The sequence below is a fragment of the Arthrobacter sp. B0427-1-12 genome, assembly GCF_059092905.1.
The window spans coordinates 1-55324 of the sequence record NZ_JBNHIC010000006.1 but is presented as its reverse complement, the minus strand read 5'-3'; the positions used below and the strand labels follow the sequence as shown (position 1 = coordinate 55324).

Sequence of the window (55324 nt, the reverse complement as noted above, 5' to 3'; positions counted from 1 at the left end):
CCAGATGGTTGAATTCCAGGCGCGTGCGGGATCCGCGCTTGGAGCCGCCGGAGGTTGCGAGAATCGTGGGCTGGGCTGCGGGCATTTGTTACCTCACACATCGTGTCCGGTTGGTGAGCCTGTGGCGCTTCCCACTATAGGCTGGTGGTAGAGGCTTTAGGCCACGGCGCCAGGACAGGCCTGGCACAGCAAGGAAGGACCGCCATGAGCGACGTCGTCAACGTTTCGGTCGAGGATCTGGGCGCAGACGCCAAGGTCCTGGATGTCCGCGAAGACTATGAATGGAACGCCGGCCATATCGAGGGGGCCGTCCACATTCCGCTGGGCGAACTGCCCGAACGCCTGGGTGAACTGGACCCGGACACCGAATACCGGGTGACCTGCCTGCGCGGCGGCCGTTCCCTGCGTGCCGTCGAATGGCTCAATGCCCAGGGCTATGAAGCGGTCAACGTCGAAGGCGGTATGGCCGCCTGGGGCGCGGCGAGCAAGCCGATCGTCTCGGAGACCGGCGAAACCCCGTACATCGAGGGGCACTAAGGCGTTGGACGGCTCTTCGTCAGCATCCGCTTCCACGGCCCCGCCGGCACCGGAGCGGTCCCCCGTTTATACGTACCTCGGCCCGGAGGGCACGTTCACCGAGTCGGCCTTGCTGCAGGTCCCGGGCGTGGAGACGGCAGTCCGGGTGCCGTCGTCGAACGTTAACTCCGCCCTGGACAAGGTGCGCCGCGGCGAGGCGGACGCGGCGATGGTGCCGATCGAGAATTCGGTTGAGGGCGGCGTCAGCGCCACGCTGGACGCGATCTCCACCGGCGATCCGCTGCAGATCACGGGTGAGTACCTGGTGCCCATCAAGTTTGTGCTCGTGTCCCGGCCCGGTCTCCGGCTGTCCGAGGTGCGGATTATCTCCACTCATGCACACGCCATGGCACAGTGCCGCCAGTGGGCGGACGCGAACGTGCCCGGCGTTGAGTACATTCCGGGCTCCTCGACGGCGGCTGCGGCCGTCGGCCTGCTGGACCCGGCCTGCGCATATGACGCCGCCATTTGTTCACCGCTGGTGGCGGAACGGCACGGGCTGCAGGTCCTGGCCGAGGACATCGGCGATGTTGCGGACGCGGTCACCCGCTTCATCCTGGCCGGCCGGCCAGGACCGCTGCCCGCCGTCACCGGTGCGGACAAGACAACACTCATGGTGCCGCTGCCGGAGGACCATCCCGGCGCGCTGATGGAGATCCTGGAGCAGTTCGCCACCCGCGGCGTGAACCTGAGCCGGATCGAATCCCGTCCCACCGGCCTGTTCCTGGGGGATTACTTCTTCAGCATTGACGTCGACGGCCACGTGGGCGACGCCCGCGTGGCGGACGCACTCAGGGGTCTGCACCGGATCAGTCCGCAGCTACGCTTCCTCGGTTCCTATCCGCGCGCGGACCGGCGGGAGTACGTCGTGGCCAGGCACACCAGCGACGAGGCGTTCAAGGAGGCTAACGCCTGGATGGAGTCCCTGCTCCGGGGCATCTGACGTCACAGCGGATCCGGAACCTGGGCGAAGCGGCGCCGGCACCGTCCTATGGTGCCGCGCCGGGTTGGTCAGTAGGCTGACTATGCACGCAGTTTTTGTTTTGAGCGTGCAGTCTAGGAAAGGCCGGACGATGACTCAGCAGAACCGTGATGAAGGCTCCCGCAGCCCGCTGGAAGCCGGCGACGGGCCTGTCCAGGATTCTCGGCAGACTCTGGGCAAGCGCGGCGATCCGCTGGCCGATTCCTTCCCGGAGCCTACCGGCCCGGGCTTCCCCGAACCGGGAGGGCCGCGCGTGCCTGAACCGGCCGAACCCGTGGTGCCGGGCGAACCCAGAGAGCCGATGGAACCGCCCATGCCGCGGCCTCCGATCCCCGAGCCCGGGCAGCCGCCCATCCCCGATCCATCCGAACCGAGGTTCCCGGAGCCCGGCGAGCCCACCCACCCGGATCCGAGTGAACCCACCCACCCGGATCCGAGTGAACCCACCCACCCGGATCCGAGCCGTCCCACCCGCCCGGACCCCAGTGAACCGCCGCATCCGGAGCCGGGCCCCGAACCGGGACCGTCAGAGCCGTCGTTCCCCGGCCCGGCCCGGCCGTCGACTCCTGCGCCGCCTGCACCGCCGTCGGAACCAACGGAACCGACCGGTCCGGTGCTGCCGACGGACCCCGATATCCCGCCCACCTCCGGCCTTGGCCCGGGCGCGGGATCAGGGCTGGTTGAGGGAGAGGGCCGATAGCCGCCGGAACCGGACATCCGGAGGAGGTGTCCTGATGCCCCGCCTGCTCCGCAGCAATTGCCACCGCCCCGGCATCACCCGCCGCCGCCGGGGCAAGGGATTCAGCTATGCGGCCGCGGATGGATCTGCGGTGAAGGATCCGGCCACGCTGGAGCGTATCCGGGATCTGGTGATCCCGCCGGCATGGACCGACGTGTGGATCAGCCCCTATCCCAACGGCCACATCCAGGCGACGGGACTGGACGACGCCGGCCGCCGCCAGTACATTTACCACCCCCGATGGCGGGAGCTGAAGGACCGGGAAAAGTTCGACCGGGCGCTGGAGCTCGGAGCACAGCTGCCGTCGATCCGGCGTGCAATCACCAGGGACCTGCGGGCCGAAGAGAATATTCCGGAGCGTGCATATGCCGCTGCCATGCGGCTGGTGGATGGCGCCGCCCTGCGGATTGGCAGCGTCGAGTACGCGGAGACGAACGGGTCCTTCGGAGCAACCACGTTGATCAGGGAGCATGTGCAGGTCAGCGGGAACACCGTGCGGCTCGACTTTCCCGGCAAGAGCGGTCAGCAATGGGAGGTCATGCTGGATGACGAGGATCTGGCCGCTGCCCTGAAGGACATGCTGGCAGCGGGCGAGGGAGCCGGCGCCGGAGCCGATGCTCCGGCCCTGGGTTATCCGAATGAGACGGGCGATTGGTGCGCGATTGATGCCGCCCGCCTGAATGATTACCTCCGGGATATCAGCAGCGGGGAGTTCACGGCGAAGGATTTCCGGACTTGGCAGGCCACGGTCCTGGCCGCCATGGAACTGGCCCGCACCGGTCTCGCCGCCACCGCGACCGCCCGCCGCAAGGCGCTCGCGGCCGCCATGCGGAATGTGGCGGAGCACCTGGGCAATACGCCGGCGATCGCTCGGAAGTCCTATGTGGATCCCCGTTTGGTGGACCGGTACCTCGCCGGTGAGGTGATCGACGCTGCGCCGCTGGCCGCGTCGGAAAAGGCGGTCCGGGCACTGCTCCGGTCCTGATTCCGTGCGCCCGCGGTGCGCCCTACCGCCCTCGAAGCCGGGTAAGTACGCTGATGATAGGGCACGGATTTACGCGCCCCCGGCCCACCGAGGAGGGCACAATGTCCGGGAAGACCGAACGGGACCGCTATGAAGACGACCGGCCGGAGGACGATGAAGGTTACCTGGGGGATGCCGGGGACCAGGCCAACGATCTGCGCTTCCGGGAGGAACGGGAACTGATCCGCCAGCAGTCCGAGCACCGTTACCACGTGAGCGCCGACGACGAGCGCCGGGCGGGCTACAGCCGGCCGGAATTTCCCGATGACGCAGGCAGCCCGGTCAGCGTGGGTGGGACCGAAGTGGGAACCGATGACGCCGGCGAGGGCGAGTACCTGGACATGGAGGAGGCCGAGGCGTCACTGGCGCGCGACCGCAACGAAATCGACGCCAGGCTCAGGGGAGCCGCCGGCGAGGAGGATGCGGATTCCAGCGACGATCCGTATTATCACGGCGGCTCGGAAATCTAGCGGGGCCTCAGGCGAAGGTGCCGCCGCCGTCGTCCTTGACGCGGATGAGCAGCGCGGCCGGCTGCACCTGCACCGTGATGGAGGTGGCGGCACCGGAGGGGTCCCCGTCCAGCTGTGTCTCGGTGGGAATCGGGGTGCTGATCCGGATCTTCCGGGCGCGGTAATAGTCCATCATCGGGATTTCGCCCCGGTGCTTGACGAGCACCTTGCCGGCCATCCACAGCCAGCCAAGCGCGCTGCGCGGGCTCATGACGACGATGTCCAGCGTCCCGTCGTCGAGCACCGCATCGGGAATGAAGTCAATGCCGCCGGGGAGCAGGCCGCAGTTGGCGAACAGCACGCTGCGCACCTTGCGGGTCTGCGGCGGCCCGTCATCCAGTGTGATCGTCAGCTTTTTGCGCCGTCCCGGGATGTGGCGGATTCCGGCTTCACCGTAAGCGATCCAGCCCACATTCTGCTTCAGCGTTTCCCGGGTGTCCGCTACCACTTCGGCGTCCATTCCGACGCCGGCAATCACCAGGAAGCTGTCCTGGCGCCGGATGCCGCTCACCGAGTTGTCGATGGTGATTGCGGCGGTGTCGATGCGGCGCTGGTGGCCGAAGAGCGCGGTCCTGATGCAGCCGGCCAGATCATTGACGTCCAGGTCCAGGTTCCGGGCCAGCAGATTGCCGGTTCCCAGCGGGACCAGGCCCATAGCGATATTCGTATTCGCCAGTTCACCGGCCACCACCCGGATGGTGCCGTCGCCGCCGCCCGCCACGACCAGATCGCACCCCGCCGACAGGGCCTGGCGCACGGCCGCGTGGCCGGGATCGTCCGGCGTCGTTTGCAGGACCAGCGGAGGCTCCCAGCCTGCTTCGGCGCAGGCCTGGCGGATCAGCTGTTCCGCAAGCTCCGCGTTGTTCTTGATGGGGTTGAGGATGAAGGCGACCTTGTGCCGGTCGACGTGGACAGTGTGTGCCGGCTCCGCGACCGCCGGGCGGACGTGCCTGCGTTGCAGGGTGCGCAGGCCCCACCAGAGCGCCGCCGCGATGATGAGCACGGCAGCCACGAGGATGAGGACGCTCCACTCAGTCGGCATAATGCAATCAGAATAGCCGTTGGTGTATGCGGCAGGACGGAGCTGCCGATTCGGTAGTCTTGTGGGGTGATCGATGTTAACGAACTCCGTGAAAACCCTGAGCTTTTCCGTGCCTCGCAGCGTGCACGCCAGGCCGAAGAATCCGTCATTGACGCGATCATCGCCGCGGACAGTGCCCGCCGGGCGGCGATCACGCGGTTCGAGAACCTGCGCGCCGAGCAGAACGCCTTCGGCAAGAAGGTCGCCCAGGCCAAGGGCGAGGAAAAGCAGGCGTTGCTGGCCGAGGTGAAGCAGCTGGCCACGGACGTGAAGGCCGCACAGGCCGAATCCGACGCCGCGCAGGCGGAGCAGGAAGGCCTGCTCCGCTCGATCCCCAACGTCATCGCCAACGGTGTGCCCGCCGGCGGCGAAGAAGACTACGTCGTGGTCAAGACGGTCGGCACGCCGCGGGACTTCGCAGCCGAGGGCTTCGAGCCCAAGGACCACCTGGAGATCGGCGAACTGCTGGGAGCCATCGACATGGAGCGCGGCGCGAAGGTCTCCGGAGCCCGCTTCTACTTCCTCAAGGGAGTCGGCGCCCGGCTGGAGATCGCGCTGCTGCAGATGGCCATGGACCAGGCGATCCAGACCGGCTTCACCCCGATGATCACCCCCACCCTGGTGCGCCCGGAAACGATGTCCGGCACCGGATTCGACGTCGCCCACGACGCGGAGATCTACCGGCTGGCGGAGGACGACCTTTACCTCGTCGGCACCTCCGAGGTGCCCCTGGCCGGCTACCATGCGGACGAGATCCTGGACCTGTCAGGCGGACCGGTCCGCTACGCCGGCTGGTCCTCCTGCTACCGGCGGGAGGCCGGGTCCCACGGCAAGGACACCCGCGGCATCATCCGCGTCCACCAGTTCAATAAGGTGGAAATGTTCTCCTACACCACGATCGAGGACTCCTATGCCGAGCACCAGCGGCTGCTGGCCTGGGAAGAGGAGATGCTGGCCAAGGTGGAGCTGCCGTACCGCGTCATCGACACTGCCGCCGGCGACCTGGGCACCTCCGCGGCCCGCAAGTTTGACTGCGAAGCCTGGGTCCCCACGCAGAACCGCTACCGCGAGCTGACGTCCACCTCCAACTGCACCACCTACCAGGCCCGCCGCCTGAACATCCGGGAGCGGGTCGCCGACCAGGACGGCGGCAAGGGCCGCACCCGCGCGGTGGCAACCCTGAACGGTACGCTGGCCACGACGCGCTGGATCGTGGCGATCCTGGAGCACCACCAGAACCCGGACGGTTCGGTCACTGTTCCCGCAGCGCTGCGCCCGTACCTCGGTGGTCTCGAGGTGCTGCCGGTCCTGTAGTTCCGGCAGCCGGCAGAGTTTACGTTCCGTTTACGCCGCGGCAAGACATCGCCGTACCGGCTGTTGATGGACGGTGCTCTACTGGAACAATGACAACCATGATTGACAGACCAATAGCCGGCGCCGATGACCGGCAGAACGAAACCTCCGAAAGCAACGGCCGGCTGCTCATCGCCCTCGACGTCGACGGGACGCTCGTGGACCATGACGGGCACATGACGCAGGCGGTGAAGGACGCCAGCACGGCTGTTGTCGATGCCGGCCATGAAGTCATCATCGCCACCGGGCGCTCCTTGGGCGCTACCTTGCCGATTATCGAGAAGATCGGCATCAGCCGCGGCTACGCCGTCTGCTCCAACGGCGGCGTCACGCTGCGCCTGGACCCGGAACGGCCGGAGGGCTACGAGGTGATCGACCGCGTGACCTTCAGCCCCCGCGCCGCGCTCAGCGCCTTGCGGGAGAAGCTGCCAGTGGCGAAGTATGCGCTGGAGGATGACCAGGGGCGCTTCCTGGCCACTGAGCGGTTCCAGGATGCCAGCTTCGGCATCGAGGCCGAAGGCGTGGATTTTCAACACCTGCTCGACGCCAAGGCCGTCCGCGTCGTCGTCTACAGTGCCGAAAGCACCCCGGAGGAATTCGCCGAGGCGATCGACCATATCGGTCTGCATGGTGTGACCTACTCGGTGGGCTGGACCGCCTGGCTGGACATTGCCGCCAACGGAGTTACCAAGGCCAGTGCGTTGGAGAACCTCCGGCGCCGGATCGACATTGATCCGGCGAACACCGTTGCCATCGGCGACGGCCGGAACGACATCGAGATGCTGGACTGGGCCGCCCAGGGCTACGCCATGGGGCAGGCACCAGACGAGGTCAAGGCCGTCGCCCACGCGGTGACCGCCAGCGTGTTCGACGACGGCGCGGCCAAGGTGCTCATGACGCTCGTCTAGGCCTGCCGGCAGTGATACCACCGCGGCATCATTGAGCCATGGGCATGACACTCCGCTTGGACGACGAGCACAACGCATGCTGGAAGCGCTGGCCGCCGCGGAAGGCATGAGCAAGAACGAAGCCGTGATCCGCGCGATCGAAGACCGTGCCGCACGCCTGGCCAAGGACCGTCAGCTGCGCTCGGTGGCGCAGGAGGCGATTGCGAGGTATGGGCCGCTGCTTGACCGGCTGGCCCAGTGACCGTCTCCCTCGACTTGGAGGACCTGCTGGTGCTCACTGAGGAACTCGGGGTGCCACAGGTTCAGGACCTCGGCCTGCTGGAAGCCGCGGCGCAGCGCCCGCGGACCACGCTTCACGGTAACGAGGCCTACCCGGACATCAGTGAGAAGGCCGCCGTGCTGTTGGAATCCACCGTGCGGAACTACCCCCTTGTCGATGGAAACAAACGCTTGGGCTGGCTTGCCGCGGTCGTGTTTTACGGCCTTAATGGGAGCGAAATCGATGCCCCTGAAGATCCGGCATACGATCTGGTGATTGACGTGGCCACCGGGACAACACCGTATCCAGCGGCGGCCGCGCGTTTAGCGCAATGGACACGTCCGCGGCGTTAGGCTGAGCTGATGCCGAACAGGCCGATGACCAGCGCCATCACCAGGTAGGTCACAAGTTCGTGGACGATGTTGAGTACGGTCAGCCCCGCCGGCCTGCCTTCGAATGCGTCATGGGTGATGAACCGGGCTGCGGTGAAGCCGGCCCAGAGGATTACGGCCGTGATCAGGCAGTTCGCCAGGAAGCTCCCGCCGTAGAATTCCTGCGCAATGGCGGCCGACCCGGCCAGGACCCAGGCACTGACAAAACTCACCACCAGGGTGATGAGGATCGGGCGGACGGCGCTTCTGGCGTCCGCGCCCGGGGTCACCTTCGCCACCCGCATCCAGTAGTTGCCGAAGACCTTGGGGGTGTACCAGATCGATCCGACCACCATGGTGGACAGCGTTGCGACCAGTACGGCCCAGAAATTGATCTCGGGAATCATCGCCGAACTCCTTATCCTCGCTTTGCCGCGGTGGACCGGGTGATTGTTGCTTCTTTTGTTGCCCGGTTCGGAGTCTAGTACCGCAGGAGCCTCAGCGGTATTCCAGGGTGGCCGGAGGCAGTTCCTTCGGTCCGGACACCAGGCCCAGCAACCGCGCCGCGGCGGGCCGGCAGGCCCATTCCTCGGCCCAGTGGGAGCGGACCACCGCCTTGCTGACCGCCTGCGTGGTGATGCCGAGTTCCTCGGCGACGAGCTTCTGCTGGCCGCGCGCGCCGGGCGTCAGCAGGTCCAGCACCTTCCATTCCGCGTCCGTGCGGGTGGCCACGATCTGCCCCAGCAACCGCAGGACGGCCTCGGCCTCAGCCGCGATGCCGGAGTCCGGTCCGGCAACGGCCAGCGGGACACGCTCGCCGGTCCGCTGCGCGCGCTCCACGGCCCGGCGCGCATAGACCAGGCCGTAGCCCTGGGCTTCCAGGATGTTCGCCGGAACCGGTACAAGCAGTTCGCCGACCCCCAGCCCGACGTGCCAGCGGCGCTGCCGGACGGCGATCAGCGCGGCGTCGACTGCCACCATGGGATCGTCGACGACGCCCTGGGCCTCGTCCCCGACGGACCGCTGGAACGGAACCACCGTGGGCAGGTGCCGCAGCTTCCTGATCAGCTCCGGTACCAGATCCCCCACCTCGCGGGAGTCCCGCTGGTTGATGGTCAGCACATACATGGGACCAGTATCCAGCAAAAATCATCCGGTTCAGGTTGTTTTCCGGGCCAGCACTTAAGGCGCGACGGCGGTGAGCCGGGCTGCGCACCCGGCCCACCGCCGTCGTGATCGCCTGAGGGCAGCTGCCTAGCGGCCCTGGGACTCCACGCTGGGGTTCTCGACGCTGGCGCCGACGCTGCGGCCCTGGGGCTCCTCGGCGGCATTCTCCGCCTGGACCTCAACGTCGCGGCCCTGCGGCTCGTCGGCGGCGCTGCGCTCGCCTTCCGCTTCGAAGCGCTTCAGGGAGGCCTCGACCTCGGCCTCGGCTTCAGCGCGGCCGGCCCAGTCGGCGGCTTCCACCCACTTGCCCGGCTCCAGGTCCTTGTACTTGGTGAAGAAGTGCTTGATTTCGTCCAGCAGGAACGGCGAGACATCGGAGATGTCCTTGATGTGGTCGAACCGCGGATCCGCCGGGACGCAGAGGACCTTGGCGTCTCCGCCGCCGTCGTCCACCATGTTGAAGACGCCGATCGGCCTGGATTCCACGAGGACACCCGGCATCAGGTCGAAGTCCTGCAGCATGACCATGGCGTCCAGCGGGTCGCCGTCCTCGCCGAGGGTGTTCTCGAAGTAGCCATAGTGCGTGGGGTACTGCATGGAGGTGAACAGCACGCGGTCCAGACGCAGGCGGTGGGTTTCGTGGTCGATTTCGTACTTGACCCGCGATCCCTTGGGGATTTCGATCGTGACGTCGAGCTTCATGGCAGACTCCTTGGACGGTAGGGAAAGTCGGTCAGCGCGCCCGGCCTGCTGGGGCCGGCCGTGTGCCGGCCCAGCGGGGCGGTGCGCAAGCACCGCACGGCGCCGGTCTACGCTTAAAGATATATGTCCACCGGCCGGAAGCGGCATTCATTGAGGGGGGAGGCGCCGGTGAAGCGTTCGGCGCGCCTGGCTACGTCCGGCATCCTGGCCGTTGCCCTGGTCGCGCTGGCGGTACCGGTGGGGATCAACGTGGCCCCCGCCGTCGTCGACGTCCTGCAGCCGCCTGCGCCGGAGGCGAGGGTATCCGTACCGGCTGCCCAGCAGCCACCGGGCGGCATCCCGGATTTTACGGCCGTGGAGGGGTTGGGGACCGATGCGCCGGTTCCGGATCCGGCCGTGCTCTCCGGGCTGCTGCAGCCGGAACTTGCGGCTTCTGCCCCGGGAAATTTCACCGCGGTCGTGGTGGACGCGCTGACCGGCCAGGTCTTGTTCGACCAGGACGGCGCGGCGGAGCGGATTCCCGCTTCCAACCTCAAGCTGCTGACCGTGGCCGCGGCCCTGGACGAGCTGGACGGGGACACCAGGTTCAGCACCTCCGTGATGCAGGGAGCGGACAGCGGCAGCCTGGTCCTCCGGGGCGGTGGGGACGTCCTGCTCGGCTCCGGGGCCTCGCAGCCGGACAGCATCCGCGGCCATGCGGGGCTGCAGACATTGGCGGAAGAAACCGTCGCGGCCCTGGTACGGGCCCGTGTTTCCGGACCGGTATCGGTGCAGGTGGATGACTCCCTGTTCGAGGGCCCGGCCGTGAGCTCCGCCTGGGATCCGGCCGACGTCGCCAACGGTGAAATGGCGCCGCTGCACGCCCTGGCCATCAACTCCTCCTGGCTGGACGAATCACTCCAGTCGGGGCCGCGCTCGCAGGATGCGGCGCTCGCGGCGGGCGAAGCTTTCCGGGCCGCGCTGGCGCAGGCGGGGGCCGCAGCGGGCATCACGGTCACGGGTACGGGCCCGGAGAGTGCAGTGGTGCGCGGCGCGGTGCCGGCTGGGGCCGCGGAAATTGCAGCGGTTTCCTCCGCCACGGTGGCCGAGCAGGTCCAGCTGATGCTGCGGGATTCGGACAACTACCTGGCCGAAGCGCTGGCGCGGATGACAGCGCTGGGCAGCGGGAAGGCCGGCTCCTTCGGCGGGGGAACCGAGGCGGTGAAGGAAGCGGTCATCCGGCTAGGCGTTCCGGCCGAGGGCATGATCCTGGCCGACGCCTCCGGCCTTTCCGCCCGCAACCGGCTGTCCGCCCTGCAACTGGCGCAGACCGTCCGGATCCTGGCCGGCGGTGAAGCGCCGGGGATGGCTGCGGCGCTGCCGGGTCTGCCGATCGCCGGTCTCACCGGTACGCTCGACGAACGCTTTGCGGACGGGCCGGCGGCCGCGGGCGCCGGGCTGGTGCGGGCCAAGACCGGAACGCTGAACGCGGTCACCGCGCTCTCCGGGTACGTGGTCGACTCCGACGGGCGGCTGCTGGCCTTCGCCTTCGTAGCCAATGGACTGGAAGGCACCACGGCCGAGGCCCGGGCGGCCACGGACCGCGCCGCTGCGGTGCTGGCCGGCTGCGGCTGCCGCTGAACGGAATCCCCTGCGGGGAGCGGGCGGAATGCTTAGGCCAACCAGTTCTGACTGTCGGTGTTATGTGTTCTGATGGAGGCTATGGAAAGCAACCAGTCCAGCCGCCGTTCCAGCAACAACCATGTCCGCCTGGTCAATTGGGACCTGGCCGCCACGACGGCCGCCAAGCTGGCTCCTGCCGGCCCGAAGATGAGCGCGCGGGAGATCGCCGCCGCCGTCGCAAACCTGCGGGAACTGGCGGACCAGTCCGTGGAGCACGTCCACCGGATCACCGGGCTGGAGGCAGCCCGGGACCTGCGGGATTCCCAGGTCCTGATCGTGGACCGGGCAACCTGGGCCAAGGCCAACACCCAAAGCTTCGAGGCACTGCTGCAGCCCACCCTGGACCACCTGGCCGAAACCCGGAAGGACCAGCTCCAGCCCGCAGCGGCTGCGCTGAGCGGCACCGTGACGGGAGCCCAGTTCGGCACCATCCTGGCGTTCCTGTCCAGCAAGGTGCTGGGCCAGTATGATCCGTTTGCTGCGCTGGGCCGGGAAGCCGGCGCCGCCGGTTCCACCGGTTCGCCCGGTGCTTCTTCGGGGGGCCGACTGATGTTCGTGGCCCCCAATGTCATTTCCGTGGAGCGGGAACTCAACGTCGAGCCCGCGGATTTCCGGCTCTGGGTCGCCCTGCACGAGCAGACCCACCGTGTCCAGTTCGCGGCCGCGCCCTGGCTCCGGGACCACATGGTCGAGCAGATCGGCGAACTGACCGGAGGCCTGCTGGACAAGGCGGAGGGCCTGTCCCAGCGGCTCGGCCAGGTGGTGAAGAACCTGGGCGAGGCCGCCTCCGGCCGGGCGGACAGGCACGACGACGGTGTACCCGGCCGCCGCGACGGCGTGCTGTCCCTGCTCCAGGACCCGAAGGACAAGGAACGGCTGTCCCACCTGACAGCCGTGATGAGCCTGCTCGAGGGCCACGCGAATGTGGTCATGGACGCAGTGGACGCGCAGATTGTGCCGACGGTCAAGACAATCCGCCAGCGGTTCAACGCGCGCAGCAAGGACCGCGGAGCCCTGGAGAGGTTCCTGCGGCAGGTCTTGGGGCTCGAGGCGAAGATGCGCCAGTACAGCGACGGCGCCAAGTTTGTCCGCGGTGTGGTCGCCAAGGCCGGCATGGAAGGCTTCAACCACGTCTGGGCCGGTCCCGGCAACCTGCCCACGGAACCGGAGATCCACAAGCCGCAGCTGTGGATTGACCGGATGGGCCTCTAGTCCGTGGCCGGCACCGGCCTCCCGCCCGCCCGCAAGTCCCGGCTGAACCCGACCGTCGGAGTGGCCCGCAATCTGGTCCGGGACACGCTGGAACAGTACCTGCAGGGCCTGGACCTGCGGCAGCGTCCCGTGCGCCGGCAAGACGGTGCCGGTCCGCCGCTGGCCGAGGTGCCGCTGGTCCTGGTGGCCTGCAGCGGCGGACCTGACTCGCTGGCCCTGGCAGCGGTGGCGGGCTTCTTTGCCCGGCGCGGGCAGCTGCGGGTGGGGGCCGTCGTCGTCGACCACGGCCTGCAGGAGGACAGCGACCGCATTGCTGCCGGTACCGCGGAGGCACTGCGCGGAATGGGTCTGTCCCCGGTCGAGGTCCGGCGGGTGGCCGTGGCCACGGCCGGCATGGGGCCGGAGGCGGCGGCGCGGACCGCCCGCTATGCCGCCATTGACGCCGTCGCCGCGCAGCACGGCGCGTCCGCGGTGTTGCTGGGCCACACGCTGGATGACCAAGCCGAACAAGTTCTGTTGGGCCTGGCCCGCGGCTCCGGGACTCGCTCGCTGGCGGGGATGCGCACCCGCCGCGGGATCTATCTGCGGCCGTTCCTGGACCTGCGCCGCACCGACACCCTGGCCATCTGTGCCGCCGAGGGGCTTCAGCCGTGGCACGACCCGACGAACCTGGACCCGGCGTTCGCGCGTTCGCGGGTCCGCGCCGAGGTGATGCCGTACCTGGAGGAGCAGCTCGGTCCGGGCGTCGCCGAGGCCCTGCACCGCACGTCCCGCATCCTGGCCCAGGATGCGGACTACCTGGACGAACTCAGTGCGGCCGCCTACGCCGAGCTCGCGTCGGTGGGCGGGATCGCAGCCTCCGGCCGGCACGAGATCCATCTGCCGGAGCAGCGACTCCGGGAACTGCCGCCGTCGCTGCGGCAGCGCGTGATGGCGCGTGCCGCCGTCGAACTCGGCGGCAGCCAGCCCAGCTTCGAGCGGTTGCAGGCCGCCCAGGCCCTGCTCAACCGCCGCGGTTCGGCGGGCCCCATCCAGCTCAGCGGCAAGGTGAGCGTCCGCCGGCAGGTGCGCGGCCAATCCATTCCACATCAGGGCCGCAGCTATGGCAGTCTTATCTTTAGCAAGACCAGCGGCAGCAGCACGCCCTAACATCCAACAGCGGGAGCATTTGGTGGATTCCAACGACGTCCAGTCTGACCTCAAGCACGTTCTCTATACCCAGGAACAGATCCAGGCACGCATCGCCGAACTGGCGGCCGAGATCGACAAGGACTACGAGGGCCGGGATGTGCTGCTTGTGGGCGTGCTCAAGGGCGCGGTCATGGTCATGGCGGACCTGGCCCGCGCGCTGCACAGCCACGTCACCATGGACTGGATGGCCGTCTCCTCCTACGGTTCGGGAACGCAGTCCTCCGGCGTAGTGCGGATCCTCAAGGACCTGGAAACGGACCTGATGGGCAAGCATGTCCTGATCGTGGAAGACATCATCGACTCCGGCCTGACCCTGTCCTGGCTGAAGACCAACCTGCTCTCGCGCGGTCCCGCGACGGTGGAGATCTGCACGCTGCTGCGCAAGCCGGACGCCTCCAAGGTGAACATTGACGTCAAGTACGTCGGCTACGACATCGCCAACGAGTTCGTGGTCGGCTACGGACTGGACTTCGCGGAGAAGTACCGGAACCTGGATTTCATCGGCACGCTCGCCCCGCACGTCTACGAATAGGCCGGTACCGGCCGGCCGGTTCTGTTCCACCCCGTCCTGCAGGCTTGTCCGCCGAGAGGGAACTAATCGGAATTCCCGTGCGTGGAATAACGGAGTGGGTGTATAGCTAGATGGATAATACCCCGCGTTATCAACGCAGCTAAGCAGGAGGGACGGGGCACAGGCCCCTCAGAAGGATGAAATTCAAAGGCATATTCAAGGGGCCGGTCATTTGGATCGTGCTGGCGCTCGCTGCGCTCCTGATCATCTTCCCGGCCCTGTCCAGTGCAGGCGGCAACCGCATTGATACCAATCAAGGCCTGCAGCAGCTGCGCGACAACAACGTTGAGCAGGCCAAGATCTACGACGGCGAGCAGCGCGTCGACCTGACCCTGCGCGAGCCGTTTGAGGACAAGGGAACCAGCGTCCAGTTCTTCTACGTCACGCCCCGCGGCGACGAAGTCGTGGAGGCGATCAACAACTCCGATGTCGAGGGCTTCACCGACCAGCCGGTGGAAAGCAACTTTTTCACCGGTTTCCTGAGCCTGATGCTGCCCATCATCCTCCTCGGCCTGTTGTTCTGGTTCCTGCTCTCCCGCATGCAGGGCGGCGGTTCCAAGGTCATGCAGTTCGGAAAGTCGAAGGCCAAGCTGATTTCCAAGGACATGCCGCAGGTGACCTTCCACGACGTCGCCGGCGCGGATGAGGCCGTGGAGGAGCTCCACGAAATCAAGGAATTCCTGCAGGAACCGGGCAAGTTCCAGGCCGTGGGCGCCAAGATTCCCAAGGGCGTGCTGCTTTACGGCCCTCCCGGCACCGGTAAGACCCTGCTGGCCCGCGCCGTTGCGGGCGAGGCGGGAGTACCCTTCTACTCCATCTCCGGTTCCGACTTCGTCGAGATGTTCGTCGGGGTCGGCGCCTCCCGCGTCCGCGACCTGTTCGAGCAGGCCAAGGCGAATTCCCCGGCCATTATCTTCGTCGACGAGATCGACGCCGTCGGACGCCACCGCGGTGCCGGCGTCGGAGGCGGCAACGATGAGCGGGAACAGACCCTCAACCAGCTGCTGGTGGAGATGGACGGATTCGATCCCAAGACCAACGTCATCCTGATCGCGGCCACCAACCGCCCGGACGTGCTGGATCCGGCGCTGCTGCGCCCGGGCCGGTTTGACCGCCAGATCTCCGTGGAGGCCCCGGACATGGGCGGACGCCACCGTATCCTACAGGTGCATGCCAAGGGCAAGCCGATGGCCGACGGCGTGGATCTGGCGTCGGTGGCCAAGCGCACCCCGGGCTTCACGGGCGCGGACCTGGCCAACGTGCTCAACGAGGCCGCGCTGCTGACCGCGCGTTCCAATGCCCAGCTGATCGACGACCGCGCCCTCGACGAGGCCATCGACCGCGTCATTGCCGGTCCGCAAAAGCGGACCCGCGTGATGAAGGAGCTGGAGCGGAAGATCACCGCGTACCACGAGGGCGGCCACGCCCTGGTCGCCGCCGCCCTGCGCAACACGGATCCAGTCACCAAGGTGACCATTCTGCCGCGTGGCCGGGCCCTGGGCTACACCATGGTGATGCCCGCCGATGACAAGTACTCGACCACCCGCAACGAGCTGCTGGACCAACTGGCGTACGCCATGGGCGGGCGCGTTGCGGAGGAAATCGTCTTCCACGATCCGACCACGGGTGCTTCCAACGACATCGAGAAGGCCACGGCCACGGCCCGGAAGATGGTCACCCAGTACGGCATGAGCGAGCGGGTCGGCGCGGTCAAGCTGGGCCAGGGCGGCGGCGAGCCGTTCCTGGGCCGGGACATGGCGCATGAACGCAACTACTCCGACGACGTCGCCTACATTGTCGACGAGGAAGTCCGGCGGCTGATCGACAATGCCCACGACGAGGCCTACGCCATCCTGACCGAGAACCGGGACGTACTGGACCGGCTGGCGCTCGAACTGCTGGAACGCGAGACCCTGAACCAGGCCGAGATCGCCCATGTGTTCCGGGACGTCCGCAAGCGGGACCTGCGCGAGATCTGGCTGTCCAAGGAGAGCCGGCCGGTCCACGACATCCCCCCGGTGGTTACCGAGGCCGAGCGCGCCGAGGCCGCTGCCGAGGGCAAGCCGGACCCGGTGACCGTGGCGCCGCAGGACCAGATCGCCGAGGCGGACATGCCGCTGCCCGAGGAACTGCCTTCGGAAGAGGAAGCCGGCCGCGGCGGCATCGATACCCCCAGCCCCAAGCAGTGAGCGGTCGCCGGGCCGCAGGCGGATGTCCGCTCATGGGTGGACACGTCCGCCGATGAGCGGACGGGGGCTGCGGCGCGATAGGATCGCTTAAGTGATGGATTTCGATGACGATATGACGGCCCTTGAGTTCGAGCAGCAGCTGGCGTCCCCGCCCGTGGACCTGCCTCGGATCGAAAAGGCCGTCCGCGAAATCCTCCTGGCGATCGGCGAGGATCCGGACCGGGAGGGCCTGGCGGAGACCCCGAAACGGGTGGCCAAGGCCTACGCCGAGTTCTTTGCCGGCATCCACCAGGATCCCGCGGAAATACTGTCCACCACCTTTGACATCGAGCACGAGGAAATGGTGCTGGTCAAGGACATCCCGTTCTATTCGACCTGCGAGCACCACCTGGTGCCGTTCCATGGCTGGGCCCATATCGGCTACATCCCCTCGAACGAGGGCAAAGTTACCGGTCTGAGCAAGCTGGCCCGCCTGGTCGAGGTGTTCGCCAGGCGCCCGCAGGTTCAGGAGCGGCTGACCACGCAGATCGTGGATGCTCTGATGCAGCATCTGCAGCCCAACGGCGCCATCGTCGTGATCGAATGCGAACATATGTGCATGTCGATGCGCGGCGTGCGCAAGCCCGGAGCGAAGACGGTCACCTCGGCCGTCCGGGGACAGCTGCGGGAATCGGCCACGCGCGCCGAAGCAATGAGCCTGATTCTCGGAAAGTAGACAGAAGGAACCCATGGATTCACTTGCCGCTGCCCCCGGAACGGGGCCCGCGACCTCGCCGCTGCCCGTGGTGCGCCCTGTTCGTGCCGCCAGGAAGTTCTCCGATCTGCCCACGGACCGCACGCTGGTCATGGGCATCCTCAACGTCACCCCCGATTCCTTCAGCGACGGCGGCAACTACGTCACGGCGGACAAGGCCATCGCACAGGGCCTGAAGATGCACTATGCCGGGGCGGACATCATCGACGTCGGCGGCGAGTCTACGCGTCCGGATTCGGCCAGGGTGTCTCCCGACGAGGAGCAGCGCCGCATCCTGTCCGTCGTCGAGGCCCTGGTGAAGGCCGGTGCCCTGGTCAGTGTGGATACGATGAACGCCTCCACCGCGGCCAAGGCCCTGGACGCCGGGGCGGCGATCATCAACGACGTCTCCGGCATGGGATTCGACCCGGACATGCCGGCACTGGTTGCCGAGCGCAAGGTCCCGTACGTGCTGATGCACAGCCGCGGCGATGTGAAGAGCAACGATCCGCTGGCCACCTATGACGACGTCGTCGAGCAGGTCATCAGCGAACTGACCGAAGTGCGGGACAAGTTCTATGCCGCCGGTGTGCAGCCCGAGCAGATCATCATCGATCCGGGCCTGGGGTTTTCCAAGAACGGGGAACACAACTGGGCGCTGCTGCGCGCCCTGGAGCGTTTCCAACTGCTCGGCCACAAGGTGCTGGTCGGCACTTCGCGCAAGCGCTTCCTCGGTACGCTGCTGACGTCCGCCGGCAAGGCTGCGCCGCCGGCCGAGCGCGACGCGGCGACGATCGCCACCACCGCACTGGCCGCGGCCAGCGGCACCTGGTGCGTCCGGGTGCACGACGTCGTCGGGAACCTGGACGCGGTCAAGGTCACCGCCGCCTGGACCAAGTAGGTAACCGTGCTGCAGCAAGTCAATGAGGACCGGGCGTTGCGGCGGGACCGGATCTCGCTGAGCGGGATCACGGCCGTGGGCTACCACGGTGTCTTCGACCATGAGCGCCGCGAAGGCCAGCCTTTTGTCGTTGACGTGGTGCTGCATACCGACATCCGGGCGGCCGCGGAAAGTGACGACCTGGCAAAGACCGCCAACTACGGCGAGCTGGCCGAGCAGGTAGCGGACATCATCGCCGGCGAGCCGCTGAATTTGATCGAAACGCTTGCCGAGCGGCTGGCCCGGCATGTCCTGGACAGCTTCGCCGTCGCGGCCGTCGAGGTCACCGTCCACAAACCCAAGGCACCGATCCAGGTGCCCTTCGGCGATGTCGCCATAACTATTTACCGGGAGCGCCCATGATGGTCCGAGCAGTACTTGCCCTGGGCAGCAACCTGGGCGCCAGCCACGACACCTTGTCCCTGGCCGTCGCGGACCTGGTGGACACGCGCCACGTCAGGCTGGTCGAGGTATCCCCGGTGGTGGTGTCCAAGCCCGTCGGCGGACCGGAGCAGTCGGACTATCTCAACATGGTCATCGAGGTGGAGACGGACCTCAGCCCGCACGAACTGCTGGCGCGCTGCCACGTGGTGGAGGACAAACACCATCGCGTCCGGGACGTCCGGTGGGGGCCGCGGACCCTGGACGTGGACATTATTACCTACGATGATCTGACCATGGACGACGGCACGCTGGTCCTGCCCCACCCGCGCGCCCACGAACGGGCCTTCGTGCTCCAGCCGTGGGCGTGGATGGATTCGGCCGCGACGCTGAACGGTGTGCCCGTCGGCCAGCTGGCGGCGCAGGCAGCGGACTTCGGCGACCTCCAGCTCTACGAAGGTGCTCTGAGGGCTGAACAGCCGTGAGGACAACCAAGTTCAGCTGGCTGGCGATCATCATCCTGATTTTCTGCGGAATCGGCTGGGCGGCCAACCTCTGGGCCAACCGCAACGGCTACCCCGTTCCGGTGCTGCACCTCAGTTCCCTGCTGACCATGCTCTTCATTGTGGTCTTCACCCTGGTGCTGGGCATCCGGGTGCTGCGCTGGCGCAACGGCAAGCGGGACCATCCGCTGGACCCCATCCTCGCTGCCCGCACGCTGGTGCTGGCGCAGGCGACGGCCTACGCCGGGGCGCTGCTGTTCGGCTGGCACACCGGCATTTTCATTGACCAGCTGACGCTGTGGAGCGTGCGCAGCACCCAGCAGCCCACCCTGGACGCACTGGCCATGATGGGCGGCGGCGCGGTGATGGTCGTCGTCGGACTCGTGGTGGAGCGCTTCTGCAAGCTGCCGCCGGAGGACATGAACCCGGCCGACGAGGACGCCTCCACGGCGGACGGGGAGGGCGAATATGCCTAGCGAACCGATCGATCCAGCCGGGATCCAGTGGCGCCGGGTGTCCCCGAAGTACATCACGGTCAGGCTGATCGGCTGGGCTATCAGCGCGCTGGTCAACGTCGCGGTCTTTTCCGTTCCGCTGGTGCTGCGGACGCTGGACATCTGGCCCGGATTCCCCGGGTGGCTGGCGTGGCTGCTGGCCGCCGGCGCCCTGGCCCTTGCGCTGTGGCGCGGGCTGCTGGTTCCCCGCCAGGTCCGCGCCATCGGCTATGCCGAACGCCACGAGGACCTGCTGATCCGCCGCGGGATCTTTTTCCAGCGGACCCTGGTGGTCCCGTACGGCCGCATGCAGTACGTGGACGTCGCGGTCGGCCCGCTGGAGCGCGCTTTCGGGCTGGCTTCGCTGAAGCTGCACACCGCAGCCCCCGGCACCAACGCGGTCATTCCCGGGCTTCCGGCCGAGGAGGGCGCGCGCCTGCGTGAGCAGCTCTCCACCCGGGGCGAGGCCAGGCTGGCCGGGCTATGAGCACGCCGGAGCCAGGACCGGGCCCTGCACCCGGGCCGGTGCCCGATGCCCCGGAGGAATGGCACCGTGTCCATCCGATCTCGCCGCTGGTCCGCGGCTGGATCGCCCTGCTGGCCTTTGCCTTCATCTTCGGCCGTGACTGGTTTGAAGGGCTGTTCACCGGCGAGCCCGTCTTCGGCCTGCCCACGGAGCTCGGGGACCGTCTGCCCTGGGCCATCGGGATCATCCTGCTGGCGCTCCTGCTGGTCGGCGGCGGCTTCTTCCTGTCCTGGTACTTCACGCGGTACCAGGTCACCGAGGAGCACGTGAAGGTCAACTCCGGGGTCGTCTTCCGGCAGAACCGGCAGGCGCGGCTGGACCGGGTCCAGGCCATCGACGTTGTGCAGCCCTTCCTGGCCCGGGTCTTCTCCCTGGCCGAGCTCAAATTCGAAGTGGCCGACGCCGGCGAATCCGCCGTGCGGCTGGCCTTCCTGCGCCTCGGCGAGGCCCAGCAGCTGCGCGCCACCATCCTGGCCCGGGCCGCGGGCCTCACGCTCGATCCGGAGCGGCCGGACGCGGTGCCCGAGGCGCCCGAACACCAGATCCTGGAACTGCGGCCCGGCCGGATCCTGGGCGCCGCCGTGCTCTCCGGTGCCACGGTCCTGCTGCTGGCAGCCATCATTGCCGCCGGAGCGGCCGCGGCCTTCTGGCAGCCGCTGAGCGCCGCTGCCGTGGTCCCGGTGGTGATCGCGGTGCTGGCCTCCTACTGGAGTGTCTTCAGCACCGGCTTCAATTTCCGCGCCGCCATCTCGCCGGACGGTCTTCGGCTGCGGTACGGCCTGCTGGATACCCGCGCGCAGACGGTACCGCCGGGGCGCGTGCAGGCGGTGGCCATCACGCAGTCCCCGCTGTGGCGCATCGCGGGCTGGTACAAGATGCAGGTCAATGTGGCCGGCTACGGCCTGAGCGCCGAAAATTCGGGCCGGACGACACTGCTTCCGGTGGGCACCCGCGAGGAAGTCATGCAGATGCTGGCGCTGGTGCTGCCGGATCCCGGGAGCGCGGATCCGGTGGCGGTCTTCACAGCCGGGCTGCAGGGCCGGAACCACGACGGCGGTTTTGTCACCACTCCACGGCGTGCCCGCTGGCTGGCGCCCATTTCCTGGCGGCGCAATGGCTTCGCCGTGACGGGCACCGCGCTGCTCATCAGGTCCGGAGTGTTCTGGCGCGGCCTCGACGTGGTGCCGCACGAACGGATCCAGTCCATGGCCCTGCACCAGGGGCCGCTGGCCCGGCTTTGCAAGGTGGCGGATCTGGTGCTGCATTCGACGCCGGGACCGGTGTCCCCGCGCGTGGTCCAGGCGGGGACCGATGCCGCCCTGCGGCTGTTCGACGAGCAGGCCGAGCGTGCGCGCCAGGCGCGCCGGTTGCACGACCGGGACCACTGGCTCGAAACCCCGCCTGCCATGCCCCCGGTGGTTGAGGGAGCGAGGCACGAGCGGGTCGAAACCCACCCGGACGCTCCCGGCGAAGGAGGACCAACAGCATGAGTGACGCATCGCGGAGGCCGGGGCGGCTGGGCGTCGGGGTGGTCGGGGCCGGCAAGGTGGGCGCCGTCCTCGGTGCGGCCCTGCGGGCGGCGGGGCACGCCGTCGTCGGAGTTTCCGCCGTTTCGGAGGCGAGCCGCGAGCGGGCCGAAAACCTGCTCCCCGGTGTGCCGGTGCTGGAGATCCCCGAAATCATCGAGCGGGCCGAACTGGTGCTGCTGGCGGTTCCGGATGACGCCCTGGCGGAGCTGGTGGGCGGCCTGGCCGCAACCGGTGCCTGGCAGGCAGGGCAGCTGGTGGTCCACACCTCCGGCCGCTACGGCACGGAGGTGCTGGCGCCGGCCCGGGCCAGGGGCGCGATTGGGCTGGCGCTGCATCCGGCGATGACCTTCACCGGCATGAGCTTGGACCTGACCCGGCTGGCGGACTCTTCGTTCGGCGTGACGGCGCCCGCGGCCGTGCTGCCCATCGCCCAGGCGCTCGTGGTGGAGATGGGGGCCGAACCGGTGGTGATCGAGGAGCGCGACCGGGTGCTGTACCACTGCGCACTGGCACACGCCTCGAACCATCTGGTCACGATCACCGCCCAGTCCGCCCAGCTGCTGCAGGATATCGGCGTGGAGCAGCCGGACCGGCTGCTGGGCCCGCTGATGCGGGCGTCCTTGGAAAACGCGTTGGCGGCAGGGGAGGGGGTGCTCACCGGCCCGGTGGCGCGCGGCGACGTTGGGACGGTCCGGGCCCACCGCGGAGCGCTGGTTGCCCATGAGGCCGACGGCGGTCCGGCGGATATCCGCGCCGCCTACCAGGCGATGGCCAGGGCGACGGCGATGCGGGCGCTGTCCCGCGGGCTGCTGAACGAGGCCCAGGCCGCGGCTATTATTCAAGCGTTGAGCAACCCAACGGAAGGACCGGACCAGTGACGGCGCTGCCCCGCCTTGTCAAGACCCATGCCGAGCTGAAGGCCGCCAGCGCGGAACTGCTCCAGGAGTTCACCGCCGCCCGCCGCGACCGGCATCCCGGCCAGGCCCTGGTCCCGACCATGGGCGCGCTGCATGCCGGCCACCAGGCGCTGGCGGCGGCCGCGCGGGAGGCCAACGACGTCGTCGTCGCCAGTATCTTCGTGAACCCGCTGCAGTTCGGCGAGGCGGCGGACTTGGAGCGCTACCCGCGCACCCTGGAGGCGGACCTGCAGATCCTTGGCGAGTGCGGCGTGGACATAGTGTTCGCCCCGGCTGTGGAGGAGATGTACCCGGGCGGCGCGCCGCTGGTGCGGGTGAGCTCGGGTGCACTGGGGGAGAAGTTCGAGGGCGCTTCCCGGCCGGGCCATTTCGACGGCGCGCTGACCGTGGTTGCCAAGCTGCTGCACGCCGGGGCTCCCGCCCTGCCGGCCGACTACCGGGCGTATTTTGGGCAGAAGGACGCCCAGCAGCTGGCGCTGGTGCGCCGCATGGTGGATGACCTGGATTTTCCGGTGGATATCGTGGGCGTGCCGACGGTCCGGGACAGCGACGGGCTGGCGCTCTCCAGCCGCAACCGCTTCCTGGACGAGGACCAGCGGGAAGCGGCGCTGGTGCTGTCCCGGGCGCTGCGGCTGCTGAAGGAACGGGCGGCCGCACGCAAGCCGCTGGACCTGCAGTCCGCTGAAGCGATGGTCCGCAGCCAGCCGCTGGTGGAACTGGACTATTTCGACGTCGTTGATCCGGACACGCTTGAACCGCTGGCCTTTAACTGCCAGGACACCCCTTTCACGGGCGAGGCGCTGGCCCTGATCGCAGCCAAGGTCGGTGCGGTGCGGCTGATCGACAATATGCCGCTCGGCGGCTGACCTCCGGGCCGGTTCCCGTCCCGTTCCGGGCCGGGCGGGCCGGATGCCTGCTTAATGCCCGTAAACTTATATACCGTGACGAAGCAAACCCCTCCCCTGAAGCCAGAACTGCAGCCGGAAGCCGCCGACGCATCCGAACAGATGCATATCCGCATGGACAAGCGTGCCCGACTGCTGGAACGCGGCCATGAGGCCTATCCGGTGGGGGTCGACCGCACGCACACCCTGGCGCAGGTCCGCGAAAAGTACGGACATCTGCAGGCTGACGAGACCACCGGGGAGATCGTGGGCGTCGCCGGGCGGGTGGTCTTCATCCGCAACACCGGCAAGCTGTGCTTTGCCACGCTCCAGGAGGGCGACGGCACCCGGCTGCAGGCCATGCTCAGCCTGGCGAATATCGGCGAGCAAGCGCTCGCCGACTGGAAGGCACTGGTTGACCTGGGCGACCACGTATTCATCCGCGGCGAGGTCATCAGCTCCAAGCGCGGCGAGCTGTCCGTCATGGCGGATGCCTGGCAGATGGCGTCCAAGTCCCTGCGGCCGCTGCCGACCCTGCATAACGAGCTGTCCGAGGAAAACCGCGTCCGCCAGCGCTACGTTGACCTGATCGTCCGCGAGTCCGCCCGCAATACCGTCCGGACCCGGGCCGCCGTTATCCGCGCTGTCCGGGATACGCTTAACAGCGCTGATTATCTGGAAATCGAAACCCCTATTCTGCAGCTCATCCACGGCGGTGCGACAGCACGTCCTTTCGGCACGCATTTGAATGCATTCGACCAGCCGATGACTCTGCGCATTGCCACGGAACTTTTCCTGAAGCGCGCCGTCGTGGGCGGGGTGGAGCGCGTTTACGAAATTGGGCGTGTTTTCCGCAATGAAGGGGTGGATTCCACCCACAGCCCGGAATTTACGACGCTGGAGGCTTATGAAGCCTATGGCGATCAATACACGATGGCCGAACTCATGCGCCGGATTATTCTGGCCTGCGCCGACGCCGTCGGCAGCCGGGTAATTTCCACCCCGGCCGGCGACATTGATCTTGACGCGGACTGGACGTGGCTGCCGGTTTATCCGGGCCTGTCCAAGGCGGTGGGCCGGGAAATCACGCCGGATACCGATATTGCCACCCTGCAGGCCCTGGCCATGGAATTCGAGGTGGTCTTCGATCCGGCGTGGGACGCGGAAAAGCTGGTGGTCGAACTTTTCGGGGAAATCGTCGAGCCCACGCTCATTCAGCCGACTTTCGTCTGCGATTATCCGCCGTCCGCCCAGCCGCTGGCCCGCCCGCACCGCAAGGACGGCCGGCTGATCGAGGCATGGGACCTGATTATTGGCGGGATGGAGCGCGGCACCGCATTCTCCGAACTGGTGGATCCCGTCATCCAGCGTGAACGCCTGACAGCGCAGTCCGCGCTGGCCGCGGCGGGGGACGTGGAAGCAATGCAGCTGGATGAGGACTTCCTGCGCGCCCTTGAATACGGCGCCCCGCCGATGGGCGGCCTGGGCCTGGGTATTGACCGGCTGGTCATGCTGTTCACCGGGCTGGGAATCCGGGAAACGATTCTTTTCCCGCTGATGAAGCCGGAATAGGCGGCGGGCCGGTCCCGCCGGACCGAGACAAGGATAGTGATGGAATATATAGCAGTACTTCTCCCGTCGGTTTGTGTCGGCGCAGTTTTCTACGTCGCCATGCGCGCGGTTTTCAACGCCGACCGTTCGGAGCGGAAGGCATTAGCCGAAGCGGAGCACCGGAAACAGCGGAAGGACAATTCCTAGCATTCTTTGACGCGCCATTTCCGATGGGCCATAATTTACCCGGGGGTAAGCATTAATTCACCGGTAATTGATGATTCCATCTATGAGGAGTTTTCGTGGCGCAGCAGGTAAAGATCATTCTCGTGGACGATATTGACGGCGGCACGGCGGATGAAACGGTGCGGTTCTCGCTGGACGGGTCCCAGTATGAAATTGATCTTTCCGAAAAGAATGCCAAGGCTTTCCGCGAGCTGGTCAGGCCCTATACGGATAAGAGCCGCAAAGTGACCGCGCGTGCGGCGGCCGGAAAGGCCAAGCCGGGGCCGGCCCGCAACCAGGAAGCAGCCCAGATCCGCGAGTGGGCCCGGGCCAACGGCTACACCATCAGTGAACGCGGCCGTGTGCAGAGCGGGATCGTGGAGGCGTACCGCCGCGCCCACGCATAGGGCGGAAGTCAAGGGGAGTAAGTCAAGACCGGGGAACCGCAAGCGTCTTATTCACGCCCGTGGCGAACAAACCACCACAGGCCCTTGCGCCGTCGTAGCATCAGAATACGCAGTAGCAAGGAGCGCCTCATGTTTGAGAGATTTACCGACCGTGCCCGACGTGTTGTCGTGCTGGCCCAGGAAGAGGCCCGCATGCTCAACCACAACTACATTGGCACCGAGCACATCCTGCTCGGCCTCATCCATGAGGGCGAGGGTGTTGCCGCCAAGGCCCTGGAGTCGCTGAGTATTTCCCTCGGTGCCGTGCGCGAACAGGTTCAGGAGATCATCGGCCAGGGCCAGCAGGCCCCATCCGGCCACATCCCCTTCACGCCGCGCGCCAAGAAGGTGCTTGAGCTCTCCCTGCGTGAGGCTTTGCAGCTCGGACATAACTACATTGGCACTGAGCACATCCTGCTCGGCCTCATCCGTGAGGGCGAAGGGGTGGCGGCCCAGGTGCTGGTGAAGCTGGGGGCGGACCTAAACCGCGTCCGCCAGCAGGTCATCCAGCTGCTCTCCGGCTACCAGGGCAAGGAGCCGGTCACCTCCGGCGGCCAGCAGCAGGAGGGCACGCCCGCCGGGTCCGTGGTATTGGACCAGTTCGGGCGCAACCTGACCCAGGCTGCCCGCGAGGCGAAGCTGGACCCGGTGATCGGCCGTGCGCATGAGATGGAACGCGTCATGCAGGTCCTCTCCCGCCGCACCAAGAACAACCCGGTCCTGATCGGCGAGCCCGGCGTCGGCAAGACCGCCGTCGTCGAGGGCCTGGCCCAGTTGATCGTCCGCGGCGATGTTCCGGAGACGCTGAAGGACAAGCAGCTCTACACCCTCGACCTCGGTTCCCTGGTGGCAGGGTCCCGCTACCGCGGCGACTTCGAAGAGCGGCTGAAGAAGGTCCTGAAGGAGATCCGTACCCGCGGGGACATCATCCTCTTCATCGACGAGATCCACACGCTGGTGGGCGCCGGTGCCGCCGAAGGCGCCATTGATGCAGCGTCGATCCTGAAGCCGATGCTGGCCCGCGGTGAACTGCAGACCATCGGTGCGACCACGCTGGATGAGTACCGCAAGCACATCGAGAAGGACGCCGCTCTGGAGCGGCGCTTCCAGCCGATCCAGGTGCAGGAACCCTCCGTGGCCCACACCATCGAGATCCTCAAGGGCCTGCGCGACCGTTACGAGGCCCACCACCGCGTGTCCATCACCGACGGCGCGCTGGCGGCCGCCGCGACCTTGGCCGAGCGCTACATTTCCGACCGCTTCCTGCCGGACAAGGCAATCGACCTGATCGACGAGGCGGGCGCGCGGCTGCGCATCCGCCGGATGACGGCCCCGCCGGAGCTGAAGGAGATCGACGAGCGCATCGCCGACCTGAAGAAGGAGAAGGAGTCCGCGATCGACGCGCAGGACTTCGAGGGCGCCGCCTCGCTGCGGGACAAGGAGCTGAAGCTGCAGGAGCAGCGGGCGGACAAGGAACGCCAGTGGAAGAGCGGCGGCCTTGACGATATCGCCGAGGTCGACGACGATCTGATCGCCGAGGTGCTGGCGAACTCCACCGGCATCCCGGTCTTCAAGCTGACGGAGGAAGAGTCCACCCGCCTGCTGCACATGGAGCAGGAGCTCCACAAGCGCGTGATCGGCCAGGACGAAGCCATCAGGTCCCTGTCCCAGGCGATCCGCCGCACCCGTGCCGGCCTAAAGGATCCCAAGCGTCCGGGCGGCTCGTTCATCTTCGCCGGGCCGACGGGCGTCGGCAAGACGGAGCTGGCCAAGGCGCTGGCGGAGTTCCTCTTCGGCGAAGAGGACGCCCTGATCACCCTGGACATGTCCGAGTACTCCGAGAAGCACACGGTTTCCCGCCTCTTCGGTGCCCCTCCGGGCTACGTCGGCTACGAGGAGGGCGGCCAGTTGACCGAGAAGGTCCGCCGCCGGCCGTTCTCCGTAGTGCTGTTCGACGAGGTGGAGAAGGCCCACGCGGACCTGTTCAACTCGCTGCTGCAGATCCTTGAAGACGGCCGCCTGACGGACAGCCAGGGCCGGGTCGTGGACTTCAAGAACACGGTGATCATCATGACCACCAACCTTGGAACCCGCGACATCTCAAAGGGCGTCCCCACCGGCTTCCAGTCCGGGACAGACACCAAGACCGGCTACGAGCGGATGCGGGCACGGGTCCAGGAAGAGCTCAAGCAGCACTTCCGCCCCGAGTTCCTCAACCGTGTCGATGACGTCGTGGTGTTCCCGCAGCTGACCCAGGAGGAGATCGTCGAGATCGTGGACCTGATGGTCGCCCGCCTGCAGCTCCGGCTCGCGGACAAGGGCATGAGCATCGAGCTCAGCCCGGCCGCCAAGGTCCTGCTGGCCACCCGCGGCTACGACCCGACCATGGGTGCCCGTCCGCTGCGCCGCACAATCCAGCGCGACATCGAGGACCAGCTCTCCGAGAAGATCCTCTTCGGCGAACTCAAGTCCGGCGAGATCGTCTCGGTGGACGTGGAAGGCGAGGGGGACGACGCGAAGTTCGTCTTCGCCGGCCACAGCCAGCCGAAGGCACTCGAGGAAGTATCCAGCTGATTGCCGTCTGCCCCGTCCCCGGGTTGTCCGGGGACGGGGCATTCCTGTGCCCGTAAGGAGAAGCCATGGTCCGCAGCATGAACATCGAAGCCATCGAGAACGGCATTGGCCGTCCGTGGGCGGAAGTCGAGAAATTCCTGGCCGGAATCAAGGCCCCGGATCTTTCCCATAAGGAGATTGCCGCGGCCCTGCACGAGGCTGGGATCGCCGACGGCTGGTGGGCGCAGTCAGCGACGGTTGCCTACGAGCAGCAGATCGGCCGGCGCATGCCCGGCCAGGACTGCGACGGCGAGTTCCAGACCTCCGTGAGCAAGACGGTGGCCGGATCAATGGACGAGGCCCGGGACAAATGGATTGCCCTGCTGGGCGACGCGGACGGGTTCTCCGGCATCGCCGTCTCGCGCGGACCGGAGCTGAGCGATTCGGCCAAGTGGCGCTACTGGCGCTGCGGACTGGCGGATGGTTCGCGGGTCAATGTGAACATCTATGAGAAGACGCCCGGAAAGTCGGCGCTGAGCCTGCAGCATGAGCGGCTGGAATCGCCCGAGCAGCTGGAGCACTGGCGGACCTTCTGGAAAGCCAAGCTGGCGGAACTGAAGTAGCCGGCCGCAATGCACTTGATCACCGCCGTCATCCAGCCGGGCAAGCTGGAGCCGGTCAAGGCGGCGCTGGCCGGCATGGGGGTCAGCGGCATGACGATTTCCAGCGCCTCCGGCATCGGACGCCAGCGCGGGCACGTGGAGAGCTACCGCGGCGCCGAATACCGGGTGGATTCGGTGGAGAAGGTCCGCCTTGAGGTATTGGCCAATGACGAGGACGTGGAGTGGCTCGTCAACGAGATTGTTGCCGCCGCCCACACCGGCCGGACGGGGGACGGCAAGGTCTGGGTGGTCCCGGTCAGCCAGGTGATCCGGGTCAGCACGGGGGAACGCGGCCCCGCGGCGGTCTAGGCCCCTGCATTGCTCCCCCTTGCACTGCCCCGGAACCCTGTGCACCGGCCCATATCAGTGGTAGGGGTGGAGCATGACAGATTCGAAGGCATCCCGCGGCCCCGCCACTCCGTTCCATGACCTGGACCATTACATTGCGCTGCCGCGGGTGAGCGGGCTGGCGCTGAGCACGGACGGCACGCGCTTGGTCACGACCGTGGCCACCCTCGATACCAAGTCCACCTCCTACACCACCGCGCTGTGGGAGCTGGATCCCGCCGGCAAACGTGCGGCCCGCCGCATTACCCGCAGCGCCAAGGGTGAATCCGGCGCGGCCTTCCTGGCCAACGGGGATCTGCTCTTCACCTCCTCCCGCCCGGACCCTGAGAATGGCGCCAGCCAGGACGGTGACGAGGAGGTAGTGGCCCTGTGGAAGCTTCCGGCCCAGGGCGGCGAGGCCCGCGTGGTCCTCTCCCGTCCGGGCGGAATCTCCGGGATCACCGCGGCGCGGGCCGCGGACACCGCCGTCGTCACCGCTGAAGTGCTGCCCGGTTCCCGCAGCGAAGAGGACGACGCCGGCCGGCGCAAGGCGCGCAAGGACCGGAAGGTCGGCGCCATCCTGCACTCGGGCTACCCCGTCCGTTTCTGGGACATGGATCTGGGTCCCGGGGAGCCGCATTTCTTCGCCGTCGAGACGGGCAAGCGGGAGTCGCTGTTGCCCGCCACCGTGGACGCCGAGGTGCCGCTGAAGCTCCGGGACATCACCGCCGGCGCCGGGCCGGCCCTGCGCGAGGCCCATCCGGTGCTCAGCCCCGATGGCACCGCGGTCTTCACCAAACTCACCACGCCCCGGGCCAAAGCGGATGACCGCTGGGCGCTGGCGCGGATCGACGTCGCCACCGGTGAACGTCGCGTCATTCTCGAGGACGATGACGCCTACCTGGAACCGGGGCCGGTGAGTCCGGACGGCCAGACCGTCGTCGTAGTCCGCGAGACCGTCGGCAGTGCCACCGCTGCGCCGCGCACCAAGCTGGAACTGCTGCCGGTCGACGGCGGCGAGCCGTTGCCGCTGGCGGCGGACTGGGACCGCTGGCCGCATCCGTGGGCGTGGCTGCCGGACGGTTCCGCCGTCGTCGTCACCGCCGATGACAACGGCCGGGCGCCCGTCTTCACTATCGAGGCCGCCACCGGGCAGGTCAGGCAGGTGACCCGGGACGACGCGGCCTACACCGACGTGGCGGTGGCGCCGGACGGGCGGACGGCGTACGCGCTGCGCAGCTCGTACGCATTCCCGCCCGAAGCGGTGCGGATCGACCTGGCCACCGGGGATACCGTGGCCCTGCCCGCGCCGGCGGCGCGGCCCAAGCTGCCGGGCCGCATCGAGGAAGTGGAAACAACGACGGCGGACGGCCGCCGCGTGCGCGGCTGGCTGGCCCTGCCCGAGGGCGCCGACCTGGCGGGCGTGCACCCGGAGGAGCCGACGCCGCTGCTGGTATGGATCCACGGCGGGCCGCTCAGCTCCTGGAACAGCTGGAGCTGGCGCTGGAACCCCTGGCTGCTGGCCGCGAAGGGGTATGCCGTACTGCTGCCGGATCCCGCGCTGTCCACTGGCTACGGCCAGGACTTCATCCAGCGCGGCTGGGGCCAGTGGGGCGGAGCTCCGTACACGGACCTGATGGCCATCACCGATGCCATGCTGGAACGGCCGGACCTGGACGAAACCCGGACTGCGGCCATGGGCGGATCCTTCGGCGGCTACATGGCCAACTGGGTGGCGGGGCAGACGGACCGCTTCAACGCGATCGTCACCCACGCCAGCCTCTGGGCGCTGGATCAGTTCGGGCCCACCACCGACTATTCCCACTACTGGGAGCGGGAAATGACGCCGGAAATGGCGGCCAGGTATTCGCCGCACCACAATGTGGAGCGGATCGGCACGCCGATGCTGGTGGTCCACGGGGACAAGGACTACCGCGTCCCGATCAGCGAGGGGCTGCGGCTGTGGTACGAACTGCTGTCCAAGTCCCGGCTGGCGGCCGATGCGAGCGGGGCGACGGCGCATCGCTTCCTGTACTTTCCGGATGAGAACCACTGGGTCCTCAAGCCCCAGCATGTCAAGGTCTGGTATTCGGTGGTGGAGAACTTCCTGGCCCGGCACGTCCTCGGCGAGGAGATCGGATTGCCTGCGGAGCTGGGACTGTAGGGCGGACGTAGGATTCCCCTATGGCTTCTTCCTTCAGCGTCCGGCCCGCCCGCACCTCCGACGTGGCGCACATCCGCCGGCTGGTGGCACCGCTGGCCGAAGGCCGCGTGCTGCTGCAGAAGGAGGCGGTGGCCTACTACGAAAGCCTGCAGGAATTCCGGATCGCCGAGTCCGGCGAGGGCGAAGTCATCGGCTGCGGCGCCCTGCACGTGATGTGGGAGGATCTGGCCGAGGTCCGCACCCTGGCCAGCGCGGACAGCTGGCGGGGCAAGGGAGTGGGCCATGCGCTCGTGGAGCAACTGTTGGAGGACGCACGCCAGCTGGGTGTGCGCCGCGTCTTCTGCCTGACCTTCGAGGTGGAGTTCTTCAAGCGGCACGGCTTCGAGGTCATGGCGGACCAGTCCGCGGTGGACCCGGAGGTCTATTCCGAGCTGCTGCGCTCGCATGACGAGGGCGTGGCGGAGTTCCTCGACCTGGCCCGGGTCAAACCCAATACGCTGGGCAACACCCGGATGATCCGGAACTTCTGAGCCGGGCGTTCGTCAGGAATTCCGAAGCCACACGGTGTATTTGCCCACGCTGCGGAAGCCCGCCGCCTCGGCCAGGCGCTTCTGGCCGCGCGCCAGCGCCATTTCGGCATAACTGTCCATGACGGAGGCGTCGTACCTGCCGCCGAGCATTCCGGTGGCGGTCGTCGGCAACACCCCGCGTTGGCTGGTCATCAGGTCCGGCACAGTACCCTGCACCAGCCGATCATATTGGAGATGGCCTGCTCAACGGCGACGGTCATGCCGACAGTATGGCGGGGCGGGTGGCGAATAAACCATCAGCAGGGTTATGCTAAGCAAACTTAGTATTCCTTTGGATGCTAACGGTTCTTCTCGACGAGTTGAGCTGGTGTCGACAACGAAAGTGAGTCACTTCATGGGTTTTGAAGACATCAAGAACACCGCCCAGAACGCATTCGAGAACGCGCAGGGCAACCCGGACGACCAGAATCTTAACGATGAGGGCCAGCAGGGCGGCCTGGCCGGCAAGGCCAACGAGCTTATTGATGGTGCCCAGGAGCGCTTCGGGCAGCAGTGATCCGCCCCAGCTCCACCGGAATCCGCCCCGAATGAAGGCGGCTGAACCGTTCGACGCCGTTGGACGAGTTGGATAAGGAGAAAAACGATGGGTATTGGCGACAGGATCGAGAACGCAGCCGAGAAGGCAAAGGGCAAGGCCAAGGAAGGCGTCGGCGGCGCCACGGATGACCGCAGTATGGAATCTGAAGGCAAAATGGACCAGGCCAAGGCGGACGTGAAGAACGCCGGCGAGGATGTCAAGGACGCGTTCAAGGACGCGACCAACAAGGACAAGCCATGACGGAAGTCCGCTGACCGGACTGTGGGAGGGGCAATTGCCTCTCCCGCAGGCATTTAAGCAGCCTTTCCACCAGTCTCCGGAAGCTCTGTTCCCGCACATGCCGCCGGGTTAAGGTGGACAGGTGGCCGCCGGGCGCAGCCGCGGACGGGCCGTAACCGCAAAGAGGGGTTCATTCGTGAAGAAGCTCATCAATGATCCGAAGGCTGTGGTGGACGAGTCCCTGGAAGGCTTTGGCCTGGCGCACGCGGAGCTGGTCACCGTCCACAGCGATCCCACCTTCATTACTCGCAGGGACGCGCCGGTGCAGGGGAAGGTCGGGTTGGTTTCCGGCGGCGGCAGCGGTCACGAACCGCTGCATGCCGGTTATGTGGGGCGGGGAATGCTCGACGCCGCCGTGCCGGGTGCCGTCTTCACCTCGCCGACCCCGGACCAGATCCTCGCGGCGACCGTCGCAGTGGATGGAGGTGCCGGCGTCGTGCAGATCGTGAAGAACTACACGGGCGACGTGCTGAACTTCGAAACCGCCGCGGAACTGGCGGAGGCCGAGGGTGTGATGGTGCGTACCGTGCTGGTCAACGACGACGTTGCGGTTGAAGATTCGCTGTTTACGGCAGGCCGGCGTGGAGTCGGCGGAACGGTGCTCGTGGAACGTATTGCCGGCGCGGCGGCGGAACGGGGCGATGGCCTGGAGGCCGTCGCGGCCCTTGGCCGGCGCGTCAACGAAAACGTACGGTCCATGGGGGTGGCGCTCTCAGCCTGCACCGTGCCGCATGCGGGCGAGCCGAGCTTTGACCTGCCTGAGGATGAGATCGAGATAGGCATCGGCATCCACGGCGAACCGGGCCGACACCGCATTCCGCTTGAGGATGCCGACGCCATCACCGACCGCCTGCTGGGGCCGGTGCTCGCAGATCTGGGTGCCGCCGCAGGAGAGAGGGTGCTGCTGTTCGTCAACGGCATGGGCGGAACCCCGGCCAGCGAGCTGTACATCGTCTACCGGCACGCGGCGGAGGTGCTGGCCCAGCAGAGCATCACCGTGGCGCGCTCGCTGGTGGGCAATTACATCACCGCGCTTGAAATGCAGGGGGCGTCCGTCACCGTCCTGAAGCTCGACGACGAAATGCTTGAACTGTGGGATTCGCCGGTGCATACACCGGCGCTGCGCTGGGGTGTCTAGCGGATGCATTGAGGAAGGATGGGGATGGAAACAGTTCCCGTGCGGCTGGATACGGACTGGACGGTGGGCTGGCTCCGGCGCAGTGCCGCCGTCATTGCCGAAAACCGCAAGCTGCTGATCGACCTGGACCGGGCCATCGGGGACGGGGACCACGGCGAGAACATGGACCGCGGCTTCCAGGCAGTCCTGGCGAAGCTGGAATCCGACGCCGCAACGCTTGCCACGCCCGCGGCCGTGCTGAAGCTGGCCGCGATGACCCTCATGTCCACGATCGGCGGTGCCGCGGGCCCTCTCTACGGCACGGCCTATCTGCGGGCGTCGACCGCGCTCGGCGACGCGGCGGAACTGGACCCGGCCGGCGTCGTCGCGGCGCTGACCGCAGCCCGGGACGGTATCGTGGCGCGCGGCAAGGCGGAGGTCGGGGATAAGACCATGGTCGATGCCTGGACGCCGGCCGTCGAGGCGGCGGACACCGCCGCCGCAGCCGGGGCCACCGCGCCGCAGACGCTCGCCGCGGCAGCGAATGCGGCCAAGGCCGGGGCCGAGGCCACCGACCCGCTGGTGGCGCGCAAGGGCCGTGCCAGCTACCTCGGCGAACGGAGCGCCGGCCACCGCGATCCCGGTGCGGTTTCCACCGCCCTGCTCCTGCAGGCGGCCGCGGATGCCGCGGACGGGGAGGTCGCGTGACGGTCCGGGTTGGCCTGGTGATCGTTTCCCACAGTGCGAAGCTGGCCGACGGCGTCTGTGAACTCGCCGCCCAAATGGCACCTGACGTTGTGCTGGCGCCGGCCGGCGGAACGGACGACGGCGGCATCGGCACCAGTTTCGGTAAGGTCCAGGCGGCCATCGCCTGCGCCGACGCCGGCTCCGGGACAGTGGTGCTGGTGGACCTGGGCTCGGCCCTCATGACAGCGGAAGCGGTACTCGAATTCCTGGACGACGGGCAGCGGGCCCGGGTGCGGCTGGCGGATGCACCGCTGGTCGAGGGGGCCGTAGCGGCGGCGGTTGCCGCCCAGACCGGGGCAGAGCTGGCTGCGGTGGCCAGTGCGGCGGAAGGCGCGCTGGCGGTGCCTGCGCGGCTGGAGGCGCCTGGCCCGCCGGCCGCGGCCAGCCAGGGTTCGTGGGAGATCATCAATCCGATGGGCCTGCATGCCCGGCCCGCGGCGCACATCGCCCAGGCCATGGCGGACCTGGACGCGGAGGTCCAGATCAATGGCGTGGATGCGAAATCCGTCATGCTGCTGATGACGCTGGGTCTGGGGCAGGGCAAAACGCTGAGCATGACGGCCACCGGACCGGATGCGGTCAAGGCCGTTCAGCTGGTGGAAGACGAGGTCCGGAACGGCTTCGGCGAGCTCTGAGCCGGCGGACCCGCCTGTGCCTGGCCAGGGCTCAGTCGTCCTCCGCGTGAAGACCGTCCCGGTCCAGCCTGACCGAAACCTGCGGCGCTTCGCCGCCGCAGCCTGGCCCGTTGGGGAAGACCAGCTCCGCGGGCGCCGTCGTCGTCCGCTCCGGCAGCATGCCGCCGTCGGCCGTGGAGCCCAGGGCGGTGATCTCCAGCTGTTCCGCAGGGAGATCCGGGATGTCCAGGAAACCGACCAGCGTTCCGTCCGGTTCCAGCACCGCCGAACAGGCGGTATCCGGCCCGGCCGTTCCTGCAGCGCCGGCTGTTCCAGCAGTATCGCCGGGCCCGGGGGATTCGCAGCCCTGGTCCACGGCGATGGTCCCCGGCGACAGCTCCACACTGTCCTCCACGCACTGCCCGCTCCAGCAGACGATCAAATGCACTCCGGTGACTTCCGGGGCAAGTTCAGCGGCGACGGTAACGCCGACGCCGGACCGGGCCGCGATCTGCGTGCAGGCCTCCGGAACCGTGGCGCAGCCGGTGGTGGCCACCGCTGCCGCGGCCAGCACCGCGTTGGCAAGAGAAAGATGCATACTTCAGCCTAGGAGCGCGCCGGCGGAAGCGACTAGCCTCAATTCGGTAAACGGATCCCGGCGCCCACGGCCTCGGCGAGACCGTCCTGTAACAGCCCTTCGAGGGCGCGTTCCAACTGTTCCTGCGGCGCGTTCAGCCCGTGCAGTTTGAGCAGCACGGGGTCGGGGGCAAAGCCGAGGTCCGCCGGACCGGTCAGCAGCACTTCCCGGTGGACCGGCTCCCCAGCCGCCCGCAGCACGGCCATCATGGCTCCGCGCACCTGGCGGTCCGTGCCGTGCCAAGCCTGGCCCTTGGGCACATAGTCAGGCTCTGGCCGGCCAGCAGCAATCCAGGCGCACCGGTCGAGCACGGGACAGTCGCCGCACTTGGGGGAGCGGGCCGTGCAGACGATGGCGCCCAGCTCCATAACCGAGGCGTTCCATGCAACGGAGGTGCCGTCGTCGTCCGGCATCAGGCGTTCGGCGAGGCGCATCTCCGCAGCGGTCAGGGAGCGCGACGGGAGGGCACGGCCTTCGATCAGCCGCGCGTGGACCCGCCGGATGTTCGTGTCCACCACCGTCTCCCGCCGGCCGAAGGCGAAAGCTGCGATGGCGGCGGCGGTGTAGGTGCCGATTCCCGGCAGGGCCAGCAGTTCTTCGTAAGTCGACGGGACCTGTCCGCTGTGGCGGTCCACAATGGCGTTGGCTGCGGCGTGCAGCCGCAGGGCCCGGCGCGGATATCCCAGCCGGTCCCACAAGCGGACGGCTTCGCCGGCCGGCTCGGCCGCGAGTGCCGCCGGGGTGGGCCAGCGCTCCATCCATTGCCGCCAGACGGGGAGCACCCGCACCACGGGCGTTTGCTGGAGCATGAACTCGCTGACCATGACTCCCCAGGAAGTCCGGTCCGCGTCACGCCAAGGCAGATCCCGCCCGCTGATGCCGAACCACTCGATGATCCGTCCGTGCAGTTCCCCGGCGTGGGCCATGCGCACAGCGGAAGTCGGCGCCGTCGTTCCCATGGGCCTCCTCTCCCGATCCCAATACTGTACCGGTGAAAACGCTGTGAATCCGCGGCGGCTCGGCGTGGTGTGGAGCCCACCCCGGGAGCAGTAGCTAGTAGCCTTGAGTGCATGGCCGGGAATGGAACGCATGGGCGGGGCGGACGCCCCGGGGTGCCGCGCAGGCGCCCCAGCCCCGCTGTGTACCGCCGACGGCGGCTGGTCGCCGCGATCCTGGCCCTGCTCATCCTGGCGGGACTGATTGCGGGCGGTATCGCGGTCGCAAACCTCCTGGGCAACCTGGGTGCCTCCGGTCAGCCCCAGACTGAGGAAGGCTCCGCGGAACCTCAGCCCTCCGAAACCCAGCCGGCGGATGAACCGCACGGATCCGCTTCCCCGGGACCGTCGGCTTCCTCGACTTCGTCTGCTTCCGACGACAAGGTGTGCGACCCTTCCAAAGTCAGGGTCTCGGCGGAAACGAACGCGCACGCCTACCCAGCTGGCCGGAATCCGGTACTGACCATGATCGTAACCAATGTAGGAACCGAGCCCTGCCAGCTCAATGTCGGTACCACGCAGATGGAATTCATCATTACCAGCGACGCAGAGCGTGTGTTTTCCTCGAAGGACTGCCAGGTTGAACCGCAGGACCTAATGCGGACCATTGAGCCGGGCACCACCGAGCAGGCGAACTTCATCTGGGAACGGAACCGGACGGTTCCGGGCTGCCAGCCGGTGGAATCGACAGCCGGTGCCGGAACGTATCAGTTCCAGGCGAAACTCGGGCAGATTTCCGGCGGACCAGCCGAGTTCGAACTGTCCTGACGCCTCCCGGAACCGGCGCCTCGCGGAACCGGCGCCTCGCGGCACCGGCCGGACGGCTACATAAACCGGTCGAGCAGGCTCGTCTCGGCGATCCGGGACAATCCTTCCCGGACCGTGCGGGCACGCTGGTCGCCGATCCCCTCCACCGCCATCAGGTCGTTGATGTTTGCCGCCATCAGATTCTGCAGTCCGCCGAAGTGCTCCACCAGGCGGTCGCCCACTGCGCGGGGTACGGACTTGATGCCGGAGAGCAGCCGGTAGCCGCGCGGATGGACCACCGCTTCCAGCGAGTCGGCGCCGGAGGCAAAGCCGACCACCTGGGCAATGCGGTTAAGGTCAATCAGGTCCAGCGAACTGAATTCCATCAGCGTCTTGAGCTTGCCCTCGATGCTGCCCGACGGATCGGAATAGTCCCGCAGGATCATCTCGCTGCCGGGTCCCAGACCGGCCGTCAGCTCCTCCAACTGCAGGGACAGCAGACGCCCGTCGACACCGAGCTCCAGCACGTACTGGCTGATTTCCTCCGAGATGCGGCGCACCATTTCCTCACGCTGCAGCGTCGCGGCGACGTCGCGCACGGTGACCATGGCCTCGATTTCGAGCGCGGACAGGGAGCTGGTCACTTGGTCCAGCCGGGCCCGGTAGCGTTCCAGGGTTTGCAGCGCCTGGTTGGCGCGTGCCAGGACCGGCTCCGATCCTTCCAGCACATGGCGCAGCCCGTTGACATACAGCGCAATGATCTGCATGGACTGGCTGACGGAAATGACCGGAACACCCGTCTGGATGGCGACCCGCTCCGCGGTACGGTGCCGGGTGCCGGTCTCCTGGGTCTCGATGGAGGGATCCGGTACCAACTGGACGCCCGCACGCAGGATATTGGAGGCGTCCTTGTCGCAGATGATCGCCCCGTCCATCTTCGCCAGCTCGCGCAGGCGCGTCGGAGAGAATTCGATGCCGATTTCGAAGCCGCCGGAGCACAGGGAGTCGATAGTGCGGTCGAATCCCAGCACGATCAGGGCACCCGTGCGGCCGCGCAGGATTCTTTCCAGACCGTCACGCAGCTGGGTACCGGGGGCGACCCTGGCGAGGGTAGCCTTCAATACATCTTCCGGGCTGCGTGCCATGTAATCTGTCCTTCCGGCCTGCGGGAGCGCCTGCGGTCTGGGCGGCAGCAGGCGCAGCGCGCTGGGCCGAATGCCGACTGCCTAATACTAATCGCCCTGGAAAAGGATCTGGATCGCTTCACTCAGGTGGGACACTTCCTGGACCCTGAACCCGTGCGGAATCCGTCCCGGCCCGTTGGCGGTTTCCGGTACGACGGCGTGCGTGAAGCCGAGGCGTTCGGCCTCCTGGATACGCCGGTTGATTCCCGGAACCGGACGCACCTCTCCGGCCAGGCCGACCTCGCCGAAGGCGATCATGCGGGTCCACAGCGGCTTCCGGTTCTTGGCGGACGCGATGGCAAGGGCTGTGGCCAGGTCCGTTGCCGGTTCGCTGAGCTTCATCCCGCCCACCGTGGAGACGTAGCTGTCATCCTTGGCCAGGTTCATGGCCGCCCGCATCTGCAGCACGGCCAGCAGCATTGAGACGCGGGAGGAATCCAGGCCGCTGGTCGCGCGCCGCACCTGGCCGCCGGCGGATTCGGCCACCAGCGCCTGCACCTCGGCAAGCAGCGGGCGCCGGCCTTCCAAAGTGACGGTGATGCAGGTTCCGGCTACCGGCTCCTTGGTGCGGGAGACGAACAGGCCGCTCGGGTCCGCCAGGCCTTCGATCCCGCTCTCGGTCAGGTCGAAGCAACCGACTTCGTCGGTGGGACCGTAGCGGTTCTTGACCGCCCGGACCAGGCGGAGCCGGGAGTGGCGCTCGCCCTCGAACTGGCAGACGACGTCGACCAGGTGTTCGAGCAGGCGCGGTCCGGCGATGGAACCGTCCTTGGTTACATGGCCGACCAGCAGGGTGGTCATGTTCCGGGCCTTGGCCGCGGCGATCACGGAGGCCGTCACTTCCCGCACCTGCGTGACGCCGCCGGCAGCGCCGTCGACCGCCGAGCTGCTGAGCGTCTGGACCGAGTCCACGATCAGCAGGCCGGGGTTGACCTGCTCAACCTGTCCCAGCGCCTGGCCGAGGTCGCTTTCAGCCGTAATGTACAGCGACGGGGCGACAGCGCCGATGCGTTCGGCGCGAAGTTTCACCTGGGCCGCGGACTCCTCCCCGGTGACGTAGAGGACATCGCGGCCATTCCCTGCAACGCGGGCGGCGACGTCCAGCAGCAGGGTCGACTTGCCCACCCCCGGTTCCCCGGCAAGCAGGATGACCGCGCCCGGAACCAGGCCGCCGCCCAGCACCCGGTCCAGTTCACTTACGCCGGTCGGCTGGTAGGTGGCCGCGGAGGCATCCACATCGGCAATCCGCTGCGCCGGCGTGATCACGGTGGTGGCCGCCGTTGTACGCGCTACTACCTGGCCGATTTCCTCAACCGTCCCCCAGGCCTGGCACTCGCCGCAGCGGCCCACCCACTTGACCGTGCTCCAGCCGCATTCCCCGCAGCGGTAACCGGGTGCTTTGCTGGTGCGTGATGCTGGGGTGCGTGACGTCCTGGTGCTCATGTCAACCGAGGCTACCCGACGGCGGTGACAGTATTCGGAACCGGGAATACTACAGCCGCGGCAGGTAGCCGGCGGCCTCCTCGTGGCTCAGTCCGGTCGCCTGCAGTAGATCCACCATGAAAGGGCGGAACAGCAGGACGAATCCCTCCGCCTCCATGCCGCTGGCAGCGAGGGTGCGCGGGTGCATCCGGGTAATGATCGAGGCGAGATCATTGCGGGCGCGCCGCAGGTTCCGGTCCCGCACCACGCTGTCACCGCTGGACAGCGCGACCGCCAGCACGTCTACGGCCTCCGCCGTTTCCTCCAGCACCCCGCTGATGGATTCGACCGCCTCGTCGGCGAGCACCGCATGGTTGATGACGGAGGTAAGGCGCCGGGAGATCACGCGGCTGTTCCTAATGGCCAAGTCAATGAATTGCAGGGCACCGCCGAGGTCCTCGAGTTCCTCCCGATGGCGCCGGTAGGCCGGCGACAGCGTGGCCACCTCCTTGGCTGACTTCAGGGAAGTGTTCACTTTGTCCACTTTGGGCTGGCAGCTGCGGGCCCGGACCAGGGCGTGCCACGCCAGGGTGGAGTCACTTCGGGCGATGGCAGCTGCGGTTTCACGCAGCACCTGCGAAAGTTCGCCCAGCAGCACGCGCACATCCGTCTTCGGTTCCCGCCGCGGATCGCGCGGGACCAGCATGGTCAGCAGCAGCGCCACCAGCCCGCCCACGACGGCGTCGAGTGAGCGGGTGAAAGGCCCACCTTCCGGCGCGGGCAGCATGACCACCAGCAGCGACTGCAGGCCCAGTTGGGTGGTAAAGACATTCCCGGTATCCAGGAACCGTGCCAGCAGCACAGACAGGAAAAGAACGATGGCGGCCTGCCAGATTCCGGTGCCGAGCAGATGCAGCAGCGAATCGCCTACGGCGATGCCGAGGGTGCAACCCGCCGCCACCTCCAGGACGCGGCGGACCCTCGCCTCACGGGAGAAGCCAAGCGCGATCAGCGCAGACGTGGCGGCAAAGATCGGTCCGTCGTGTCCCAGCACATACTGGGCGAACGCGTAGGCGCCAACGCCACCGGCCGTGATCTGGAGTGCCGGAACGATCGAATTTCGGCTGCGCTTCAGGCCGACGCGGGACCGTTTGCGCAGAAAGCTCAACAGGTCAGTGAAGCGGTTCCGCGGGGCCATGGGATCAGTCTAAGCCGAAGCCTCATAGCAGATTTGAATATGGGATCACTCACAAACGGTTGCTTGACGCGTCCAGAAGGAGGCAAGTCCACCTTCCGTTAACTTTCTGTTTACTTTAATCGTTCAGCGTCTTTACCTGGTGCGCATAGGTTCGGAACGCGTACCCGAGTGCGTTATTACTCACCGAGTGCAATCGAGGCACTCCCACCCGGTTCTCCCTGGAAGGGGCAATATCAAGTGAAGGCTCTTCGCTTCGGCCGCGCCGCGGCTGTTCTCTCCGTCGCCGCTCTGGCTCTGACCGCCTGCGGCACCGACAACCCGACCGGCACCGCAACTGAAGGCGGCACTGAAGGCGGCAACGGCGTTACGGGCACCCTCACCGGCGCTGGCGCTTCCTCGCAGGACGCAGCCATGCAGTCCTGGATCGCAGGATTCCAGTCCAGCAACCCCGAAGCCACCGTGCAGTACTCCCCGGATGGCTCCGGTGCGGGCCGCGACGCGTTCCTGGCCGGCGGTGTCCAGTTCGCTGGTTCCGACGCCTACCTGGATGAAGAAGAAGCCCAGCAGGCCACGGAGGTCTGCGGACCCGACGGAGCCTTCAATATTCCGGCCTACATCTCCCCGATCGCCGTGGCCTTCAACCTTGAGGGTGTCGACACCCTGAACCTTGACGCGGCCACGATCGCGCAGATCTTCCGCGGCCAGATCTCCACCTGGAACGATCCGGCAATCGCCTCGCAGAACGAGGGCGTCGAACTGCCGGCTACGCCGATCACCGTGGTCCACCGCGGCGATGAGTCCGGCACCACCGAGAACTTCACTGAGTACCTGGCCGCCGCAGCTCCCGAGGTCTGGACCGACGAGCCGTCCGGTGACTGGCCGGCCGCCATCCAGGCCGAGAACGCCCAGGGCACCAGCGGCGTCGTGTCCACCGCCAGCAGCACCGACGGTGCGATCACCTACGCCGATCACTCGGCCGTGGGCGACCTGGGTCAGATCTCCGTCAAGGTCGGCGAGGAATACGTTGCCCTGACTCCGGAAGCTGCTGCCACCGCCGTTGAGGCCGCCACTCCGGTCGAAGGCCGCGGCGAGAACGACATGGCGCTGGACCTGGACCGCACCACCACTGAGTCCGGTGCCTACCCGATCGTGCTGATCTCCTACCACATCTACTGCTCCGCCTACCAGGACCAGGAGACTGTTGACCTGGTCAAGGCATTCGGCAACTACGTCGTCAGCGAAGAAGGCCAGGCGGCTTCCGAAGACGCCACCGGCAGCGCTCCGCTGTCCGACACCCTGCGTGAGCAGGCCGTGACCGCAATTGACTCCATCACGGTTGCTTCCTAGCAAAAGCTGCATGCCCCGTCCGGCGCGAGGTTCTGCCGGACGGGGCTTTGCCCTGTGTACAGGGTTCTTGTATTTCCCTCCACAGCCATGAACACTGGCCATGGAGATTCGCTTCACCGACATGCCTGAAGGGTCGTGCAGTGTCCACAACAATGAAAGGCACCAGCACCAGGGGCCAGACGGGGGACAAGGTCTTCTCCGGGGTTACCCTGTTTGCCGGATGCCTCATCCTCTTCGTCCTCTTCTGCGTCGCAGTCTTCCTTATCTGGCAAGCACTGCCCACGTTTTCTGCCGACCCCGCGGACATTAGCGGCGGCGAAGGGTTCTTTGCCTACATCTGGCCGATCGTTATCGGCACCATCATCGCCGCAATCATCGCGCTCCTGATCGCCACGCCGATCGGCATCGGTGTGGCACTGTTCATCTCGCATTACGCGCCGCGCAGGCTTGCTTCCGGGCTCGGCTACGTGATCGACCTCCTGGCCGCGATTCCGTCCGTGGTCTATGGCGCCTGGGGCTTCACAGTCCTGGCTCCGGCGCTGGTAGCCCCCTACACCTGGCTGTCGGAAAATGCCGGCTGGATCCCGATCTTCGGAGGTCCCGTGAGCCAGACCGGCAAGACCATGCTCACCGCCGGCATCGTCCTGTCGGTGATGATCCTGCCGATCATTACCTCGCTGAGCCGCGAAATCTTCCTGCAGACCCCCAAGCTCCATGAAGAGGCAGCCCTGGCCATGGGCGCCACCCGCTGGGAAATGATCCGCATGGCGGTGTTCCCGTTCGCCCGTCCCGGTGTTGTCAGCGCCGTCATGCTTGGCCTTGGACGCGCGCTGGGTGAAACCATGGCGGTTGCCATGGTGCTCTCCGGCGGACCGCTGATCGCAAGCCTGGTCCAATCGGGCAACCAGACCATTGCCGCGGAGATCGCGCTGAACTTCCCCGAAGCCTTCGGCCTTCGGCTGGCGGAGCTCATCGCTGCCGGCCTGGTCCTGTTCGTGATCACGCTGGCCGTCAACATGATTGCCCGCTGGATCATTAGCCGCCACAAAGAATTTTCGGGAGCAAACTAATGTCGCACGCCACCACTCCCACACGCCGGCAGTCCGCGCTCACCAAGAACCAGCTGCCCGGCTGGACCGTCTGGGCCGTCGTCGCCGGATCGCTGGTCCTCGGTGCCGCATGGTCCGCCCTGATCGGGTTCAGCGTCGTCGGCTGGGCATGCTTCTCGGCGCTGATCTTCGTGGTCGCCAGCACCATCGCCACCTGGGCGGTCGAAGGCGGCCGCAAGGGCCGGGACCGCCTGGCCACGAACCTGATCTACGGGTCCTTCATCATTGCGGTCGTACCTCTGGTCTGGGTCATCTGGACAGTCCTCGAAAAGGGAATTCCCGGACTGAGCCTGGACTTCCTGTCCACCTCCATGAACGGGATGACAGGCACCGTCGACAACCGGACGGTCCAGGAAGGTACCGATGTACTCGGCGGCGCCTACCACGCCATCGTGGGCAGCATTCTGATCACCTTCTGGGCGACCCTCATCTCCGTCCCGATCGGCCTGCTCACCGCCATCTACCTCGTGGAATACAGCAAGGGAGGGCCGCTGTCCCGGGGCATCACGTTCTTCGTCGATGTCATGACAGGCATCCCTTCCATCGTGGCGGGCCTGTTTGCGGCGGCGTTCTTCGGACTGATTTTCGGCCCCGGCACCAGGACCGGCTTCGTTGCCGCTGTGGCGCTGTCCGTCCTGATGATCCCCGTGGTGGTGCGGTCCACCGAGGAAATGCTGAAGATCGTCCCCAACGAACTCCGCGAGGCCTCCTACGCGCTTGGCGTGCGCAAGTGGCGGACAATCGTCAAGGTGGTCATCCCGACGGCCATCTCCGGCATCGCGTCCGGCGTCACGCTGGCCATTGCCCGCGTCATCGGCGAGACCGCACCGCTGCTGGTGACGGCAGGCTTCCTGAACAGCATCAACTTCAATGTCTTCGGCGGCTGGATGACGACGCTGCCCACGTTCATCTACCGGCAGCTGGTGAGCCCCACCTCGCCGACCAGCCCCGATCCCAGCGTCCAGCGGGCGTGGGCGGCAGCGCTGCTGCTGATCATCTTCGTGATGCTGCTCAACCTGATTGCCCGGCTCGTCGCCCGCATGTTCGCGCCGAAGACCGGCCGCTAAGCCTTCCACCCTCAAAGACAAGGAACATTATGTCTAAGCGAATCGACGTTAAGGATCTGAACGTCTACTACGGGAACTTCCTCGCCGTGGAAGGCGTCAACATCAACATTGACGCACGCTCGGTCACCGCCTTCATCGGACCGTCAGGCTGCGGCAAGTCCACCTTCCTGCGCACCCTCAACCGCATGCACGAAGTCCTGCCCGGTGCCCGCGTCGAAGGCGAGGTCCTCATGGATGGGGACAACCTGTACGGCCCGGGTGTGGATCCCGTTACCGTGCGCAGCCAGGTTGGCATGGTCTTCCAGCGGCCCAACCCGTTCCCCACCATGTCCATCCGCGACAACGTCCTGGCCGGCGTCAAGCTGAACAACAGGCGCATCAGCAAGTCGGATGCGGACGCCCTGGTGGAAAAGTCCCTGCGCGGCGCCAACCTCTGGAACGAGGTCAAGGACCGCCTGGACAAGCCGGGCTCCGGGCTGTCCGGCGGCCAGCAGCAGCGTCTCTGCATTGCCCGTGCCATCGCCGTGCGCCCCGACGTGATCCTCATGGACGAGCCCTGCTCCGCTCTGGACCCGATCTCGACGCTGGCCATCGAGGACCTGATCAACGAACTCAAGAGCGAATATACGGTCGTGATCGTCACCCACAACATGCAGCAGGCTGCCCGGGTGTCGGACAAGACCGCGTTCTTCAACATCGCCGGCACCGGCAAGCCCGGCAAGCTGATCGAGTACGCGGAAACGACCACCATCTTCAACAACCCGACCGAGAAGTCCACCGAGGACTACGTTTCCGGCCGCTTCGGATAGGCGGCGGCTGCCTGCCGCTGCCGCGCCGGTTCGTCCTTGCGGACCGCGGCGGCATTAGACGCAACTGGGGTTGGTCCCGTGGGGGGACCAACCCCAGTTGCCCATTTAACCTGCATTGGTGGTCGGTGGGGAACCGAAGCAGGTTACGTTTACGGCAGAACCCTATGTCTGCAGGAGGGGACTGAGCGCCAGGAAGAAAATGGCGCTCAACAGGCCCGAGACCACCAGGGTCAGGACCCAGATCATCAGCATCTTCCCCACAATCGGCCAGCGGACCGCACCGAACCGCTGATTGGATCCGGCTCCGATGACGGACGAGGCCAGGGTGTGGGTGCTGGACAGGGGCATCTGCAGGGTCAGGGCCCCGAAGAAAAGCATGACCGAGGATAACCCCTGGGAAATCACGCCGCGCATCGGGTCGACGGCCACGAGCCGATCGGACAATGTATGACTGATCCGCCACCCCCCGAACAGGGACCCCACGGCGATCAGGACGCCCGCATACAGTTGGACCCACAGTGGAATTGCCTCTGCATCTGAGACACCGGCGAAGAGCAGCGCGGCGGCCACGATCGCCATCGACCGCTGGCCGTCCTGGATCCCGTGCCCCAGCGAGAAGCAGCCCGCAAGCACGGACTGTGCCCGTCGGCTGCCGGTGTGGACGGAACCGGGCGCCGCATAGCGAGAAATCCAGACTGCCGGATATACCAGCAGGAAGCCCAGGATGAAGGCGACCACGGGTGAAACCAGCAGTGGCAGCAGGATCTGCAGCCAGAGCACCTGGGTGATGCCGGGGACTTCCTGCCCGCCGATGAGTCCGGAAGCCGAACCAGCTCCGATCACTCCGGCCAGGATGGCATGCGTGGACGACGACGGCATCCGGCGCCACCAGGAGAAGAGTCCCCACATGCTCGCGCCCGCAAGGCTGGAAATCAGGATGACCAAACCATCCCGGCCCGGCGGCACCGACGTCCAGGCATCCAGGAGCACCAGCGCGAGTCCGGTGCCCAGCAGGGCACCGATCAGGTTGAAGAAGGCGGCCAGGACGACGGCGACAGTGGGCGTCAGAGCGCGGGTGCGGACGGCGACGGCAACCGAATTGGAGACATCGTGGAAACCATTGATGAAGGTGAATACACCTGCAAGCACGATGACCGCCACCAGCAGGAAAACCGTCATCTAGGATTCCTTGACCAAAATGTTGCCCACAAAGGTCGAAACACGGCGCAGGCACTTGGTGACACCCACCAGTTGCTCCGCCACATCCCGGTGCTTGATGTACACCATCGGCTTGTGGTCCCGAAGCAGCTCGCGGTTCCAGATCCGGTGCGTGCGTTCGGCCTGCCTGGACAGCCGCAGCATCTCGAGCCAGTACTCTTCCAGCTCGTCAAAGGAATTCAGCCGCAGCATGGCTCCGGTCGTCAGTTCCGCCTGGCGCCCGATGACTTCGAGCTGCTCGGCTGCCCGTCCGGACAGACGGTCCAGCTCATGCAGCGAGATCAGATCGGCTACGCTGTCCAGCGCTTCCATGGCGTCGTTGAGCAGGCACGCCAGATCGTACAGATCCTCGCGGGGAAGGGGATTGATGAAGCTCGTCCGCATCCGGGTCATGAGCGCGAACTGCAGATCGGTGGCCTTGGATCCGCGCTGGTGCAGATCATCGGCCAGTCGTTCGAACTCCTCCACCGGTGCCCCCAGCAGCTCCGAGAGGACGGAGACACCATGGCGCAGTTCCTGGGCCATTTGCGAGAGCAGATCCAGGGTGGCATTTTCCTGCGGAAAAAGGCGTAGCTTCACATTGTCACCAGGAGTTCGGAGGGGCGGCTGTTCAGCGCCAGAATATCCGACTGAGGTGAACAGCGAGGGAGCGTGCGACGCTGGACACAGTAATGGTGCCGAACTGGTAGCGCCTCTCGGCGGAAGGCCGCTCGAAGCGGCTACAAGTTGGAGCCCGGGGCTTCCAGTTCGACACCACTTTTAGTCTTCTACTACCGGGGGCATGTGTCAACTCGTTGACTTTTCGCGGAAAATCCCCTTCGATGTGCCGGCGGCGGGATCTGCGCAGAGCCTATTTGCGCGGCCAGCCAGGCCGCGCGGACGCGATGAGGGGTCCGGTTATCCGTCTAGTCTCGAGCTCGTCTAGTCGAGCTCGCCGCGCCGCCACGCCGCGGCAGCGGCCTCAAGGTCCTCGGCGGTCTTGACCAGCAGGTGGGAGCTGCGCGTCAGCTTGCTCGCGTGGTTTTCATTTGATGCTTCGGCGGCATCCGCATGGTTGGTCTGTCCCTGGGCGATCACCCGGCAGTAGGCGGCGAAACGTTCCAGCGCGACGTCGAATTCCCCGTCGAATGCACCGGACAGGATCCGATCAGCCATCGACCTGACCTCATCCGCACCGGGCGGTTCCGCGACTCCGGCTACGGCGTTGGGCACCTGCGCCTGGTCCTTGCCGGAGGCGAAGTATGCGGCGAAACGCTCCGGGTTCTGCTGGGTTGCGGCGCGGAGCGCGTACAGCCGCCACAGGGCTCCCGGCAGGGAACGGGCCGGACTCTCGGCCCACATTTCCGCGATGGCATCAAGTCCTTGCTTGTCCGCAAGCTTGACCAGGCGCTTGGTGACTTCCGGGTCCTCGCTGGCCCGTCCGTGATGGACCAGCGCCTGCGCTGCGAGATGGGCAGCTTCAGAAACCCGGGCAGGATCGGCGCCGCCAGCGAAGGGTTCGAAATCCAGCGGAGCGAACGGCTTCGGCCGGTGATGCCGTGGAGCTGTGTTTCCGGTGTTCTCGCTCATGTGATGACGATACTCCTCGGCCGCCCTGCGGGTCGAGTATCGCCGGACCCGCCGGACGGCGGCCGGCGGGCCGTGCGGCGGCGGACCGGCGGTCCTGTCGAGTCAGGTAGACGAGGTGCGATAAGCTATTAAGGTCGATTTGGCTGCAGCCCATGCGCCAAGTGACCGGGGCCCTTAGCTCAGTTGGTAGAGCATCGGACTTTTAATCCGTGGGTCGTGGGTTCGATCCCCACAGGGCCCACCGAAAAGAACCTCTGACCAGGCGTTATTCCGGCAGGGGTTCTTCCGGTTTAACGGTTGTTGCTATCTCTGCCGCGCGCTTGTTCCTTGACGCGGGCACGGCACCGTACTGCAATTGAATACACGGTGGTTTCATGCGTCGCAGAATCGGACGGACCACCGCCGGGACACGGGCCGGGAGGAAGAACCATGTTGCCGGACACCGACGGAATGCTGCTGGTGCTGCTGGCCGCTGCGCTCCTTGTGGGCATCTGGGTTGCCACGGCGTTGGCCGTCGGTTCGGGCCTCCGGGAGCAGGCCGTCGATCGACTTGATGCCGTCTTCTGGTACATCTTCGCGGGTGTGCTGGCCGCCGTCGTTGTGGTGCTGGCAGCCGCCGCGGCGGCGCCGGGCAGCGCCGCCGTCCTGGGCGTCTTTGCCGCCGCTGCCTCACTTCCCGCCGCAGCTGCGGCGTGGCTGTGGCGCAGTCGGCAGGAGCGCCGCCGCTGCAGCAGCCAGGCGGCCGCGCAGTGGGAATCAGTGAGGGAGCGCCATGACGTCCTGCTGGCGCGCTGGCTGCGCTATGAACTGGATGCCGACTGCCAGATTGACCACCCCTGCATGACGGATGTCCGGCATCCTGCCACGGCTGCCATGGTCCGGGCGATGGGCAGGGCAGGGCGGCTGCGGGACAGCATGCAGCCGGATGCGGATGCCGCCAGCTACGCAGCCTCCGTTGCCGAATTCGAGCGGCTGCTGGAGGCGGCGGAGGCCGCGGCCGGCATCAGGGCTATCCCGCGGCGCTGAGCAGGGGTTCCGGCTCCGTGCCGGCCGGCGCCTGCCGAAGCAGTTTCAGGGCTCCCATAGCGGCCGTCCGGCCCGCACGGGTTGCGCCGACAGTCGAGGCCGAGGCACCGTAACCGACTAGGAGCACGCGCGGATCCTTGACCACCCGCGTGCCGTCCATGACGATTCCGCCGCCCGGTTCACGCAGGCGCAGCGGAGCCAGGTGATCCAGCGAGGCGCGGAAGCCGGTAGCCCACAGGATCGCGTTGGCTGCCACCAGGGTTCCGTCCGGAAAACGCACGCCGCCTGCCTCAATCGAAGTGAACATGCCCGCGGAAACCAGGATGCCGGCGTCGATCCCGGCCTGGTACTGGGCCGTGAGCGGCAGTCCGGTCACCGAGACCACGCTGCGCGGCGGCAGTCCCGCCCGGGTGTGCTCGTTCACGCGCCGTTCCACGTCCCGGCCCCAGTCCGGATTGAATTCGCGGCTGGTGAAGACCGGCGGACGGCGCGTGGCCCAGGTCGTGGTGGCGCCGGCGGCAGCCAGCTGGAGGAGGAACTGGGCGGCGGAAGTCCCGCCGCCGACGACCACGACATGCTGGCCGCGGAACTCTTCGGCGGACCGGAAGTCGTGCGTGTGCAGCTGGCGCCCGCGGAAGAGCTCGCGGCCCGGATAGTACGGCCAGTACGGCTTGTCCCATGTTCCGGTGCCGTTGATGAGCAGGCGGGTTTCCCGCGTTCCGCGGTCGGTGCGGACGGTAAGCGGGCCGCTGGTATCCGTGCCGGTCACCTCGCGGACGGCCTCGGGCCGGTGGACGGGCAGGTTGAACTTCCGCTCGTACTCCCCGTAGTAGCGGCTGACGACGGCGGACGCCGGCTCGGCCGGATCGGGCATCCCGAGCGGCAGGCCGGGCAGGTCGTGGATGCCGTGTGCGGAGTCGAAGGTCAGCGAAGGCCAGCGGTGCCGCCATGCTCCGCCCGGACCTTCGTTGGCATCGAGGACCACGAAGTCCCGCTCGGGCACCAGGTCGCGGCGCTGCAGATGATATGCAGCGGACAGTCCTGCCTGTCCGGCCCCGATGATGACGACCTCCAGCACAATTCCTCCCACTTTGTTGACGCATCAACTTCTACTGGGTCAACGGGCGGGGGCCCGGGGTTTATTCCGGCGTGCACTAGTGGAGCCGCCCGGACTCTGGAACACTGGACCGCGTCAGGGCGGCTGGCGCCGCCGGGAGGTACCGGGACAGACGAGGGACGGTTATGACAAGCGATCTTGCTTCCGAATGGTTCCATGGCGCAGAGCGCGGCAGCGAAGACCTGAGCGAAGAGCAGTGCTGGAGCCTTCTGATGGCCAGGAACACCGGACGCATAGCGTTTGTCGCCGAGTCCCGGATCCTGGTGCTTCCGGTCCACTACCTGGTGCGCGAACGCGAAATCTTCTTCCGCACCGCCGAGGACGGCATCATCGGGAATGCCCTGGTGGGCGCGGCGGCATCCTTCCAGATCGATGAGGTGGATCCGGCACTCCTCTCCGGCTGGTCCGTGCTGGCAAGCGGGCCGGCGGAGCATGTGGAGGACAAGGAACTGCTGACCACACTCTGGGGCCAGGCGATGGAGCAGCCGTGGATGACGGGCATGCGCAACCTCTTCATCCGGGTTACCCCCAGCATTGTGACGGGCCGCCGGGTCTTCGTTTCCTAGGACCGGCGCACCCGGAGTTTCGCGGACCGTCATGCGCGGTTCAGGTTGGATGCCTAGCCTCGGGGCATTCTGACCCAAGGACCGGAGGATCATCATGCGCCAACCCATCCGCCCCCTCGCCGCAGCAGCGCTGGCCGCGCTCGCAGCGGTGACTGCCGCCGTCGTACCTGCCGCAGCGGCACCAACCGGAAGCAGCGGCGACCACGGCAGCGCGGACAGGACCGTCCGCATCGCCACCTACAATGCGAGCCTGAACCGCAATAATGCCGGCGAGCTGCTGCACGACCTGCAGGCCCCCGATAACCAGCAAGCCCGGAACGTTGCGGAAGTGATCCAGATCAACAACCCCGACGTCGTGCTGATCAACGAGTTTGACTACTACGCCGGCAACCAGGCCGTCGATCTGTTCCGGGACAACTACCTGGAGGTCGGCCAGAACGGGCAGGCTCCCGTCGAGTACCCCTACGCCTATACTGCGCCGTCCAACACCGGCGCGCCCAGCGGGCTGGACCTGAACAATGACGGCCGGATCGGCGGGCCGGACGACGCCTACGGCTTCGGACTCTTCGAGGGTCAGTACGGCATGGTGGTGCTGTCCAAGCATCCGATCGATACCGCCAATGTCCGCACCTTCCAGAATTTCCTCTGGAAAGACATGCCGGGCGCCCTGCTCCCGGACGACCCGGCCACCGCGGCGCCGCACGACTGGTTCTCCGCCGAGGAGCTGGAACACGTGCGGCTCTCCAGCAAGTCGCATTGGGACGTCCCCGTGGTCATCAACGGCAAGACGGTCCACGTGCTGGCCAGCCACCCCACCCCGCCGTCGTTCGACGGGGCGGAGGACCGCAACGGCAAGCGCAACAATGACGAAATCCGGCTGTGGGCCGACTATGTCACGGGCGGCAAGGCAGCGTCCTACATCTATGACGACGCCGGCACCACCGGCGGTTTGAAGCCGGGCGAGCGGTTTGTAGTTATGGGGGACCAGAACAGCGACCCGCGTGACGGCGATTCCGTTCCCGGATCCATCCAGCAACTGCTGGAGCACCACCGGATCCAGGATCCGCTGCCGTCCTCGGCGGGTGCGGCTGAGGCCTCCGGGCTGCAGGGCTTCAGCAATGCCGGCCACCTGAGCAACCCCAGGTTCGACACCGCCGACTTCAACGACAACCCCGCGCCGGGCAACCTTCGTGCCGACTACGTGCTGCCGTCGAAGAACCTGAATGTGCGGAATGCATTCGTGTACTGGCCCCGGCAGGGCGAGCCCGGTTCAGAACTGACCGGCACCTTCCCCTTCCCGGCCAGCGACCACCGTCCGGTGATCATTGACGTGAAGCTGTAGCCGCTCCCGGCCCTGCTGGACAGGTTCCAGCAGGGCCGGGACGGAAGTGGCATTGTTGGAGTATGCAGTCCAGGAACCTGACTTGAGATCCACAGGTAATGGAGGGGATGCAGCGATGGAGTCCACCGAAAGGCAAGCACTGCGGGGCCTGCTGGCGGATGTTCGGATGCTGCGCCGGGCGATTGTGGAGGCCGAGGTCCGGCAGGGGGCCGAAATCGCGGCCGTCCGGCCGCGGCATCGGTACAGCGCGACAAACCTCGTCCATTATGTGGAGCTGCGCCGCCACGATGTCCGGGAGTTGCAGGCGCGCCTGGCACGCCATGGTCTGACGTCGCTCGGGCGAACGGAATCCCGCGTCCTGGCCAACCTGGATGCGCTGCTTCGGACGCTCACGCGGCTGGCTGGTGCAGAGGCCGATGAGCCGCCGCTGCCGGCGGAAGTGCCCGACGGCGGCGAACTGCTGCTGCGTAATGCCACCAGCCTGCTGGGCCCGCGGCCGCACCACCGCGCGACCCGCATCATGGTGACGCTGCCCAGCGAAGCCGCCACGGACCCGGCATTGGTCCGGGACATGCTGGCCCGTGGAATGGACATCGCCCGGATCAACTGCGCCCACGACGGTCCGGAGGTCTGGGACGCGATGATCGCCAATATCAGGGCGGCCGAGGAGGCAACCGGAACGCACTGCCTGGTGTCCATGGACCTGGCCGGACCCAAACTCCGGACCGGTCCGGTTGCGCCCGGCCCGCAAGTCCTGCGGATCAAGCCGGTGCGGGATCAGCTGGGCCGCGTGGTCGCCCCCGCCCAGCTCTGGCTCGGGCAACGTCCGGACGGGGCCGAGGCCGCCGAGGCCGCCGATGCGCCGGTGGTGCCGTTGCGTGAACCGAAGTGGGCCGGCCGGCGGCGCGTGGGGGACCGGATCAGGCTGGCGGATGCCCGCGGTTCGGTGCGCACCTTCAGTGTCGATGCCGTGCACGACGGCGGTTGCCTGGTTTCCGTCCGCAGCACTACCTATCTGGTCCCGGGACTTGAACTGTCGGTGGGCAAGGACTGGTCCGGCCGCGGCGGACGCATCGCCCACGTCGGTCCGCTGCCGTTGGCCCGGCAGGCACTGCGGGTGCGGCGCGGTGAACGGATCGTGCTCACGAAGGACATGTCGCCGGCGGAGGTGGCCGACGGAGGGGTGCACCGGATCGGCTGTTCGCTGCCCGAGGTGTTCGCCGATGCCAAGCCGGGTGAGCGTGTGTGGCTGGACGATGGCAAGATCGGCGGCATCATTACAGACGTGTCCAGGGATGAGCTCAGCCTCAATGTGCTGACTGCCGGCCCTGCAGGTACCAAGCTGCGTGCGGAAAAGGGCATCAACGTCCCCGACACCAAGCTTTCGCTTTCAGCGCTCGCGGCGGAGGACCTGGCGCATCTGGATTACGTGAAGCAGCATGCGGATATCGTCAGCATGTCCTTTGTCCGCAGCCCCGCCGACGTGAGGGATCTCCTGCGGCACTTGGATGAAGTGGAGGACCGGGCGCTCGACATTGTGCTTAAGATCGAAACTGTTGCCGCCTTTGAAGCCCTTCCGCGGATCCTTCTGGAGGCGATGCGCTGGGAAAATGTGGGCGTCATGATCGCCCGCGGAGACCTGGCCGTGGAAGCCGGATTCGAGCGGCTCGCCGAGGTGCAGGAGGAGATCCTGTGGCTATGTGAGGCGGCGCATGTGCCGGTCATCTGGGCCACCCAGGTCCTGGACACGCTGGCCCGGACGGGGCTGCCGTCCCGGGCCGAAGTCACAGACGCCGCGATGGCGGAAAGGGCCGAGTGCGTCATGCTGAACAAAGGTCCGTACATCGATGAGGCCATCACCATGCTGTCTGGGATTTTGGGCCGGATGCAGGACCATATGCACAAGAAGCGCAGCCTGCTCCGCCGGCTCCGGGCCTGGGACCTCGACCACGCTGAAGTGCGGTGAAGCAGCCACGTCCCGGCCGCATTCAGCCTGCAGGCATGGCCCGTTCGCGTCGTCGCTGCCATCCGAGCGCCTGGATGGCAAGCACGGCGCCCAGGATTCCCAAACCGGCGGCCAGGATTCCGGGTGAGAGGAACGTCAGCGCCAGGAACCACGGGGCACCGAATGCATTGTCGCCCATGACCGATGGATCAGCGGGAGCGACGGTGTACGGATAGGCGGCCGCCCAGACTCCAAGGCCGGTTATCAGCAGCCCGAACAGCCAGAGCCCGACAAGGTACGGATTGATGCCGGGGCGGTCAGGCCGCGCGCCGGCAATGTCTTCATCAGCCGCCGGTTCGGCGTGGACCGGGACCGCCGGATCCGCCGGCGTACTCTCATGGACGCGGGCAGGTTCCGGTCCGCCACGCTGGTAAATGGACTCGTAACGGCTATCGAAGCTTGGCCTGTTCGGCAGGTCCTGACGACTCATTGGTTCCCCCTGGACTTGGGCTCCCCCTGGACTTGCTGCAGCAGCGGCTGCCCCGGCGCTTCGGCGCTTCCGCGGGCGGACGGGAATGGTGTTGCCCAGCAATCTACTGCAGTGTCGATCCTCCCGGGAGTCCCCAGATTTGGGGGGAGTGAGGGCAGGCCACTGCGAGGGACAGCTGTCAAAGGAGCTCCAGCCGGAGCCCTTCTTATCTCGCCGGAAGGGCGATGTTCACTGGGTGTTGGTTGTGGATTTGCGCGGGGGGTGGGTGGGGTGTATTGTTTTCTGAGTCGCCGCCGCTGAGGCGGGGCGCAAATCCTTTA

General features: G+C 67.0%; 60 protein-coding genes and 1 tRNA gene (1 of these 61 cut by a window edge). 45 read left to right on the top strand and 16 right to left on the bottom strand.

All coding sequences use genetic code 11. The features are described from left to right. Positions 1-85, bottom strand: the 5' end (the start) of a protein-coding gene (locus AC5RWU_RS06400; protein WP_494031393.1) for a Type 1 glutamine amidotransferase-like domain-containing protein. It extends 680 nt beyond the left edge of the window; 85 of the gene's 765 nt are visible here — the first part of the coding sequence; its start codon is at positions 83-85; the stop codon falls past the left edge of the window. Between the two features lie 119 nt (positions 86-204). Between AC5RWU_RS06400 and AC5RWU_RS06395 the strand changes: the two genes are divergently transcribed. From AC5RWU_RS06395 to AC5RWU_RS06375, 5 genes are all read left to right on the top strand, one after another. Next, complete coding sequence (locus AC5RWU_RS06395; RefSeq protein ID WP_494031392.1) at positions 205-537, top strand: rhodanese-like domain-containing protein; 333 nt, start codon at positions 205-207, stop codon at positions 535-537. Between the two features lie 4 nt (positions 538-541). Further along, positions 542-1519, top strand: coding sequence for a prephenate dehydratase (pheA, locus tag AC5RWU_RS06390; RefSeq protein ID WP_494031391.1), 978 nt, complete (start codon positions 542-544; stop codon positions 1517-1519). A 130-nt stretch (positions 1520-1649) separates the two neighbouring features. Beyond that, positions 1650-2258: a hypothetical protein gene (locus AC5RWU_RS06385; protein ID WP_494031390.1), complete on the top strand. Its 609-nt coding sequence runs from the start codon at positions 1650-1652 to the stop codon at positions 2256-2258. 34 nt (positions 2259-2292) lie between these two features. Further along, positions 2293-3282: a DNA topoisomerase IB gene (locus AC5RWU_RS06380; protein WP_494031389.1), complete on the top strand. Its 990-nt coding sequence runs from the start codon at positions 2293-2295 to the stop codon at positions 3280-3282. 101 nt (positions 3283-3383) lie between these two features. After that, positions 3384-3791 (top strand): hypothetical protein, encoded by a 408-nt coding sequence (locus AC5RWU_RS06375; RefSeq protein ID WP_494031388.1) that lies wholly within the window; start codon positions 3384-3386, stop codon positions 3789-3791. Positions 3792-3798: 7 nt separating this feature from the next. Here AC5RWU_RS06375 and AC5RWU_RS06370 read toward each other — a convergent pair whose 3' ends face one another. Further along, positions 3799-4872: a diacylglycerol/lipid kinase family protein gene (locus AC5RWU_RS06370; RefSeq protein WP_494031387.1), complete on the bottom strand. Its 1074-nt coding sequence runs from the start codon at positions 4870-4872 to the stop codon at positions 3799-3801. A 66-nt stretch (positions 4873-4938) separates the two neighbouring features. Here AC5RWU_RS06370 and serS point away from each other — a divergent pair, with 66 nt between their 5' ends. From serS to AC5RWU_RS06350, 4 genes are all read left to right on the top strand, one after another. Further along, positions 4939-6225, top strand: a complete 1287-nt coding sequence (gene serS, locus AC5RWU_RS06365; RefSeq protein WP_494031386.1) for a serine--tRNA ligase — start codon at positions 4939-4941, stop codon at positions 6223-6225. An 89-nt stretch (positions 6226-6314) separates the two neighbouring features. Further along, positions 6315-7172 (top strand): HAD family hydrolase, encoded by an 858-nt coding sequence (locus AC5RWU_RS06360; RefSeq protein WP_494031385.1) that lies wholly within the window; start codon positions 6315-6317, stop codon positions 7170-7172. A 76-nt stretch (positions 7173-7248) separates the two neighbouring features. Then, positions 7249-7413: a CopG family transcriptional regulator gene (locus AC5RWU_RS06355; protein ID WP_494036938.1), complete on the top strand. Its 165-nt coding sequence runs from the start codon at positions 7249-7251 to the stop codon at positions 7411-7413. Then, complete coding sequence (locus AC5RWU_RS06350; protein ID WP_494036937.1) at positions 7410-7784, top strand: type II toxin-antitoxin system death-on-curing family toxin; 375 nt, start codon at positions 7410-7412, stop codon at positions 7782-7784. Before AC5RWU_RS06355 ends, AC5RWU_RS06350 begins: the two co-directional genes overlap by 4 nt. Here AC5RWU_RS06350 and AC5RWU_RS06345 read toward each other — a convergent pair. The 3 genes from AC5RWU_RS06345 to AC5RWU_RS06335 all read right to left on the bottom strand — a co-directional run bounded on the left by AC5RWU_RS06345 (position 7781) and on the right by AC5RWU_RS06335 (position 9671). Beyond that, entirely contained in the window at positions 7781-8209 is a 429-nt protein-coding gene (locus tag AC5RWU_RS06345) for a DUF1761 domain-containing protein (protein ID WP_494031382.1), read from the bottom strand. The two genes, AC5RWU_RS06350 and AC5RWU_RS06345, sit on opposite strands and share 4 nt — an antisense overlap. 91 nt (positions 8210-8300) lie before the next feature. Beyond that, positions 8301-8930, bottom strand: coding sequence for a hypothetical protein (locus AC5RWU_RS06340; protein WP_494031381.1), 630 nt, complete (start codon positions 8928-8930; stop codon positions 8301-8303). Between the two features lie 126 nt (positions 8931-9056). After that, positions 9057-9671, bottom strand: coding sequence for an inorganic diphosphatase (locus AC5RWU_RS06335; RefSeq protein WP_494031380.1), 615 nt, complete (start codon positions 9669-9671; stop codon positions 9057-9059). 168 nt (positions 9672-9839) lie between these two features. Between AC5RWU_RS06335 and dacB the strand changes: the two genes are divergently transcribed. From dacB to AC5RWU_RS06230, 21 genes are all read left to right on the top strand, one after another. Then, complete coding sequence (gene dacB, locus AC5RWU_RS06330; protein WP_494031379.1) at positions 9840-11291, top strand: D-alanyl-D-alanine carboxypeptidase/D-alanyl-D-alanine endopeptidase; 1452 nt, start codon at positions 9840-9842, stop codon at positions 11289-11291. Positions 11292-11372: 81 nt separating this feature from the next. After that, positions 11373-12545, top strand: coding sequence for a zinc-dependent metalloprotease (locus AC5RWU_RS06325; RefSeq protein WP_494031378.1), 1173 nt, complete (start codon positions 11373-11375; stop codon positions 12543-12545). Between the two features lie 3 nt (positions 12546-12548). Continuing rightward, entirely contained in the window at positions 12549-13694 is a 1146-nt protein-coding gene (gene tilS / locus AC5RWU_RS06320; protein ID WP_494031377.1) for a tRNA lysidine(34) synthetase TilS, read from the top strand. A 22-nt stretch (positions 13695-13716) separates the two neighbouring features. Further along, the gene (gene hpt, locus AC5RWU_RS06315) at positions 13717-14268 is read left to right on the top strand and encodes a hypoxanthine phosphoribosyltransferase (RefSeq protein ID WP_494031376.1); all 552 of its coding nucleotides are present in this window, start codon (positions 13717-13719) and stop codon (positions 14266-14268) included. A gap of 176 nt (positions 14269-14444) precedes the next feature. Beyond that, the gene (gene ftsH, locus AC5RWU_RS06310; protein WP_494031375.1) at positions 14445-16496 is read left to right on the top strand and encodes an ATP-dependent zinc metalloprotease FtsH; all 2052 of its coding nucleotides are present in this window, start codon (positions 14445-14447) and stop codon (positions 16494-16496) included. Between the two features lie 94 nt (positions 16497-16590). Then, positions 16591-17211: a GTP cyclohydrolase I FolE gene (gene folE, locus AC5RWU_RS06305; RefSeq protein ID WP_494031411.1), complete on the top strand. Its 621-nt coding sequence runs from the start codon at positions 16591-16593 to the stop codon at positions 17209-17211. 13 nt (positions 17212-17224) lie between these two features. After that, positions 17225-18130 carry a dihydropteroate synthase gene (folP, locus tag AC5RWU_RS06300; protein ID WP_494031374.1) on the top strand — a complete coding sequence of 302 codons (906 nt, stop codon included), beginning with the start codon at positions 17225-17227 and terminating at the stop codon, positions 18128-18130. Between the two features lie 6 nt (positions 18131-18136). Next, on the top strand, positions 18137-18532 hold the full coding sequence (gene folB / locus AC5RWU_RS06295) for a dihydroneopterin aldolase (RefSeq protein ID WP_494031373.1): 396 nt from the start codon (positions 18137-18139) through the stop codon (positions 18530-18532). Further along, positions 18529-19035, top strand: a complete 507-nt coding sequence (gene folK, locus AC5RWU_RS06290; RefSeq protein WP_494031372.1) for a 2-amino-4-hydroxy-6-hydroxymethyldihydropteridine diphosphokinase — start codon at positions 18529-18531, stop codon at positions 19033-19035. The genes folB and folK overlap by 4 nt, the downstream gene beginning before the upstream one ends. Continuing rightward, positions 19032-19529: a DUF3180 domain-containing protein gene (locus tag AC5RWU_RS06285; protein WP_494031371.1), complete on the top strand. Its 498-nt coding sequence runs from the start codon at positions 19032-19034 to the stop codon at positions 19527-19529. Before folK ends, AC5RWU_RS06285 begins: the two co-directional genes overlap by 4 nt. Continuing rightward, on the top strand, positions 19522-20034 hold the full coding sequence (locus AC5RWU_RS06280) for a PH domain-containing protein (protein WP_494031370.1): 513 nt from the start codon (positions 19522-19524) through the stop codon (positions 20032-20034). The genes AC5RWU_RS06285 and AC5RWU_RS06280 overlap by 8 nt, the downstream gene beginning before the upstream one ends. Next, positions 20031-21563 (top strand): PH domain-containing protein, encoded by a 1533-nt coding sequence (locus AC5RWU_RS06275; RefSeq protein ID WP_494031369.1) that lies wholly within the window; start codon positions 20031-20033, stop codon positions 21561-21563. Before AC5RWU_RS06280 ends, AC5RWU_RS06275 begins: the two co-directional genes overlap by 4 nt. Continuing rightward, positions 21560-22480 carry a Rossmann-like and DUF2520 domain-containing protein gene (locus AC5RWU_RS06270; RefSeq protein ID WP_494031368.1) on the top strand — a complete coding sequence of 307 codons (921 nt, stop codon included), beginning with the start codon at positions 21560-21562 and terminating at the stop codon, positions 22478-22480. Before AC5RWU_RS06275 ends, AC5RWU_RS06270 begins: the two co-directional genes overlap by 4 nt. Further along, complete coding sequence (gene panC / locus AC5RWU_RS06265) at positions 22477-23385, top strand: pantoate--beta-alanine ligase (protein ID WP_494031367.1); 909 nt, start codon at positions 22477-22479, stop codon at positions 23383-23385. Before AC5RWU_RS06270 ends, panC begins: the two co-directional genes overlap by 4 nt. Positions 23386-23439: 54 nt before the next feature. Continuing rightward, the gene (lysS, locus tag AC5RWU_RS06260; protein ID WP_494031366.1) at positions 23440-24975 is read left to right on the top strand and encodes a lysine--tRNA ligase; all 1536 of its coding nucleotides are present in this window, start codon (positions 23440-23442) and stop codon (positions 24973-24975) included. Between the two features lie 281 nt (positions 24976-25256). Beyond that, entirely contained in the window at positions 25257-25586 is a 330-nt protein-coding gene (locus tag AC5RWU_RS06255; RefSeq protein ID WP_494031365.1) for a histone-like nucleoid-structuring protein Lsr2, read from the top strand. Between the two features lie 129 nt (positions 25587-25715). Continuing rightward, positions 25716-28199, top strand: a complete 2484-nt coding sequence (locus AC5RWU_RS06250; RefSeq protein WP_494031364.1) for an ATP-dependent Clp protease ATP-binding subunit — start codon at positions 25716-25718, stop codon at positions 28197-28199. 65 nt (positions 28200-28264) lie between these two features. Then, on the top strand, positions 28265-28801 hold the full coding sequence (locus AC5RWU_RS06245) for a hypothetical protein (RefSeq protein WP_494031363.1): 537 nt from the start codon (positions 28265-28267) through the stop codon (positions 28799-28801). A 9-nt stretch (positions 28802-28810) separates the two neighbouring features. Beyond that, entirely contained in the window at positions 28811-29149 is a 339-nt protein-coding gene (locus AC5RWU_RS06240) for a P-II family nitrogen regulator (RefSeq protein ID WP_494031362.1), read from the top strand. Positions 29150-29222: 73 nt separating this feature from the next. Then, positions 29223-31331 (top strand): prolyl oligopeptidase family serine peptidase, encoded by a 2109-nt coding sequence (locus tag AC5RWU_RS06235; RefSeq protein WP_494031361.1) that lies wholly within the window; start codon positions 29223-29225, stop codon positions 31329-31331. A gap of 20 nt (positions 31332-31351) precedes the next feature. Then, entirely contained in the window at positions 31352-31861 is a 510-nt protein-coding gene (locus AC5RWU_RS06230; RefSeq protein WP_494031360.1) for an amino-acid N-acetyltransferase, read from the top strand. A gap of 12 nt (positions 31862-31873) precedes the next feature. Here the strand turns inward: AC5RWU_RS06230 and AC5RWU_RS06225 are convergent, their stop codons facing one another. Continuing rightward, positions 31874-32077: a hypothetical protein gene (locus AC5RWU_RS06225; RefSeq protein WP_494031359.1), complete on the bottom strand. Its 204-nt coding sequence runs from the start codon at positions 32075-32077 to the stop codon at positions 31874-31876. Between the two features lie 178 nt (positions 32078-32255). On the opposite strand from AC5RWU_RS06225, the gene AC5RWU_RS06220 reads away from it, so the two are divergent. From AC5RWU_RS06220 to dhaM, 5 genes are all read left to right on the top strand, one after another. Then, positions 32256-32417 (top strand): hypothetical protein, encoded by a 162-nt coding sequence (locus AC5RWU_RS06220; protein WP_494031358.1) that lies wholly within the window; start codon positions 32256-32258, stop codon positions 32415-32417. An 87-nt stretch (positions 32418-32504) separates the two neighbouring features. Beyond that, on the top strand, positions 32505-32699 hold the full coding sequence (locus tag AC5RWU_RS06215) for a CsbD family protein (protein ID WP_494031357.1): 195 nt from the start codon (positions 32505-32507) through the stop codon (positions 32697-32699). A 175-nt stretch (positions 32700-32874) separates the two neighbouring features. Next, a complete protein-coding gene (gene dhaK / locus AC5RWU_RS06210; RefSeq protein ID WP_494031356.1) occupies positions 32875-33876 on the top strand; it encodes a dihydroxyacetone kinase subunit DhaK in 1002 nt (333 codons plus the stop codon). A gap of 24 nt (positions 33877-33900) precedes the next feature. Next, on the top strand, positions 33901-34563 hold the full coding sequence (dhaL, locus tag AC5RWU_RS06205) for a dihydroxyacetone kinase subunit DhaL (RefSeq protein ID WP_494031355.1): 663 nt from the start codon (positions 33901-33903) through the stop codon (positions 34561-34563). Continuing rightward, a complete protein-coding gene (gene dhaM / locus AC5RWU_RS06200) occupies positions 34560-35237 on the top strand; it encodes a dihydroxyacetone kinase phosphoryl donor subunit DhaM (protein ID WP_494031354.1) in 678 nt (225 codons plus the stop codon). The genes dhaL and dhaM overlap by 4 nt, the downstream gene beginning before the upstream one ends. 31 nt (positions 35238-35268) lie before the next feature. Here the strand turns inward: dhaM and AC5RWU_RS06195 are convergent, their stop codons facing one another. Both AC5RWU_RS06195 and AC5RWU_RS06190 read right to left on the bottom strand, forming a co-directional pair. Then, the gene (locus AC5RWU_RS06195) at positions 35269-35814 is read right to left on the bottom strand and encodes a hypothetical protein (protein WP_494031353.1); all 546 of its coding nucleotides are present in this window, start codon (positions 35812-35814) and stop codon (positions 35269-35271) included. 38 nt (positions 35815-35852) lie between these two features. Further along, complete coding sequence (locus tag AC5RWU_RS06190) at positions 35853-36812, bottom strand: HhH-GPD family protein (RefSeq protein ID WP_494031352.1); 960 nt, start codon at positions 36810-36812, stop codon at positions 35853-35855. Positions 36813-36923: 111 nt separating this feature from the next. Here AC5RWU_RS06190 and AC5RWU_RS06185 point away from each other — a divergent pair, with 111 nt between their 5' ends. Beyond that, a complete protein-coding gene (locus AC5RWU_RS06185; RefSeq protein ID WP_494031351.1) occupies positions 36924-37616 on the top strand; it encodes a hypothetical protein in 693 nt (230 codons plus the stop codon). A 56-nt stretch (positions 37617-37672) separates the two neighbouring features. Here AC5RWU_RS06185 and disA read toward each other — a convergent pair whose 3' ends face one another. From disA to AC5RWU_RS06170, 3 genes are all read right to left on the bottom strand, one after another. After that, positions 37673-38740 (bottom strand): DNA integrity scanning diadenylate cyclase DisA, encoded by a 1068-nt coding sequence (disA, locus tag AC5RWU_RS06180; protein ID WP_494031350.1) that lies wholly within the window; start codon positions 38738-38740, stop codon positions 37673-37675. An 87-nt stretch (positions 38741-38827) separates the two neighbouring features. Further along, entirely contained in the window at positions 38828-40222 is a 1395-nt protein-coding gene (gene radA, locus AC5RWU_RS06175; RefSeq protein WP_494031349.1) for a DNA repair protein RadA, read from the bottom strand. 49 nt (positions 40223-40271) lie between these two features. Beyond that, complete coding sequence (locus AC5RWU_RS06170; protein ID WP_494031348.1) at positions 40272-41399, bottom strand: FUSC family protein; 1128 nt, start codon at positions 41397-41399, stop codon at positions 40272-40274. A 237-nt stretch (positions 41400-41636) separates the two neighbouring features. Between AC5RWU_RS06170 and pstS the strand changes: the two genes are divergently transcribed. The 4 genes from pstS to pstB all read left to right on the top strand — a co-directional run bounded on the left by pstS (position 41637) and on the right by pstB (position 45731). After that, positions 41637-42746, top strand: a complete 1110-nt coding sequence (gene pstS, locus AC5RWU_RS06165; RefSeq protein ID WP_494031347.1) for a phosphate ABC transporter substrate-binding protein PstS — start codon at positions 41637-41639, stop codon at positions 42744-42746. 152 nt (positions 42747-42898) lie between these two features. Continuing rightward, complete coding sequence (gene pstC, locus AC5RWU_RS06160; protein ID WP_494031410.1) at positions 42899-43816, top strand: phosphate ABC transporter permease subunit PstC; 918 nt, start codon at positions 42899-42901, stop codon at positions 43814-43816. After that, positions 43816-44922, top strand: a complete 1107-nt coding sequence (gene pstA, locus AC5RWU_RS06155) for a phosphate ABC transporter permease PstA (protein WP_494031346.1) — start codon at positions 43816-43818, stop codon at positions 44920-44922. Before pstC ends, pstA begins: the two co-directional genes overlap by 1 nt. Positions 44923-44951: 29 nt before the next feature. Beyond that, complete coding sequence (gene pstB, locus AC5RWU_RS06150; protein ID WP_494031345.1) at positions 44952-45731, top strand: phosphate ABC transporter ATP-binding protein PstB; 780 nt, start codon at positions 44952-44954, stop codon at positions 45729-45731. Positions 45732-45893: 162 nt separating this feature from the next. Here the strand turns inward: pstB and AC5RWU_RS06145 are convergent, their stop codons facing one another. The 3 genes from AC5RWU_RS06145 to AC5RWU_RS06135 all read right to left on the bottom strand — a co-directional run bounded on the left by AC5RWU_RS06145 (position 45894) and on the right by AC5RWU_RS06135 (position 48518). Beyond that, entirely contained in the window at positions 45894-46910 is a 1017-nt protein-coding gene (locus AC5RWU_RS06145) for an inorganic phosphate transporter (RefSeq protein ID WP_494031344.1), read from the bottom strand. Beyond that, on the bottom strand, positions 46911-47528 hold the full coding sequence (locus AC5RWU_RS06140; RefSeq protein ID WP_494031343.1) for a DUF47 domain-containing protein: 618 nt from the start codon (positions 47526-47528) through the stop codon (positions 46911-46913). A 342-nt stretch (positions 47529-47870) separates the two neighbouring features. After that, a complete protein-coding gene (locus AC5RWU_RS06135; RefSeq protein ID WP_494031342.1) occupies positions 47871-48518 on the bottom strand; it encodes a hypothetical protein in 648 nt (215 codons plus the stop codon). Between the two features lie 168 nt (positions 48519-48686). Between AC5RWU_RS06135 and AC5RWU_RS06130 the strand changes: the two genes are divergently transcribed. Further along, a tRNA-Lys gene (locus tag AC5RWU_RS06130) sits at positions 48687-48759 on the top strand. Positions 48760-48947: 188 nt separating this feature from the next. Further along, positions 48948-49544: a hypothetical protein gene (locus tag AC5RWU_RS06125; protein ID WP_494031341.1), complete on the top strand. Its 597-nt coding sequence runs from the start codon at positions 48948-48950 to the stop codon at positions 49542-49544. On the opposite strand, the gene AC5RWU_RS06120 is transcribed toward AC5RWU_RS06125, so the two are convergent. Next, positions 49528-50622: an FAD-dependent oxidoreductase gene (locus AC5RWU_RS06120; RefSeq protein ID WP_494031340.1), complete on the bottom strand. Its 1095-nt coding sequence runs from the start codon at positions 50620-50622 to the stop codon at positions 49528-49530. The two genes, AC5RWU_RS06125 and AC5RWU_RS06120, sit on opposite strands and share 17 nt — an antisense overlap. Before the next feature lie 164 nt (positions 50623-50786). Between AC5RWU_RS06120 and AC5RWU_RS06115 the strand changes: the two genes are divergently transcribed. The 3 genes from AC5RWU_RS06115 (at position 50787) to AC5RWU_RS06105 (ending at position 54535) form a co-directional block, all read left to right on the top strand. Further along, positions 50787-51227, top strand: coding sequence for a pyridoxamine 5'-phosphate oxidase family protein (locus tag AC5RWU_RS06115; protein ID WP_494031339.1), 441 nt, complete (start codon positions 50787-50789; stop codon positions 51225-51227). Between the two features lie 94 nt (positions 51228-51321). Next, on the top strand, positions 51322-52569 hold the full coding sequence (locus AC5RWU_RS06110) for an endonuclease/exonuclease/phosphatase family protein (RefSeq protein WP_494031338.1): 1248 nt from the start codon (positions 51322-51324) through the stop codon (positions 52567-52569). Positions 52570-52684: 115 nt separating this feature from the next. Continuing rightward, complete coding sequence (locus tag AC5RWU_RS06105; RefSeq protein ID WP_494031337.1) at positions 52685-54535, top strand: pyruvate kinase; 1851 nt, start codon at positions 52685-52687, stop codon at positions 54533-54535. 22 nt (positions 54536-54557) lie between these two features. Here AC5RWU_RS06105 and AC5RWU_RS06100 read toward each other — a convergent pair whose 3' ends face one another. Continuing rightward, positions 54558-55004, bottom strand: coding sequence for a hypothetical protein (locus AC5RWU_RS06100; RefSeq protein WP_494031336.1), 447 nt, complete (start codon positions 55002-55004; stop codon positions 54558-54560). Positions 55005-55324 lie beyond the last annotated feature (320 nt).

What these genes read in the sequence shown, in the direction of transcription:
- AC5RWU_RS06395 (WP_494031392.1), top strand. Translation starts at nt 205, where the DNA reads ATGAGCGACGTCGTCAACGTTTCGGTCGAGGATCTGGGCGCAGACGCC.
- AC5RWU_RS06385 (WP_494031390.1), top strand. Translation starts at nt 1,650, where the DNA reads ATGACTCAGCAGAACCGTGATGAAGGCTCCCGCAGCCCGCTGGAAGCC.
- AC5RWU_RS06380 (WP_494031389.1), top strand. Translation starts at nt 2,293, where the DNA reads ATGCCCCGCCTGCTCCGCAGCAATTGCCACCGCCCCGGCATCACCCGC.
- AC5RWU_RS06375 (WP_494031388.1), top strand. Translation starts at nt 3,384, where the DNA reads ATGTCCGGGAAGACCGAACGGGACCGCTATGAAGACGACCGGCCGGAG.
- AC5RWU_RS06370 (WP_494031387.1), bottom strand. Translation starts at nt 4,872, where the DNA reads ATGCCGACTGAGTGGAGCGTCCTCATCCTCGTGGCTGCCGTGCTCATC.
- AC5RWU_RS06360 (WP_494031385.1), top strand. Translation starts at nt 6,315, where the DNA reads ATGACAACCATGATTGACAGACCAATAGCCGGCGCCGATGACCGGCAG.
- AC5RWU_RS06355 (WP_494036938.1), top strand. Translation starts at nt 7,249, where the DNA reads ATGCTGGAAGCGCTGGCCGCCGCGGAAGGCATGAGCAAGAACGAAGCC.
- AC5RWU_RS06345 (WP_494031382.1), bottom strand. Translation starts at nt 8,209, where the DNA reads ATGATTCCCGAGATCAATTTCTGGGCCGTACTGGTCGCAACGCTGTCC.
- AC5RWU_RS06340 (WP_494031381.1), bottom strand. Translation starts at nt 8,930, where the DNA reads ATGTATGTGCTGACCATCAACCAGCGGGACTCCCGCGAGGTGGGGGAT.
- AC5RWU_RS06335 (WP_494031380.1), bottom strand. Translation starts at nt 9,671, where the DNA reads ATGAAGCTCGACGTCACGATCGAAATCCCCAAGGGATCGCGGGTCAAG.
- AC5RWU_RS06325 (WP_494031378.1), top strand. Translation starts at nt 11,373, where the DNA reads ATGGAAAGCAACCAGTCCAGCCGCCGTTCCAGCAACAACCATGTCCGC.
- ftsH (WP_494031375.1), top strand. Translation starts at nt 14,445, where the DNA reads ATGAAATTCAAAGGCATATTCAAGGGGCCGGTCATTTGGATCGTGCTG.
- folE (WP_494031411.1), top strand. Translation starts at nt 16,591, where the DNA reads ATGGATTTCGATGACGATATGACGGCCCTTGAGTTCGAGCAGCAGCTG.
- folP (WP_494031374.1), top strand. Translation starts at nt 17,225, where the DNA reads ATGGATTCACTTGCCGCTGCCCCCGGAACGGGGCCCGCGACCTCGCCG.
- folK (WP_494031372.1), top strand. Translation starts at nt 18,529, where the DNA reads ATGATGGTCCGAGCAGTACTTGCCCTGGGCAGCAACCTGGGCGCCAGC.
- AC5RWU_RS06280 (WP_494031370.1), top strand. Translation starts at nt 19,522, where the DNA reads ATGCCTAGCGAACCGATCGATCCAGCCGGGATCCAGTGGCGCCGGGTG.
- AC5RWU_RS06275 (WP_494031369.1), top strand. Translation starts at nt 20,031, where the DNA reads ATGAGCACGCCGGAGCCAGGACCGGGCCCTGCACCCGGGCCGGTGCCC.
- AC5RWU_RS06270 (WP_494031368.1), top strand. Translation starts at nt 21,560, where the DNA reads ATGAGTGACGCATCGCGGAGGCCGGGGCGGCTGGGCGTCGGGGTGGTC.
- lysS (WP_494031366.1), top strand. Translation starts at nt 23,440, where the DNA reads ATGCCCGTAAACTTATATACCGTGACGAAGCAAACCCCTCCCCTGAAG.
- AC5RWU_RS06250 (WP_494031364.1), top strand. Translation starts at nt 25,716, where the DNA reads ATGTTTGAGAGATTTACCGACCGTGCCCGACGTGTTGTCGTGCTGGCC.
- AC5RWU_RS06245 (WP_494031363.1), top strand. Translation starts at nt 28,265, where the DNA reads ATGGTCCGCAGCATGAACATCGAAGCCATCGAGAACGGCATTGGCCGT.
- AC5RWU_RS06240 (WP_494031362.1), top strand. Translation starts at nt 28,811, where the DNA reads ATGCACTTGATCACCGCCGTCATCCAGCCGGGCAAGCTGGAGCCGGTC.
- AC5RWU_RS06235 (WP_494031361.1), top strand. Translation starts at nt 29,223, where the DNA reads ATGACAGATTCGAAGGCATCCCGCGGCCCCGCCACTCCGTTCCATGAC.
- AC5RWU_RS06230 (WP_494031360.1), top strand. Translation starts at nt 31,352, where the DNA reads ATGGCTTCTTCCTTCAGCGTCCGGCCCGCCCGCACCTCCGACGTGGCG.
- AC5RWU_RS06220 (WP_494031358.1), top strand. Translation starts at nt 32,256, where the DNA reads ATGGGTTTTGAAGACATCAAGAACACCGCCCAGAACGCATTCGAGAAC.
- AC5RWU_RS06215 (WP_494031357.1), top strand. Translation starts at nt 32,505, where the DNA reads ATGGGTATTGGCGACAGGATCGAGAACGCAGCCGAGAAGGCAAAGGGC.
- dhaL (WP_494031355.1), top strand. Translation starts at nt 33,901, where the DNA reads ATGGAAACAGTTCCCGTGCGGCTGGATACGGACTGGACGGTGGGCTGG.
- AC5RWU_RS06195 (WP_494031353.1), bottom strand. Translation starts at nt 35,814, where the DNA reads ATGCATCTTTCTCTTGCCAACGCGGTGCTGGCCGCGGCAGCGGTGGCC.
- AC5RWU_RS06190 (WP_494031352.1), bottom strand. Translation starts at nt 36,812, where the DNA reads ATGGGAACGACGGCGCCGACTTCCGCTGTGCGCATGGCCCACGCCGGG.
- AC5RWU_RS06185 (WP_494031351.1), top strand. Translation starts at nt 36,924, where the DNA reads ATGGCCGGGAATGGAACGCATGGGCGGGGCGGACGCCCCGGGGTGCCG.
- disA (WP_494031350.1), bottom strand. Translation starts at nt 38,740, where the DNA reads ATGGCACGCAGCCCGGAAGATGTATTGAAGGCTACCCTCGCCAGGGTC.
- radA (WP_494031349.1), bottom strand. Translation starts at nt 40,222, where the DNA reads ATGAGCACCAGGACGTCACGCACCCCAGCATCACGCACCAGCAAAGCA.
- AC5RWU_RS06170 (WP_494031348.1), bottom strand. Translation starts at nt 41,399, where the DNA reads ATGGCCCCGCGGAACCGCTTCACTGACCTGTTGAGCTTTCTGCGCAAA.
- pstC (WP_494031410.1), top strand. Translation starts at nt 42,899, where the DNA reads ATGAAAGGCACCAGCACCAGGGGCCAGACGGGGGACAAGGTCTTCTCC.
- pstA (WP_494031346.1), top strand. Translation starts at nt 43,816, where the DNA reads ATGTCGCACGCCACCACTCCCACACGCCGGCAGTCCGCGCTCACCAAG.
- pstB (WP_494031345.1), top strand. Translation starts at nt 44,952, where the DNA reads ATGTCTAAGCGAATCGACGTTAAGGATCTGAACGTCTACTACGGGAAC.
- AC5RWU_RS06145 (WP_494031344.1), bottom strand. Translation starts at nt 46,910, where the DNA reads ATGACGGTTTTCCTGCTGGTGGCGGTCATCGTGCTTGCAGGTGTATTC.
- AC5RWU_RS06135 (WP_494031342.1), bottom strand. Translation starts at nt 48,518, where the DNA reads ATGAGCGAGAACACCGGAAACACAGCTCCACGGCATCACCGGCCGAAG.
- AC5RWU_RS06125 (WP_494031341.1), top strand. Translation starts at nt 48,948, where the DNA reads ATGTTGCCGGACACCGACGGAATGCTGCTGGTGCTGCTGGCCGCTGCG.
- AC5RWU_RS06115 (WP_494031339.1), top strand. Translation starts at nt 50,787, where the DNA reads ATGACAAGCGATCTTGCTTCCGAATGGTTCCATGGCGCAGAGCGCGGC.
- AC5RWU_RS06110 (WP_494031338.1), top strand. Translation starts at nt 51,322, where the DNA reads ATGCGCCAACCCATCCGCCCCCTCGCCGCAGCAGCGCTGGCCGCGCTC.
- AC5RWU_RS06105 (WP_494031337.1), top strand. Translation starts at nt 52,685, where the DNA reads ATGGAGTCCACCGAAAGGCAAGCACTGCGGGGCCTGCTGGCGGATGTT.
- AC5RWU_RS06100 (WP_494031336.1), bottom strand. Translation starts at nt 55,004, where the DNA reads ATGAGTCGTCAGGACCTGCCGAACAGGCCAAGCTTCGATAGCCGTTAC.